Source organism: Thalassolituus sp. ST750PaO-4 (assembly GCF_020320405.1).
Lineage (GTDB): Bacteria > Pseudomonadota > Gammaproteobacteria > Pseudomonadales > Oceanobacteraceae > Venatoribacter > Venatoribacter alkanivorans.
The window spans coordinates 478,159-535,829 of the sequence record NZ_JABVCB010000007.1 but is presented as its reverse complement, the minus strand read 5'-3'; the positions used below and the strand labels follow the sequence as shown (position 1 = coordinate 535,829).

The following is a 57,671-nucleotide window of genomic DNA, read 5'->3' as shown; positions in this document are numbered from 1 at the left end:
AATTTACATTGCCCCACACCTACCTTTTGGGAGCCATCAGACCAAAATGACTGACTACAACCTGACGCACTTAAAGCAGCTGGAAGCGGAGAGTATTCATATCATCCGCGAAGTCGCCGCTGAATTCGACAATCCGGTGATGATGTACTCCATCGGCAAAGACTCTTCGGTGATGCTGCACCTGGCTCGTAAAGCCTTTTATCCGGGTAAACCGCCATTTCCGCTGATGCACGTGGACACCACGTGGAAATTCAAGGAAATGATCGAGTTCCGCGACAAGATGGCCAAAGAAGTGGGTATGGATCTGATCGTACACATCAATCAGGAAGGTGTGGCACAAGGCGTTGGCCCGTTCACCCACGGCTCATCCAAGCACACTGACATCATGAAAACCCAGGGCCTGAAACAGGCGCTGGACAAGTACGGCTTTGATGCTGCCTTTGGTGGTGCCCGTCGTGATGAAGAAAAATCCCGCGCCAAAGAGCGTGTGTATTCGTTCCGTGACAGCAAGCACCGCTGGGACCCGAAAAACCAGCGTCCTGAACTGTGGAACATCTACAACGGCAAAGTAAACAAGGGCGAAAGCATCCGTGTTTTCCCGCTGTCTAACTGGACCGAGCTGGATATCTGGCAATACATCTACCTCGAAAACATCGACATCGTACCGCTGTACTACTCCGCCAAGCGTCCGGTGGTTGAGCGTGACGGCATGCTGATCATGGTTGATGACGAGCGCATGCCATTAAAAGAAGGCGAAGTACCGGAAATGAAATCCGTACGCTTCCGTACCCTGGGCTGCTACCCGCTGACCGGCGCCGTCGAATCTGAGGCAGACACTCTGCCGGAAATTATTCAGGAAATGCTGCTGACCACTACATCTGAGCGTCAGGGCCGTGCCATCGACCACGATTCATCCGGTTCGATGGAGAAGAAGAAGCAAGAGGGGTACTTCTGATATGTCACACCAATCCGATCTGATCGCTGCCGATATTCTTGAGTACCTGAAGCAGCACGAAAACAAAGAACTGCTGCGCTTTTTAACCTGCGGCAACGTTGACGATGGCAAATCCACCCTGATCGGCCGTCTGCTGCACGACTCGAAAATGATCTATGAAGATCAGCTGGCCGCCATCGAAAAAGACAGCGCCAAATCCGGCACCACCGGCGAGAAAATCGACCTCGCCCTGCTGGTTGACGGCCTGCAGGCAGAACGTGAGCAAGGCATCACCATCGACGTAGCCTACCGCTACTTCAGTACCGCCAAGCGCAAGTTCATCATCGCCGACACTCCGGGACACGAGCAGTACACCCGCAACATGGCCACCGGTGCATCCACCTGTGATCTGGCGATTATTCTGATCGACGCCCGCTACGGTGTGCAGACCCAGACCAAACGTCACAGCTTTATTGCCTCGCTGCTGGGCATCAAGCACGTGGTGGTTGCGGTCAACAAAATGGACCTGCTCGACTTCAGCGAAGAGCGCTTTAACCAGATCCGCGAAGACTACCTCGCCTTCGCCAAAAACCTGAATCTGGAACTGAGCGATATTCACTTTGTGCCGATGTCCGCCCTCGACGGCGACAACGTGGTAGAACGCAGCACGCGCGCTGCCTGGTACACCGGCCAGACGCTGATGGAAATTCTGGAAAGCGTGGAAATTGCCAAGGATAAAAACCTGGAAAACTTCCGCCTGCCGGTACAGTACGTTAACCGTCCGAACCTCGACTTCCGTGGTTTCTGCGGCACCATTGCCTCCGGTATCGTTAAGCCGGGCGACACCATCATGGCACTGCCATCGCAGAAAACCAGCAAGGTTGAAAGCATCGTGACCTACGACGGCAACCTCGAAGAAGCCTTCGCCGGTCAGGCCGTAACCCTGACCCTGGAAGACGAAATCGACATCAGCCGTGGCGACGTTATCGTTAAGCTCGACGACCTGCCAACCGTGGGTAAAAAGCTGAATGCCGACATCGTATGGATGACCGAGAACCCGTTGATTCCGGGCAAACCATACGACCTGAAATTCGCCTCCAGCTCAACCGCCGGTACCGTGAGCAAAATCCACCACCTGGTGGACGTAAACACACTGGAACAGAGCCTGGCCGATCAGGTAAACCTGAACGAAATCGCCCTGGTGGAAGTATCGCTGGATAAAGCCGTACCTTTTGACTGCTACAGCAAAATTCCGGGTACCGGCGCCTTTATCATCATCGACCGCCTGAGCAACGTCACCATTGGTGCCGGTATGATCGTGGGCGCCGCCAGCGCATCGGACGACAACACGCCGGTAACCGCGGCTGAGAAAGCCCGCCGCTTCAACCAGAAGCCAGCCATTGTTGCCGTTAACGCAGTGAATGCTGAACAGGTGGTACAGGGCCTCGACCGTCGTCTGTTCGAAATGGGACGCGTAGCGGCAATTGCCAGCAACGAAAACGCCCAGATTCTGAAAGACGCAGGTCTGGTGGTTCTGGTTGCCGGCGGTGCCGATGGCGCCGATGTCAGCCTGGCCGCCGATCAGGAAAGTCTCGACTCCCTGATCGCCGACCTGCAGGAACAAGGGATCATCTGATCCCTGACTGAGTGAAGTGCTAACAAAGAGCCCTGCCGGAAACGGCAGGGCTTTTTTATGCCCGGAGCTTTTATGCACCGAAGCGGCATACACGGAATGCTTATCCTCCTCGTACCCGACGCCACCCCAGACCCGCGCCGCCCGAACACATATCAGAAGCTCTCAGACGCAGATAAAGCCCGATTCAGCGCCATCTCAACAATCGCGACAGCAACCCCTGACTGCAGCAGCACAGGGCCTCTGCCCGGACTTTCGCACGGTTTAGTAACTCTTTGAAAAATATCAGAAAAAAATGTTTGACAGGCAAAAGAATGCTGGCATAATACGCGCCACTTGAACGGAGCAATGCAGAAAGCATTAACCACTTCTTTCAGGTAACAATGTGGCTATGTAGCTCAGCTGGTTAGAGCACAGCATTCATAATGCTGGGGTCACTGGTTCAAGTCCAGTCATAGCTACCACGAATTCTAAAGGCTAGTAGGTTAACACTTACTAGCTTTTTTCGTTTTCTGGGGGTGCCAGTAAAAAACACCTCTACAGCCCGCATAAATCCTGAATTCTAAAACTTCAGACCATCCAAGATGTTGCACACCGCCACCCGTTGAGGCAGAAGCAGATTAGCCAGAGGGTTAAACTCGAGCGCCTGATTCAGATAATCAGGTGAAAGATGGGCATAGCGCAGGGTCATTTTCAGATCAGAGTGACCGAGTATTTTTTGCAGCGTGAGAATATCGCCGCCGTTCATCATGAAATGGCTTGCGAATGTGTGCCGGAGAATATGGGTCATCTGCCCTTCCGGGAATTGAATCTTTGAACGCTCAGCAGCCCCCCGGAAAGCGGTCCGGCATGGGTTGAACAAATTCCGATGTGTTGGCGGGTTAGAGGTGAATTTTATTTCACTAAAAAGAAATGGTGTTATCGGCACGCTTCGCGATCTGCCATTCTTTGTATCTGTGAAACGTACAGATGGCTGCTCACCGGCAATCAGCCCAGTTCTTAGCAAATACTCCGCTTCACCAAACCTTGCCCCTGTACTGAGGCAGATCTTCACCACCGGCAGTAAGTGCCTGTTTTCTGAGTCTGCGCATGCATCCAATAAAATCGGGATCTGTTCTTTTGTCAGAAATCCCATTTCCCTTTCTTGTTCTTTGAACTGCCGGATCTTGCCCAGTGGGTTATCGATTTCGTAAAAACCGAGGCGATCCATTTCGTTAAACAGTGCGCGCATGTAGCGCAACTCATGATTAACCGTTGCCGGCTTAACTTCAGTAACGCGACGAACACGGTAACCTGAAAAATCAGCGGCCGTAAAATCACACAACAACGGATTACCCAGGCGCTCAGCAATGGCGAGCATACGCGAATAGCGATAATTGCCATCCTTCAGGGTTTTACCGTGAGCCTTAAACCAGAGGTCTACAAGCTGAGATAAGCGCGTTTGTGCCGGGTCAATCATGGATCAGGCAGCCACCCCATTGAGACGATGATCGCGGAGACGCTTATCAACGAAATCCGTCAGGCACAGGAACAGCTCTGAACTGTGACCGTAATAAAGTAAACCGAAGTAGTCAGCGAGATCAGATTCAAGCCCCGAACTCAGCAGGTGCTGAACTACGTGCTTTGTGGTGAAACCTTTGCGGGCTGCTAAGCGCAGATGATTACCGAGCCACATAGCGACATTACGACGACCGGCCACGCCTGCGGACTTTTTTTGGTCACGGGCATAGATGAATGTGGGATGCACATTGAACCAGCTCACGTCTTCCATCAGTTTCTGCCAGATCGGATGAATATAGGTTGAGCTGTGATGCAGGCGGAAATTGTTTAAGCAGTAATCCCAGAGCGCTTGCAGGTGGGGTTTTAAATCGCGTGGTTCGCGGATGCAGATCAGTTTGCCAGGCTCAATCATTTCCCCTTTTTCGTTGTACTTTGCAGAGCGGTTGTAATTGCCGTTTTCAAACTCTTTTAACACCGAGTGATGCACACGAAATTCTAAGCGGTGCACGGTGTCCACTTCCCCGCCGTCCCGGCCATCTTTGTATTCAGGGGTGAACGGATCGTCGAGAGACGGAGTGGCACGCCACTGAGACTCACAGAAGTCCAGCTTGTCGCTTTTTACAGCCTCTTCTGACTTGTTATAGAGACACATCTGCAGAGAGCTGGAATTGCCGAACAGGTACGTCTGACCGCGGCCATACACGAAGGAGGCTTCGGCTACTTCGAAGTGGGCGTTACTGATCGCATTTACCTTCAGGTTTCGCTTTGAGCGTGTCGCAAGCATGCTTTCGAAGTCTTCCGGCAGTACCAGCCCTTTCATATCGACACAGAGGTGTACGGCCATGCCAGAGGCTTCCAGAGTGTCACCGAAGGTACGGCCAATCTCTCTCAGGCGGTTTGTGAGCTGTTCAAGGCCCAGTTCGTCAATCAGCTGGGGCGTTACTTCGATTTTCATGTGTGGCCCTTGCTGGTCGGCTTCTTTGTAGAAGGACTTGAGCAGTACCACCATGCCGATATCCAAATTTTTCAGGATATATTGATACCCGGACTTTTTGCCGGAGCTGGATAATTTCCATTCAATACCGGCGATTTCAATAACGTCCGTGGTTTTCGTGTCGTAGTGGCTTGCGATCTGCTGCAGCACTTCAGACTTCAGGGTGCAGTTATACAACTGGCGGATGGTATCCACGCCGGTATGCAGGAACCGGAGTCCGGACAAATCATATTCAACACTGCCCCTTTCCATTTCGTAGGTATCGGCGCCGGTCAGCGGATCAAAAAAGCGTTTCATTTTCTTGTTTTCAAAACGTGCCATTTAAAAACCCCCAATAACATGACGTTGACGAAACTCCGCAGCATTCCGGGCAGTTCGTCCCCCTTTTAAATTACGTGTTACAGGCACGTAATTGGCGGCGCTCTGCCGCCATAACTGCGCTACGCTGGTCACGCCGGCAGAGCGCCGTAATACATGCCAGGCTGCGCCTGAGTGAACATGGGGCGCTACCGCCCCCATACCCCCGGAAGTGAGGGGCACTGCGTCCCCTACGGCCAGAGGCCTACCCCTGCGGTTATCCAGTGCAATCTTTGACTCACACACCCTCAGAACCCCGAACACCAGACGAGTCAGACTCATTAGTTAAATCAGAAATAAAATCGCGCTTGCCGCTACGGGCTGGCTCACAGACGGCCATGTAAAACTGGTTATTGCGGGATATTTTTACTAAGCACTGGGCAACTGGCTGAACCTGATAACCCAGCCCCTGCAGATCAGGGAGAGTTAAGTCGGCGTAGCCATCGCCATAAATAACGCGGAATAAATACTGAACTTGCGGGAAGCGGCCGGAGTTATAAGCAATAAATACCCGGTCAGCCTGGCTGATGAAGTCATCCGAATGATCATTTTTTTGTTCGTAACTATTTTCACGAACAGGGTTTTTAGTTGCTGCCTGAGGAGCTGGAACAACAGGCTGAGCTTTTTCAGGAACCGGTTTAGCACCGTTAAAGTTAAACAGAGAGCCTGCTGTCAGCCAGACAACGAATAAACCAGCAAACAGGCCGCCAAGTATCAGTTTGAACTGAAAACCCTTCAGAATGTTAAAGCGGCCGTCTGCGCGGGATTCATTACCTGCACCCACTTCGCTTTTAGTATGGCTTTTATAAAGCGCACAAATATCTTTACTGAACTTGCCAGGTATTTCCCGCTCACGACGGGAGACAGGAGGAACGGGCCCGGTTACTGGCCCACTGTACACGTCAACACGATAAAGCTTTGACGTACCCATTTTAGAAAGCTTGGTAACCCGGAATGTTGTTTCAATCAGGTTGCGCATAAACGAAGCAATCTGACTTAAATCCTGAGTCACGAGCACGATTTCGGTTGAGTGACCGGAATCCCCTACCATATGCCGATGTTCAGCAAAGAACGATTTGTCTGTTTCCCGTAGCCGGTTGGCATTCATACCGGCTGGCCACAATCGCCAGCACTCATCCAGAACAAGAATGGCGCCCGGTTCAAAGACTTCAGTCCACCAATTTTCATTAGTGCGGATGTCTTCAACATCCAGCTGAACGGGAGCAATACCGAAGCGATCCAAGAACAGCTCTGTATTACAGGGGATATTGGTAAAGACGGTACGCATCGCCTTACATGCAGGGACGATCACATTTTCAACGACACCATAAGACTTACCATGACCGGGAAGCCCCACATAAGCGGTTATGCTCATTACCCAATCACCGGAATACGTCGAATGATAAAGCGCAGGGTATAAGCACTGACTAAGATCGCCACACCGTTATTTAGCTGAAAGGCTTCAGCAAACCAGCCGATTTCTGCAGGAATATGGAGATTACCGATATTGCTGGCCCATGACGGCACGGGAATTGATTCAACAACAGCAGCAAGACCATTCAGTATTTTTTCAAAGAACCAGAGGCCCAGCGCGGCCACCTGATCCAGAAACCAATCAGCCAGGCAACCAACGTCCGTGATAGAACAGACCTCAGAATCCGGTACCGGATCAGTCGCGATAATGTCAGGTGTATATGTAGGATCAGCCATAACGAATCGCCCTATGCAGAGAAAACAATACGGAAGCCCATCACGATATAAACGATGAGCATCACGGCAGATAAAATGCTTTTTATAGAATCCAGAACAGTGCAATGAACACGAGTGCTTACCGTTTGATTAATCGGTCTGGGAAGATCAATTGATAACGGAGGACAAGACACCGACCCGATATCAAAAATATCGACAATGTCTTCACCCATAGAAACAATCGGTGCTTGAGAAATCTTATTCCTGAAAGTGGCCCCGATTTCACCAAAGGATTTACCTTTAGTGGCAACCTTACCCGGTAGATTGCCAGTCAGATCGTTACCGTCTCCGCCGCCACCCGTTCCCGGATCAGTCGGATCAGTAGTGCCGCCACCATCACCACCTGTATCACCGCCGCCAGAATCGCCGCCTGAGTCGCCACCGCCCGTACCCGGGCCAGTAGGATCTGTTGGATCAGTAGAGGGAGGCTGGCAAAGCAGAGAGCACGTAGCGGCATCCTGAATAATGACTTTGTAGCCTTGCTCTGTTGGGCATTGGAAGTTCTGAACCTCATCAGCACAGTCTTCGACGGGATCTGTGCCAGGATCTGTGCCGGGGTCTGTGCCGGGATCTGTGCCGGGATCTGTGCCGGGATCTGTGCCGGGATCTGTGCCGGGGTCTGTGCCGGGGTCTGTGCCGGGGTCTGTGCCGGGGTCTGTGCCGGGATTGTTATCTGTATCGTCCCCACCGAGGTTACGACAAGATGTGAAAATAAATTCTACAGAGCCACCCGCAGAATATTCATAACAGTTTTTTGATTCATCACCAGAGGTCGCAGGATCATCTGATGCAGCGCGACACATGCCACCCGGATTCTGAGATAAATAACTTAAACAAGAATTTTCAGCATGGGTATTCGGATCGCCATAATCGCCACTGCATCGATGAACAGAACCAGAGCCAAGCTTTCCATCCATATTTTTACCGGGCCCTTCACAGTAATCAGAACACCTTTTATCCGATTCTAAAGAATAAATATTACCCGACGCAGATGTACATTCTTGCTGTTCCTTGCCACACGTCCCAGTCGGATTATCTTGATCGGCATAACAGCCTTCTTCTCCTGAATCATCAGAAGGAGTAGAAGCGCAGTCTTCAGGTAATACTTCAAAAAGAATCCAACTCCCCGCATTACCTAGATCGCCCGACTCACGACACTCAGCAGGATTCACCCTACTTGAAAGAGAAATAGCGCAATTTTCCTGTGTCATATTGAAATAACGAGGATAAGCCCCTCTATAACCAAAAGGACAAGATTCCGCAAACCCAGAAAAAGCATCAACAGAGAATAAAGCGAGCAATAAAAACAGGTATTTCATTTCAAAAGCTCACTAGGAGAATTCAGATAAAGACCGTTAACGAATCCAGTTAAAAAACAGGAAGCAAGTAACAAGGCCAGAGACAAAAAAAGAGAAGTGATACAGTTCAAGCATAAAAATCGGGGGCTGAATAAATCCAACCCCCACCCCGTCAGGAACGGATAGCAGCGAGCAGCATTTTCACACCGCGAAGTGCGATATAAACAGTCGCAACAGCCGCGCCAACCGTACCAATACCACTCACAATGGTCGCGTAATCAACACCACCAGTGATGGTGGCAACAGTAGCAGCATCCATAGGATTACCCCTTAATCGATTTAAGTAAGACCGCCACGCCCAATGCGGCAGCCAGTGGAACAACCGGCAGAATAAACCCCGCCGAGAAGTAACTCAGAGCCGTCTCAGGAGACAGTTCTGAGATGTCAAACGACTGGGTATAGGCAGTAACCTTCCAGCCGCTTGAGCATTCAAGCGCCGCCGTAATGGGTTCATCACAGACGAGCACATAATTCATTTAATTACCCAGCCTTCTTAGCCGGTTCACGCACAATTGAAAGCGCGTGCTGTACGGTTTTACCGCCTTGCGTTTTATTCAGAACGATCAGCGTAACGTTCATCGGATAATCAGCCGGGTTATTCGACAAGCTATCAACGATCGCTTGGTCACAGCTCATTTTCGCAGGCACATAACCCCGGTAAATCGAATTAGTTGGGTCCGTGTTAATTACAAACAGTTGGTTGATACGGTCGCCCTTATCCGTTTGGAAAGACATACCGCCGATCAGAGTTACAGGCATTTGAAATTGCATAGTTATTTCCTCAGATAGCTCTCTTCACTTTTCAGCCGACGGCAAGAGCATGACCGCCGACATTACAAAAACGGGTTGGAATCAAACCAGCGCGCACAGCAGATGCCAGGCGCTGTTCATTCAGATCAATACGAACTTGGTTAGCGAAGCGTTTAACATCGCCATAAGGCTGCTCAGAGAGGATCAGCCACAGCAGATAGCGCAGGCTGACTTCCGGCATGTGCGCTTGTTCGTTGTGGAACGTGGCGCGAAATTCGGCCAGCAGCGCGGACTCATCCACGGGAATCAGTTCAGCTTGAAGCGGAATCGGGGACGAAGGCTTAATCATGGCGATACCCCTTCTGCCCGGTGAAACGATGAGAAAACGCGGGCTTGTCATGCTGAATATTTGAAACAGCGCGGATACGCTCAGAGAGAAACCGACTACTGGCCTTACCAAGATCATGAAGCGCAATGGCATGAGCCAGCTCAGCATTAGCGTACAGAGACTGAAGGCGCTGAAACTCAGCAGAGACGAATTGAGCCATTCTGATCCCCCTTACCCAGCCCCGGACGCTTTATTAAATCAGCGCTTTCCAGTAGGTTGAGCGGTTACGAGTATTAAAGGCGGGTGCTGCAACACCCTGACAAATGAACTTTAGGAGATTTCCTAAATACTAGCAATTGAAACCTAGTATTTAGGTTATTGTATTTATTTATATGGAAAAAGCGGTAGATAGATTCCTCTTATTGATAGATGCAGAGGATGTGAAACTGCCATGGCTAGAAAGCGTTTCAGGAATACCAGCCAAACGCTGGTCTAACGTGAAATACAAAGCGGCAGAAATGAGAGCTGAGGAATTAGTGGCACTGGGAAGGGTATTCAAGGAATACGCATACTGGCTCACTACAGGTGAAGAAATACCGGAGGCAGGACAGATCAGTCCTATGACCAAGAAGGCACAAAGAACCTTAAAGCCAACCCCCAAGGCTGGCTAATTGCAAAAAGAGCTGCTGACAGGTGGAAGTGGTAGCAGCTCAATTCACTTCAGACGGTTATAGATAGGATGACCGGAGGGAGGAACAACAAGAGTCGACCAGCGCCAACCCGTACGGCACTTATCACACTTAATATTGGTCATGTAAAAATCGTAAGTGCCATAAGCATTCAAATAAAAATAAGTAATGACCGTCGTACTCTTACGATTAGAATCAATCTCATAAAAGCACCTAATGTGCTTATTTAATTCAAGATCAGAATAAATCTTTGACTCACCAGGCTGCAGCATAAAAAAGGAAATGTACTTCCCATACATATGCCTTTTGCAAGTGAGCAGGTGACCGGAATGGTTTTTAAACTCAATCTCCCCACCGGCAGCTTGAACAGTAAAAGACCAGGCTAAGGAAAGGATTAAAACTTTAAAAATCAATAGCTTGCGAAGCATGGACAGATCCCTTTGACCAATTACGCCAGTCATAATAACAAAAATATCACCGGCTTCATAATGCTGGGGTCACTGGTTCAAGTCCAGTCATAGCTACCACGAATTATAAGGGTCAGCAGGTTAGCGCTTGCTGGCCTTTTTTATTTTGTAGCCGTTAGATAGCCGTTGTGTAGCCGTTCCAATGGATTCAAATCTAAGACTGCAGCCAGATGATCAGGCGATAAATGAGCGTAGCGCATGGTCAGCTTAATATCAGAATGACCCAATATCTTTTGCAGTGTCAAAATATCACCACCATTCATCATGAAGTGACTCGCAAACGTGTGCCGTAGAATGTGAGTCGCCTGCTGCTCAGGTAGCTCTATACGAAAGCGCTTAACCGTTGACCGGAAAGCATACTTAGCAGATGAGAAAAGCAACCCCGCTGTATTGCCAACCTCTAAGACCTCAGAGGCCAATGATCTGCTGATCTGGACATACCTGACCTGACCATTCTTAGTTTCAGCAAACCTGAGCATACAAACCGAATCATTCACAATCAGATCAGATACACGAAGAGATTCAGCCTCACCCCAACGCGCCCCAGTAGAGAGACAAATTTTTGCAACGATGAGCACAAATTTATTTTTCGACTGTGCCAGGCAATTCAATAAATTACTGATCTGGTCATCGTCTAAAAATTCTAATTCCCTTTGATTTTCTTTAAAGGTTTTTATTTTTGCCATTGGACTTTCTGAAAAGTAATGACCGAGCCGAATCATTTCAGAAAATAAAGCCCTGAAATAACGAGTCTCATGATTCACTGTGCTAACAGAAACTTCATTCAGACGTTCAAACCGATAGCGTGAAAACTTAGAAACTGTAAAGTCCTTAACATAACCGCCGATACGTTCAGCTATCTTCTTTGTCCGAGGATATCGATATTCGTCCCTAAGCGTTCTCCCATGCAGCTCATACCAGCGATCTACAAACTCAACAAGCGTCTGATGCTTAGGAACAGCACCACCAGATTGCTTTAATTCGTTCTCACGAGCCTTAGCAAGAGCCCTATTTTTAAAGCCATACTCCCGTATACGTTCGCCCTTAACAGCAACGTCAACCATCCAGCTAGTACGATGCTGCCTTACAGTCACACGCCCACCCCATTCAGCCTATGCTGAAGCATCCTGTCACTAACAAAAGCATTTAAAACTGCCGGTAACTCATCCATTTCGCCAAATTCAAGCAATCTAAAATAACTACACAAATCCGATTCCATACCCATTTCAAGAATCTTTTTGGTGACATACTCAGGCCTGAAATTCTTGCGAGACTGAATCTTTATGTAGTTTCCCAAGGTATGAGCAACATGCCGATGATTCACATCAGAACTTGGCTTTTTATAGGCACGCTTATAGAGAAATGGAGCATTGATATTAAAGAAAACGATGTCTTCACTCAGAGATTGCCAGACAGGATCAACATAGCCTTTATCATCCATCAGACGGAAATTATTCAAGGCATACTTCCACAAGCCGGATAGATGCTGGTGAAGCTGCTCATAATTCTTAATTTCAGATGACGGGGAATCATGCTGGACAAATCGCTCAAAGTCCTCAATAACCGAATGATGAAAGCGAAATTCAAGACGATGAACAACATCACCGGCAGAATATGCAGGAGTCATGAAATCCTGATTGTTATCAGTACCTTTAACGACCTTACCCCAAACAGATTCCCAGAAGTGAAGCTTGTCGTTCTTACAAGCCTCATCAGTTTTGTTATACAAGCACATCTGAATGGCACTTGACTGGCCGAATGTATAGGTCTGAGTCTGGCCATGAATAACAGCTATCTCATTCAGGTTAAATTCAGCGTGAGACATGCCATTGACCCGGAACTGACGGCGAGCAGACGTCTGTAAGCGATGTTCGAAATCAGGAGGTAGATCGTAACCGAGAATGTCAGTACACAGATGAGCGGCCACGCCCTTGTCTTTGACATTAGTAGCGAACACATAAGCAAGCGCTCTGATTTCTTCTGTGAGTTCACCAGGGTCTGACTGATAAATCTTCTGCGGAGTGACTTCAATCTTCAGGTGAGAGCCATTCTGATCAGCTTCAACATAGAAACTCTTCAACAGCACAACAAAGCCAGCTTCTAAATTCTTGAGAGTGTATTGATAGCCCCCTTTCTTTGAACCTTTTGAAAGCAGAAAGTCATAGCCGTCAATGTTGATCAGGTCTGTATTGAAGACATCATAGTGATGTTCTATCTGCTGCAATACTGATGACCGGAGATTGCAATTGAACAACTGTTTCAGCGTATCGACACCGGTATGTAAGAAGTACATAGATGAGAGATCGACAGTCTTATGCTCTGTCACAAAATGCTCACCAAAGCGCTGAAAGGTTTTAGCCTTGAATGGTGATAGTTCCATAACTGTTCCTTAGTAAATGTGCTTTATTGTGCGTTTATGTGCGTTCTGAAGTGTGTTTATTAGTACGTGTTACAAGGACGTAACGGACGGCCGCCGCTGCGCTGCCCCAAGCGCTGCGCGCAGGAGCAGACCAGCAGCAGGCGACCGAAACGGCGGAGCCGTTGTTAATCATGGGGCGCTGCCGCCCCCATCCCCCCGGCAGGCGCTCAGACGGCGCTAGCCTAGGGTCAATCAATGTGTTCAATACCTCACAGGCAATAGACATCTTTATGCGCTCCTGCAGCGATCAGGCGGACATGACAGGGCCCGTTGGGCTCTATTGCATAAACAGAGGAAAGATCATCAGTAGTAACGACACGAGGCCTTTCTGACTCTTCGGATTTATCCGTCACAGACTTATTCTTTTCACGCTGTGCCAGGTCATAAACAACATGGCTTGAATAATTGGCATAACCAACGATTCGCATACCGTCGATAAGAGCAAAGGCTTCTTCTGCCGTTACTGGCTCAGCTGGCTCAGGCTCACCCTTCTGATATGTTTCGAGCTTTTGCATTGCTTCGATTAGCTGCTGATATTCACGGTAAAACTGATTATTCAGATAAACCGTCATTACATAGGCAGCAGCCAGTCCCATAACAACACCGACGGATGCAGTCAGAGGGGCTCTGAATTTTCTGAGATAGATTTTTGTGAGACGCATATAGAACGAAACCCCGCGCTTTGTGTATGTACGGCGATTTTTGTAATACGGAGGTAAAACGGAGTGAGGCCCGTGTGGGTAGTCCGTTAAAAAGATTTGTTTTGTATCGTATGCACTGAACAGCTCTGTACCACGATAAACCCAACGATCTGAGAGTGGATCAGCTGGAGAAGCACCATAGACAACCCGGGCAGCGTGAACTTTAGGCAATCGAAGGTTGTAGCCAGTGACAGCTTTAAACAAACCGCCAATCAGTGGAACCCGAAGATTATCCAAACGCTTACAGAATGCGGTGAATTCGCTAAGAGCCTCACGGGCTTGGTTATCAACGATTGATATATCCTGAACAATCAGGATTACATCCCAGCCTAGTTTCCGGGCATGCAGGAACCAGTTATTTACATCCGCCCTGCTTTTATCCTGCCAGTTTCTGGCGTTAAACCATGTTCCGCACTCATCCAATACGAGGAGGCCATTTTTGCTTTCGTCATAACTATCGTTACCACGGCCAATCACATTCAGATCAGAAACCGTTGGTTTATCAGGAACGCGAACCAGACGAATATCCCTTGCCATTTTTCCAAACATGGCCTGTAGGTTCAGGTCAATATTTGTGGCGACCGGACAACCAGCCAGAAGCTTTACTTTGATACGGGAAACAGAAACCAAAGTTTTGCCGTTCCCTAACTTGCCGGTTACGAAATAGAAAGCCATATCAGAACAACTTGTACTGAATGATTCGAACGTTCCACTCATACGCCCAGCGAGCAAGACGAGCGGTAATAATCACGGAAAAGCAGGCCGTAGTGTTTTCTGGAACAACTAACTGAACGGCGAGAGAAAACCAAGGAGGCAAGACATATTCAAGAGAGGATACAAGGCCAGTTATCAGGGCAACGAAAGCAGCCGTTGCAGAAACAACAAGAGCAACAATAGCGAGCGTTACCGCCACCCTCTTAGTAAAGAACTTTACAAGCCAAGAAAATATGGCACCGAATGCAGCACCAATAACTGCAGCAAGCCAAGGTAAACCAGCAATAACAGGTAAAGGCATAATCAGACCTTACTATCAACAGGACGAAGAACAAGATCGAAGAGATAAAAAACAGTCCACATATAAAGAACCCAAGCAAGAATCTGTTTCCATTCCTCAAAACGGTCACAAGGAACAGCCATAGGAAAAGAGCTGAACTGGATAATGAACTGCTGGCAAGCATGGTAAGAAGGGAGAACCTGCTTTACAGACTCAGCAACGACAGACGGCTCCTGCATAGGCGATTCCTGATTCAACGAATCCTGAACAGCAGCGTCATAGCCCTCTAAATCAGAATCAGCTTTTTCGTTATCAACAAAATCAGCTGAGGTTTCATCTGTTTCAGACAAAAGATCATCGAATGAATCATTCTTATTTTTTATCTCCGACAGAATATCAGAGGCTGTTTTATTCAAATCCTTGAGCTCTGAATTGGTCTTCTTACCCTCAGCTAAAATACCCGTGGAAGTAGTATTCAAAGTATCAATCTTTGAACCAACACGATTAAGAGCGCTTGAGTTATTAGCATCAGCCGTTTTCTGAGCAGAGATCATTTTATCTAAGCGAGAATTAACAGAGGACAAATCAACTTTATCAGGATCTGGATTTGTCGGATCTGTACCAGGGTCAGTTCCGGGATCTGTACCGGGATTAGGATTCTCAGGAGTAGGAGGAATATCTAAACAAACGCCACCAATAGAATATTTACCGGGAAGACAGTCATCAGGCTCACAGGTATTAGTAAGAGAGCTTTTTGAAGTACCAATAGGACAAGAGGTAACAGAGTTTACGCAGCCATTGCCCTCTGAATACTTGAAGCCGACAGGACAAGAAATAGGCTGCTGCCCATCTTTATTACAAATACCATTAATAAGCATACCGCCCTGACAATTTGTAGAATCGTCAGCATCGAAGCAGCCGTAAGTATCGCCGAAGTAACCACAACCGGGCTTTTCTTCAAAACACCCTGAAATAGGAACACCGTCAGGCCCGGCAATGGTTCCACAGCCAGAAGGCGGTTCCGGCTGAGCACAAGCATAAGTACCATTGATATAGCCGCAATTATCAGGAATAGGACGACAAGAGCCATTCTGCATTTTCTGACCAATGCCACATTCCTGCTCATCCTGAAGGCGCTGATTTAAATCATCACCGCCACCAGTACCCGGATCTGTGCCGGGATCTGTACCCGGATCTGTGCCGGGATCTGTGCCGGGATCTGTACCCGGATCTGTACCCGGATCTGTGCCCGGATCTGTGCCCGGATCTGTAGGATCAACACAGGAATCAGAAACAGGGTCATAAGTGGAAGGAGCAGGACAAGTTGCAGGGTCACCAGAACCAGATAAGGGAATTCCAGTACCATCACCATAAGGGCCGTCACATTTATGAATAGTTCCCGGACCTATTTTTCCATCAATATTTGAACCAGAACCGGGACAATAATCAGAACAACTTTTTGATTTTTCGATGGAGTAAACTGTGCCGTTTGATGAAGTACATTGCTTATTCTCTTCACCGGAACAAGTGCCAGCCGGATTATTCAATTCATCAGCATAACATCCATCTTCACTAGAATCATCAGATGGAGTTGAAGCGCAGTCTTCAGGTAATACTTCAAAAAGAATCCAAGTCCCCGCATTACCTAGATCGCCCGACTCACGACACTCAGCAGGATTCACCCTACTTGAAAGAGAAATAGCGCAATTTTCCTGTGTCATATTGAAATAACGAGGATAAGCCCCTCTATAACCATAAGGACATTGAACTGACAGCCCAGAAAAAGCCTCAGCAGAGAATAAAGCGAGCAATAAAAACAGGTATTTCATTTCAGCGGCTCACTATAAGAATTCATAAAAAAGGCCGGCGAACCGGCCAGAGTGGAGAGGTAAAGCTTTAAATCTTGGCAGAGAAACGCTTGACCAATTTGATGGTGATACCGGCAACAATAGCCATACCGATATACGGCCACACAGCTGCCTCAGTATCAGCAATACCAGTACCAACAGACGCCAGCGCAGTTGTAGCCGCTTCAGGCAGAGCAGCATGAACAGAGCCAGCGAAGACAGAACCAGCACCCACAGCAGCAGCCAGAAGGCTACGACGAGCAATTACTTCATTTTTCATCAGATTTTCTCCGAGAGAGTTTTAAAAACATGGATCAGGTACCCAGCGCCCCAACCCATAACGTAGGAGCCAAACAGATATGAGAAATATGAAGTAACTTCAGCTTCTGTCACCGCTGGCCCCCTTTACTAAATCCCATCACCGCCGCAACGAATAACGAGAAGTAGAAAAACATGTCATAGAAGCTGATCGCATCCATGAGTCATTAATTACCCGCCCTCTTGGCTGATGCAGGTTCCTGAGCATAAGGACGAAGCGATGTGCAATACTGGGTCATTGAGTTTTTAGAACCACGACGAATTTCGCACTCAATCTTAGCTTGCATAGGAAAGCCGTCATTAGACATGGCCTCATACACTGCCGGATCGCATTTAATCGCCATCATATCAATGCCTTTAGCATTCTGAGCCTTAGGATCAGATACCTGCTGACCAACCCAAATTTTATCGTGACGCACACCTTCAACATTAATCATCTGCGCGCCATAAACAGTTACAATCATTTCTTGTTTCATAGTCTCACCTTTTTTTTCGGCTTTAATTATCCGCCCAAAAGGGCAATGTTTCTTGCGGAATCCCGCAACGATCCAAACGTTCCTGATTAAGATCAATCCTGACTTGTAAGCAAAAACGTTTGATTTCTTCTTTATCTGCATCAGAAAGAATCAGATAAATGAGATAACGCAAACTAACCTCAGGCAAATGACAATACTCGTTAACAAAAGAAGCCTGAAATTCAAGAAGAGCAACAGAACCCGGAATAACTAATAGTTCTTCTTGAACTGGCATAGGCGGAGGAACAATTGCTTTTTTATTCATTGCTCATAATCCCCACGTGAAAAAATATCCTTGCCCTTGCTAAGTTCAGATTGAAGAAGCTGAACATTGACAAAGTTTTGCTTTCCGATTTTTACCTTTGGAATTGTGTCTGCCTGAATCCAACCGCGAACAGTGTCCTGACTCACACCCAAGTGAATGGCGAATTGCTCCTGAGACATCACGGGAGGAATAGCAACGAGTTTCAAAGGGGATTCCATAATTAATCCTCGAAAGGCTGCAAAATAGGCAAAAGCTCTAAAAGACGCTTTTTATAATTCCTGACAAGTTCAATTTGTTGCTCAGTGAAACGATGCTCAGGCAAAGGCGAATCAAGAGAAAGACTAATTAAACCTTCTAGAAGAGTTTCAACATCGTGTTTAGTCATGACGACGCCCCTTCTGAGAGTTAGCCTTGGCAATCGCGCAGGAAAGACGAGTACGACGAGAGGGAACGGATATGGTCACAACCACAGGCTGATGACGAGATTGACTCACGGCGTATGAGAGAACGCTGTAACCGTGATTTTGAGAGGTATTAGTAGCCATGTTCTTTTCCTTCGTTCACTGACCTGAGTCTTTCTACTCATTGCGGCACAGTGCGACACGTTGTGATAAAGTCAGCTGCTTAGTCAGGGAGGAACAATGTGCAGCCCTGAAAGACTTAATAAAAGGTAATTATCTAAATATAAGAAAACTTTAGAGGATTATCTAAATATAAGATAATTGGTTTTTTCTATATGAATAGGCCCGTAGATAGATTCAAACTAATAGTTCAAATCGAAAATTTGAAAATGCCCTGGCTAGAAGAAAAAACAGGGATAAATAGAAAAAGATGGACGAATGTAAAAATGGAAAGTTCTGAGATGAGAGCAACTGAAATAGAGGCAATCTGTAGACTGTATCCGGAATATACAATGTGGCTGGCCACAGGACATGAACAACCAGAAATGGGTCAAATCAGCCCTATGACAAAACGGAGTCAGCGAGCTAACGGATAGTCCCGCTGGTTTGATACTGGCAAAGCGTTTGGCAGACAGATGGAAACTATAACCACTACAAGGAGTTATTATGCAAAAAGCAATTGCCATCGCACTATTGATAATAATATCCAAAGCCACCTTTGCAAATAGTGGAATCGAATTTAGAAATAGATCAAATGAAGTAGCCGAATGCGGCAAGATTCATACCCAAACGGGAAAATGGATAACTTTCCTAGTGCTGGAGTCAAAAGAAGAAAAAAGATTCAACAAATTCACGCTGAACAGAAAAATAAGATGCAATACAAAAACAGAAGGTGGAACAACTGTATTCACATACTTCATCCCAAACAAATCAGGCACTTACGAGATAATACAAGACAGAGTAAAGGCTACAAATAAAAGAAACACAAGAGGCTGGTATCCATCTACGGTAATCGTATTTCCAGATGGGGAAATTTACTACAACGACCAATAAAAAATGTAGCCGTAAACCGTGTTTTACTATGCTTTTCCGTGTTTTTATGTGCTTTTCAGTCAAACAGAGAAGAAAGAACACTCTTTAAAATCAATGAGTTAGGAAAAATACTAACTCCGCATAGTTTTTTCATAATGCTGGGGTCACTGGTTCAAGTCCAGTCATAGCTACCACGAATTCTAAAGCCCGCGAAGTATGCAACTACTTCGCGGGCTTTTTCGTTCTGGGGTTCAGAACAAACATCCCTGAGTTTTCCACCGTCCGCCCTGAGCTTGTTGCAGGGTAACTTTCTGAGCTGCCTGTGCGGCAGCGAACCCTGTCGTTTAATGCTTTTTACCGTTCCGATTTTTCTGAGCTGCCTGTGCGGCAGCGAACATCCCCACCGCCGATGCCATTTACGAACATCATTTCTGAGCTGCCTGTGCGGCAGCGAACTATCCATTAGTGGACAAGAATTAATCGACGGTTTTCTGAGCTGCCTGTGCGGCAGCGAACTATGGGACGTTGACCCGGTTGCGATCTGCAAGTTTCTGAGCTGCCTGTGCGGCAGCGAACAGGGAATACATCACCCGCATCACTCAGCCGCTTTTCTGAGCTGCCTGTGCGGCAGCGAACTCTATGGTGCTTGAAGACATCGACCCACTGATTTTCTGAGCTGCCTGTGCGGCAGCGAACTCCGCGCAATCTGCGAAGTGATCCTGATGATGTTTCTGAGCTGCCTATGCGGCAGCGAACTAAGTATCTACTAGCTTTTTTCGTTTTCTGGGTTTCTGAGCTGCCTATGCGGCAGCGAACCATCTGTCATTATGGGATCTTTAGGGCTGGATTTTCTGAGCTGCCTATGCGGCAGCGAACAAATGCATTAATGCGGCTCAAATTTTTCTGCATTTCTGAGCTGCCTGTGCGGCAGCGAACAACTACCGGCCGGACATCAATGCCCTCGTATCTTTCTGAGCTGCCTGTGCGGCAGCGAACGTAAAATTATGGAGCTTTCTGGCATTGGTAGCTTTCTGAGCTGCCTGTGCGGCAGCGAACATGACCTAATAGCAGAGCAATCCCCCCTTGATTTTCTGAGCTGCCTGTGCGGCAGCGAACGCTCACGTCTTCCATCAGTTTCTGCCAGATGGTTTCTGAGCTGCCTGTGCGGCAGCGAACTCAGACTGCGTTCTGCCCTATCTGGTTTATCATTTCTGAGCTGCCTGTGCGGCAGCGAACATGGATTGTGCGATCTGCCCAGCTTCAAGATATTTCTGAGCTGCCTGTGCGGCAGCGAACATTGACCCGGCACACACACGCTTATCCCAGCTTTTCTGAGCTGCCTGTGCGGCAGCGAACCTATAGCCACTCGGCTACCCCAAGGAAGGACATTTCTGAGCTGCCTGTGCGGCAGCGAACAACAGTTACCGATGTTTCGCCCGGATCGATCATTTCTGAGCTGCCTGTGCGGCAGCGAACTCGCCGAACTGCGCCAGAAATTCCCGCTGCCGTTTCTGAGCTGCCTGTGCGGCAGCGAACGGTTAAATCGACAATAGATTCAAACTGCTCAATTTCTGAGCTGCCTGTGCGGCAGCGAACTGAGAGTCAAGTCAAATGGGCTTTTGCAATACTTTCTGAGCTGCCTGTGCGGCAGCGAACTCGTGAATGTGTATTGCTTGCAGGGCCAGATCTTTCTGAGCTGCCTGTGCGGCAGCGAACGGCCGGATCTGATCCCGGCATGTACTGTGATGTTTCTGAGCTGCCTGTGCGGCAGCGAACATTTGGAAAGCATGGCAAGCAGCAGCCCGCTGTTTCTGAGCTGCCTGTGCGGCAGCGAACCTGCTGTTGCGGTTGTGTATATCGCAATGCGTTTTCTGAGCTGCCTGTGCGGCAGCGAACGGGAGACCTGCAGCACCTGCGCGGGAAAATGAATTTCTGAGCTGCCTGTGCGGCAGCGAACGTAAGTTTTTCTGAAATCTCATGCTGAAGAATTTTCTGAGCTGCCTGTGCGGCAGCGAACTTGAATCGCGCTCAGCGGCGCAGTCTTGCCGATTTTCTGAGCTGCCTATGCGGCAGCGAACTAGAGCTTATTCTTTCTAACACCCTGATTGTTAAAGAACTTTACAGAGAAAGCCCGCATCCCCCTTTTTTTGGGGATACGGGTTAACCCTTTGATTTTTAAAGCCAATTAAAAACCCAAAGAAAAAGGGTCAGAACCACGGTACCGTTGCATGCTGGCTTAACCCGTAACGGTTAAAATCCCCCTGCCCGGGTTTTTCCTGTCGCGGCCCGCGTGCAATAAACAGACAGAACGGCTGAGCCGTGCTGTGGCTGCGTAAATGCACATAGGGTAAATCGGGCTTACGCTCTATGGTGACAGGAATGGCCTCGGCCGCCTGATCCGACGTTTCTCCTTTGCGCTTCATACGCCGCCGGCGCAGTCGTTCGGCGCTGGTTTTGAATTGTTTACGCCGGAATACACAGTAAGCAGCATCGTCTGGTGCCGGGAGAATCGCGGTCATGCGTACATGGTCGCGCATCCCTTTCAGCCAGTCGTCCTGCATCAGGCTATGCAGGCTGCTTTCGCTGCTGTGCAGCCGTAATACATTGCCAATGCTGCGCGGATTCCGGCTGTATTGCGGAAAACTCACTCCAATATCGCTGCGTTTTTGTTGCACTAAAGCCAGGTGCAGGCGCCCGTACAGCATTCCCAGTAACTGAGCGTTACTAGTCTCCGGATCTGGCCGCACGCTTACCTCAAGGTAATGTGTTGTCATAGCCTCACCCTGCATCACCAAATACACCGCCACGGATTAATGTCGCGATTACGAAATGTTGCTGCTCCTGCTCCGGTACTTTGTCTTTCAGTACCCAGCCATCGAGCAGGTTATAAAAGTCCATTTTTTCTTTTGGCTGGCGATAAGCCTTACCCTGAGTAGTAACAGAACCATAGGGCTCTACGGCAATCGGGCCGTTTTCTGCCGCATCGGGATACCAGGTGTCGATGGTACGCAGTGCGTTGCCAATTTTTTGTGAGTGAATGGCTGCAACATTGGCAACCTGATAAAGCGTTTTGCTTTTTTTACTGCTGCCTTTATCCAGAATTAATTCCTGCGATGGAAACACTTCCTGACCTTCGCCAAGTCGTACAAAGGCGGTAATTTGCAGTAACACATGCTCTTTACCCGCTAACCCGGCTTCCATTAGTGTTGCAAGTTCTGACAATTTGTCGGTTTCTTCGGCCGGAGCTTTCAGCGCCATCATAGAATGCGTTAATGCAGCAAAGCTCCACTCAGACACGGCACGGCCACCCTGCAGGCGGGCAACGGTTACTTCAACCTGTTCTGCACCAATGCGGTTACGCCATAAAAAGCGACCGTTGGCCAGGTTGGCTGCGTAACGCTGGGCCAGTTCACCCAGGCCCGCGCTCTGAATATAACCGGCAACGGTGGCCAATAATTTTTCGCGGTAGGCCGATTCATTACAGGCAGACGGTTCGCCCACACCACTGAGTACGCGCAGTGTAAACTGGACTTTGAGGGTGTCGGCATCGGCCGGTAATGCGGCTACATCGACGGTTTGCAGGTTAGGATTTTCAATAGCAGCATCCAGCTTGGCCGGATCCTGATCTTTCGTTTTTAAGCGATTAGAAATCGTACCCCGTACCGATTTTTCACGGATAGCAACAGGCAGCCAATCACTGTCGGAACGGTTATCCCATTTGCCGGAAAATAACAACGCATCCGACACATCCAGTTTGCGTTCAAATGCCAGTACAGAAGCGGTTTTCAGTTCATTAGCCATGATATTTTTCCTTGTTTCGTCACTTAATCGTTCTGGGTTTTAATGAAATTATTGCGGCAACGGTATAAACCGTTTTCGGATTGGCTGTCGGCGTACCAGAGCAGCTGTTCGACCGACGTCAGCCGGTGAGGTGCAATCCATTGTCCGATGGAATAAAGGCTTTCAACAAAGCGAAATGGCGTATGCGGATCACGGGTATTGGCTACCGTTCCTGCCGGATATACCTCGCTGAGAGCACCATAACCAACCGAAATTGGCACAATCCAGCCCTGCCCGGTGCGGTCGTTCTGCCATTCGCCTTTGCTCTGTTCTGCTGCTGCCTGGTAATGCCAGTTCACGCGGGAAAGCGACAGCCAGGCATCCAGCCGGGTAGCATCGGGCTGCGTAGCGTTAAGCTCGGTTAAGCGCTGATCGAGCAGATCATCGCGTGCCACCAGCGTAAAACCAGGAAGTAATTTGCGCGTTAAAGCGGCCATTTGGGCCGGCTCACCACAGGAAACAGCATAAGGCTTGTAGCGTTGCAGCCAGGGTTTGGCCGGTGGGTGAACAGTGCCCCCGGCGATACGCATCCGGTTCAGAATGTCTGCAACCTGAGCCGGGTATTCATCCTGCCATTCACCGGTGCCGATATTCACGCCAAACACCAGACTGATGTCCAGATGAATCCGGCCTTCTTCAACAATGGCGGCGGTTTTTCCGCTTTTATCCACGGGATTACGGGTCAGACAAAAGGATTTTACAAAACCACCGTCATTCACCTGTTCCTGATGATCATGACAAACCACACCGACCGCGTTCAGCGGTAATTCCACTCCGGCTTGCTTCAGTTGACGTTCAAGCGCCCACATCAGGCCCAGAAAGGCAGTCATTGACGGAAAGCCATGGGTTAAAGGGCTGGAAACTGCATTAGCGTTTTGTACCCGCAAACGGGGAATCACCAGGAAATGGCTGATGTCTGGCAAATTCATGCTACACCTCCTGGCACACGACGCTGCTGTGGAACCGGCCAATGAGCATCAACAATCGCCTGCTTAGCCCAGTGTTTGTACTCCACATCACCAACCGTTTTTAATCCGGACTTATGCAGCTGTGCGTTTAACCAGTTGGCAAAATAGCCGGTTATTTCATCCGGCCAGTCGCCCCACTGGTAAGCAGCATTAAATTGTTCGTCTTCGGCCTGATGCTCTTCGCGCGGTGGTAATTCAATGCGTTCAGGGTCAAGCCAAAGCCGCTGACATTGAGGTAATCTGCAATCGTTATGACGACTCCAGCCCGGCTCCTGAGCCAAGCGGATGCTCTCTCCATATAACGCCAGTTGCTGGCCAAGAGCCTGCTCCAGAGCCTCGCGCTTTTCACGGGTTGCTTTAACGGCATCCGGATCAGACAGCAACAGACTGCTCAGCGCTTTCAGCAAATCTGCTACGTCATCAAAGAAATAAAAAGAATGAAAGACAGAGTCAACGTTAAGCACCTTAATCCGGTCTGAAGTATTCCAGTATGGTGGCAAAGACGCTAACAGGTAATTAACCCCACCCCGTTCGCTGTTCAGCTGCGAAATATTCTGCGGTTTGGTGCCACCCAGCTTGCGCACAACCAGACCACGATAATCGTGATAACTCCCGTCGTAAGCGCTGTTTTCCCGACGTGCCTGGCGGGCCAGTTTGTTTTCCTCACCAAAGCGTGCCGCCTGAATATCGGCATGTACTTTATGCGCCAGAGCACTGGAAAATAATGGCTGTAACAGTTGGTATTCGGCATTATCGGTCGGCTCTTCGCCCACCAGCCAATACAGCTGTTTGGCCGCCACGTGTGATACGGGCTGGCTTTCTGCGCGGATTAATGATGAGAAGGCCTGCATCCATTCCTGAGCGGTTCCTGCATCGGCTGATAATGCCGCCTGCAAATCGGCGTCAGCTTCCTGCATCCAGTCAAACAGCCGCTTTCCTTCCACTTCGGTTTTCAGAAATTTAAAAACATCCAGCGCGGCGGCATTGCCAACAATATCTTCAGCAAAAGTATCACCCAGCAGGTGGCTGCCGATTTCACGATGCTGAGGAAGATTATTGGGAGCTAGGTGCAGGCTGCTGCCTCTGGCGTCCGGGTGTGTGGCTTTGAGTACGTGGGTAACCGCCTGAATCTGATTAACACGGCGGGCGGCATCGGCCAGCCAAGTCGTGTATTCATATTTAGCAGCCGTCTCAATATCAGTATTGTTGCCCTTCAGTTTGGCATCCCGTCGCTCTTCAATAAACGCGGTAATAGCCTGGCGAAAGGTCTGTGTTCTGTCCGTCGATATTTCCATATTGTATGTCCTTTTATCTCTCCAATTTCCTGCTGAATAATGTCAAAGTTTACTGCTTATCTCTTTTTCCAAAATCCCAACCAAGAGTGCCAGTACCACCCGGGATCATTTTCCAACACTTCGACCGTTGTCATTTTTTCTGCACAACGCTCTAGCGATATATCCAGCGCTTCCGCCTGTTCACGCACTAAGGTCATTAAATCGAAATCAGCCCAGGCGCTGATGCCGGGGGCCGGTTCTAACAACAGCTTGTGACGCTGACTGCTGTCTACCGCTATGTACAGGTTGCTCCCCCGCGCCGACCGGTCATTCTCAACACGATGCAGCAGCAATTGTTCTTCGTCATCATCGGGGAGGAAAACTAACGTCCGGGTTTTGCTGCCGGCGGAATCACGGAACGGCTGATATTGTGCTAATACGCCGGTCAGCAGGTTGCGCGAATGCGTCCAGCCCGGTGCCGCTTCATCTTGCTCCAACCACTGAACCTGAGTATTGCGCCGTGAAACGTTAGCCGGTTGTGGCCGCGGGTACATAGTGGCCGTCATACGTGCCTGCTCCAGATCGGTGAAGCTACTCTGCGGTTGTTGCTCTTCGGACTGTCGCGGAAAAATGCGCGGAACGGCGTTTAAGTGCCGGTACTCATCCGTGCTCAGCAGGTCGTGCAGCCAATGGCTGTTCAGACAGAACCGACTACCGGCATCGCCTTTTTCAAAACCCGGTCGCTGGTAAACCGCTGCGTCACCATGAAAACCCGTGAAGTGTTTAACCGGCGCGTCCAGCAGCAACATATTGGTGTGTTGCGGGTTTTTTCGGCGGTGGCGCTGTACGCGACCGGCCAGCTGAATGAACGAGCGCATGGACGATGGTTCGGCAATGGCCCAGTCGGCGTCCCAGTCACGCCCGACTTCACACACCGGTGAGGCCAGCACCACAAATAACTGCTGCTGCGCGGCGGTATTATCCAGAGCAGCGCGCACACCCGGATGCTGATAAACGGCCTGTCCGCCAGCATCACGGCGGTTAAATACGGTATCCAGAAGATTTTCAATCGCCGAGCGCTGCACCAGCGGAAAGCGTGAGTGATAAACACAGAGGTGAATATGTGCATTTTCACCGCTACCCTGGGCATATAGCGCTTTGGCCACCTCAATAAGTGGCTCGATATTGGCCATCCGCACAATACCAAAACTCACCTGTTTACCGGTTACAGGATCGGTTTCAGCATGGCTTTTGTGTAAACGGAGGCAGCCATCACGAATAATTCCGGCCAGTTCGGAGTACACCGCATCAGGCTGTCGGGCGGTGATATTCACGGGAATAATATCAGCCAGACGACAAGGGATATCTTTGGCCAGCTGACTGACGCGTTTACGGATGAAGTGCTGGTGATGTTGTTCAAATACGACGGCATCTGCAGCCTGTTCAACCTGCACGCCAAATTCATCAACCCACAGACAAGGAATATCCGCCACAGCTCCGGCAACAGCGCCATTAACGCCACGGTTATGCAGATAATGCTGACGACCTTCACGGTACGCCATATACATGCCCGCGACTAACGCCGGCGGCAATGTTGCCGAGGATAAAATAACGCGGCTGCCCAGCAATCCGGCCCAATACACCAGCCGGGTTAATGCGGGCAGATCGTTCAGATCATAATCGTCTAATTCATCCAGAGTCAGGTCGCTGCTCATCAGGCGCAGCATCGGAGCAATTTGCCGCCCTGCCCGCTGCGACTCAGTAGCCGGCACCATATGATCGACCGTGCACACCAGCATAGGGGCCGATAACAGTTTACGGATGTCGGCATTGGCTAAGGCTTTTTCCAATAATGGATGATCGGTGGTATTACCTTCGTACAGTACATGGCTGTCTTCTTCGAGTAATTCCTGCACCGAAGCCGAACCACTCTGCTCAGCCTGCTGCTCGTAATAATTAAATAAATCGCGACTGGCTGAACCACCGACCTGAATGGCGAGTTCATCGTCATCCAGATGCAGGTCTTTGCGGTAGCTGCGCCCGGTCTGCAAGGTAAGTGTCCGCAGGCCAAGCGCATAGGTTGCGCGCATACCTTGCTGCGGGTCAGCAAGAGCATAAAGAATGCGGGCATTGGCTAATGTTTTACCGCAACCGGTTGACGCCATATTGATAATAAAAGCACCTTGCTGCCGGGCGCTTTCGCGGATAGCCGTGGCAGCATCAAAGGCTTTATCCTGCCAGGAAAAACGTGGGTTACCGCTGCGTTTTCTTAAGCCCCGGTGATTAGCCAAACGGGGTAAGTAACGCTCAAACCCCGGCAAGGCGTGAGCAATGGAAGCAGCCCCCTGTGCAACGCCCAGCAAATGCTCCAGTAACGATTGATTGAGTACCTGCTGACCGCTGTGCTTACGCGTGGTATTGGCAGCCAGTGTCTGCGCTGGTTGTAAAAAGGGTTGGCGACGCACAACCGGTTGATCATCAGCGCCTAAGCCCAGGCTGGAATAATGGTGATCACCGAGCATCAAACAAAGCCGCGCCAGATGCATCACATAAGGGTTATCCAGCCAGTTTCCGCCATGCGTTTTTTGCAGTGACAACAAACGCTTCGCCAGTTTCGCGGCCTGCTTGCGCCAGGCTGGCGAAATAACCGGCAACTCGCCGTTTATATTCCAGTATTTTTCTTTCTGAACTCGTTCCGCATCCTGCGCTTCTTCATTCCAGTCGTGCGCTATTTTCGATAATAAGCCCGGTATTTCATGCAGAGCTGGCCGCTCTCCTCTGGCACCGAACCACATCGGCTTACCCGACTCATCTTTGGCTGGTTTAAGTGGTAAACGATGATGAGTAACAACCAGCCAGCCAAGCGCAGCCGCCGTTGGCGCCTGATTAATCAGAGAAGCAAAAGGTTGCCGGTTACTTTCTGAGGCATCTAATCCATCACGCCAGTAACGGCCAGAAGCCGTCCAGAGTGCGTGATCATCTGCCGTTTCATCGGCCAGGCGCTGCAGCCAATGTTCGTCATCATCAGTACCGACAAAGGCCTGAAACAAGCGCAGTGAAACCCACTCGTGACGATACAGATTCTTTTCCGTCAGCTTACCGCGCAGGCGCTCCTGAAACGCGATACTGGCTTTGCCCAAATCGTGCAACAGCCCCGCCAACTGCGCCAGTACACGAATAATATCGAGGGTATACCAGTCATTTTCGTCTTCACGGCGCAGTACATTACGCGCCGTAGTATTAGTTGGCGTTGCACCTTTGGCATTGAACTGGCTGGCATCGCCGACAATCCACATCAGCTCACTATGGTCTTTGCCGCGAATCCAGTGACAGGCAACCGCTGTATTTTTACGCGCCGTTTTGCGTAAGAGTTTACGTAAGGTATTCAATCCATCCATCGTAATCGCGGTTTGCCAGGTGCGCTCTCCTCTGCGCTCGGCAAACTGGTCGAGAATACGGCGACTTTCTTTTAAAGCATTCTTACTGCACTGGGAGACGAAAAGAACGTTCATGCCACGCCCTTACCCGCAGTGCTGATGGCAACGCTTTTTAAGGTATCAATCATAAAATCAAGAGATTCACTGCGCGCCAATACTTCAATGCAGTTCTGACGGAATGCCTGTTCATCGTCACCACGCATGGCCGATAAAAACGCCTGCGGCAGAATGCAGGCATCTTTAATTAAATCAGCGGCATCAAATACCAGACCGCCACGCCGGGTTTTACCATGTAATACCGCCAAACCATGCGGTAAACCTAAAACCCAGGTGGCAGTAGCGCCCAGGCCATACGCCAGATAATTGCCGTGATCAAGAAAGCGGTTGGCAGGATCTGTGCCCGCACCTCGTTTGGCGCGGGTAAAATCACCGTAATTGACCGTATCGACTGCCAGTTTAAACAACGCTTTGGTCAGGCGGGCTTCTTCTGTCAATAAACCGGTAGTATCCGCTTGCTGCGGAATTCGTTCTTCACTGCCAGCAAGTAACTGGTGGAGCCTTACGGTATCAACGTTAAAGCCCTGATCCTGCAAGGAACGCCGGCTCCATTCCTCTTTAAGCCGCCGAAGCCGTGCCAGTTGCATCGTTTTGGCAGCCTGAAGACGCAGCTCATCATCGAACCAGAATCTCACCCAGCCCTGTAAATACTCCGTTGGCCGGTATTCACTCTGAGGGGAAAACCACGCGACTTCGATATCCATTTCATTCGCGCTGAACAGCGGAGTACCGCCACCACCACAAAACCCAACCAGTACACCCGCCTTGGCCAGCTCACGCATCGCTGCCTGGGTAACTGAAGTGCCGGTGCCAAGCAGAATGGTCGTGGTATTGGCAATCGGGATATTCCAGTAGAGAGATTTCTTACCCTGATCGGTGACGTACTCCACACGCCCACCGTTCACCAACACCCGGCAATATTGCAGGTAATAAATATTGGCTCTTTTGGAGTGCAATATGGTTTTCAGATCTGAAGGTGAAAAGTCATCCATAGTCATCTGCCCGCCTCTCTGACGGCCTTTCTTCCCTGTATCACTTGAGCATTCATCGCTTAGCGATGCCTGCTGCGATTAGATGTTGTGACAGATGAAGATACTGACTTATTTATAATCAATCAATGTTCAGCAACGACCAGCCGAGCGCCAGTAGCCGTGGTTAACATTAAGCACCATGCTGATATTTAAACCCCACTTTCCTGCTCAAATGGGGCTTTTTCGCCCCACCCTCTGCAGCCAACGGCAGTTTTTATTCATATTTTTCTGGAACATGGATTGCTACAGAACGAGAGTAATGAACTCTGAGAGATAACGGAATGCCACCTCAAAACAACCAGCAGAAAGCCAAGAAAAAGCAGGTCATACAGAAGAACGTGGCTTCAAAGCATAAATTGTCCAAAACATCGGGTGCAGGAGGCATTAAAAAACAAAAAACTGTTCATCATGGAAAACCGTCATACAGAGCACTGGATGACAACACTCTGACCCTGGTGCAACAAAAACGCGGAGGTTTTTTTGATTTTAAACCGTTGCCGATTAAGAAGAAAAAAATCACTAAAGGGGCATTCCGTTTTGAATCAAACCCTACGGTCCATGGATATAGCTCTGGTTATCATGAGTCGGGGATCACAACAGATACAACCGATCACCTGTGGAACCGGACTCAGCTGGGCAATGGGCTGAGTGCCTTTCCCAGCACGGCCCCAAACCCGTTAAAAGGAGAGAAATTTTACGAATCCAATGTTGATTCAATTCTGAAAGCGGGTGACGGTGCGAGAACGGATACGGCCCAAACGATATTGTCTGTGCCGCAAGTTAATGGTGGCGGGAGCGCCGGGCATTCTGGGTCGAATGTAAAAACCACCAAGCAGAAACAAGCTCACGACCTGTTGCGAAAGACCACCGTCGATATGCTGCGCGACAACGATATGACGCCAGGTGTAGCGTCTGTTACTTTCGGAGCACTGACCGTAGCCAGCATGGCACCCGGAAACCTGGCGTCTCAGGCGGTTGACGCCAAAAAGATTAAGGCCAGTCAGATTAAAGATCATTGGGAGAGTCAACGTGAGGAGGCTAAATCACGGGTAGAACATATGTATCAAACCCTTAGCCCCAAAGAACAAGCCAGGGTCAACCATCATATGAGCAATGTATTCAAGAGTCTGCCCAGCGACCGCCGGTTAGCAAACGGGCGATGCACCTCACCTGTAAGGGATAAAAAACGGATAGGAACAAACGCTTTGACTGGCGGAGGATATGTTTCCTCATCTAACGATGTATTACCTACGCCAACACATTCCCTGCCGATAAAAGGAAATATGAGCAACGAAGAATATGCGAGAACAGCAACTCTGTATATGACACAGCCTTTCAGAGAGAGAAGGAAATAGAAACAACCGACAGCAGATCAATTTTTTCCTGATGCTGCCGTTACCACAGAAAATACAGATAGAGAGATGCCGAGAATATAAGGCAACTATCTATCCATAAAGACACAGCCTGCCGGTTGCAATTTCGGGTAGTATCGCAGTCAAAGCTCGGTCGCTTTTCCCAGCGTTTTCTGAACCATTGGCAGTTGAGCCAAGCGACTATTATCCCCCTCTTCCGCAACCATTTCCTGATTTTTATTTCCCTGCCCTGCAATCTCCTCTTCAATTAACGGCTGCCACCAGTAACTGAAACGTTGTTCGCTGCCGATAATCACACCTTCGCCAATGGTCGGTGTAACCAGCGCAATATTGCGTTGTTCGGCCTGCTGCCGTACCTGTTCCAGCGGGTCGTACCAGGCATGAATCGACAGGTCGAAGGTGCTGTTATGGATGGGCAGCATCTGTTTACCACGTAAATCGATATGCGCCTGTACACTTTGCTCCGGCATCATATGCACATGCGCCCAGCGCGGGTTATAAGCGCCGTTTTCGATCATGGTTAAATCGAACGGGCCGTAGCGCTCGCCGATACTTTTGAAGCCGTCAAAATAGCCGCCGTCGCCACTGAAAAAATAACGTTTATCGTCGCGGATAATCACCCAGGATGCCCACAGGGTTTCATCACCGTCCAGCACGCCACGGCCGGAAAAATGCTGCGCCGGAGTCGCGGCTAATAAGGTGTCGCCAACCCGGGTTTCCTGCCACCAGTCGTGTTCATGAATACGCTCTTCGCTTACGCCCCAGTCACGCAGATACTGGCCAAGCCCAAGCGGTACATAAAAGCCTTCTGCCCGGTCGGCCAGTGCACGGATGCTGGCTTCATCCAGATGATCGTAATGGTTATGGGAAATTATAATGCCGGTCAGTGCGGGTAATTCGTCCAGCCCAATAGGCGGTTGATGAAAGCGTTTGGGCCCTGCCCACTGCACCGGAGAGGCACGTTCGGAGAATACCGGGTCCAGCAGCCAGAGTTCGCCATTAAGTGCCAGCAGCAGGGTTGAGTGACCGATGCGGTATACGCGATGTTCTCCGGCAGGCAGCTGTTGCAGCTCTTCGGCATTGAATGAGCGCACCGGAATGGCCTGTGAGGGTACCGAGCGCGGATGTTTGCGGGTCGCCAGCTCCCAGAATATTCCGGCGACCTCTTTCAGCCCCTGTGCCGGGCGCGGCACCGGATTCACAAACTGCTTTTCTGCAGGCAGGTATTGTGGTGATTGTTGCAGCCGTTCGCTCTGAATACTGCTCTGCGTACGGTTACTGGCACAGCTGCTCAGCAACACAGGGATCACCACCAGTAAAATCAGAACCGTTACCGCTCCGGCTGCCAGAATGGGGTATTTCATGTGTTCCTCCGGCCCACCCGGGGCATTTTGATCGCCCTATATTAAGTAACCGATGGTTATTAATAAACCATTTCAGACGACCACTGTGTTCTCTCCAATGAATTAATCGGGGCTCTGTAACGCCTCAGTCTGCTGATGGGCAAAAGCCAAGACATCATCCAGCGGCGGATGATCACCTTCGTCGCGGCCATAATACGCCCGCCGGATCACGCCATTGGCATCTATAAAAAAGTTCATCGGCATGGTGTGTAATGCACCACTGAAAGCGCTCGGCCAGTAGCCTTTTACCAGCATGGAATACAGCACAGTCGGCAAGCGCAACAACATTCCTTTAACCACCCCCAGCCAGGAATATTGCACACCGAAACGACGGTGAACGCGGGCTTTGGCATCCGCCAGAATCGGATAAGCTGAATCATGGCGTTCTGAATAGGTCCGCAGATCATCCAGCGAGGAATCAAACACGGCCACCACCTGAAAATCCTCTGGCAGTTGCGCTTTCAACTGCAACAGGCGATGTAAACGTAAATTGCAGAATGGACAAGCAGCAAAGCGGAAGAACACCAGCAAGGCGGGTTTTCCCAGCAACTGCGTGCTGCTGAACACAGTGCCATCCAACGCCGGTAATTCAAAGGCGGGTATCTTTTGCCCTGGCTGCAATCTGCCCGATACCGGAGGTTCTCCGGCCGGGATATTTTTATTACCGTCACTGTTATTGTTTTGCGGTTGGGGAGATGCTGGCTGATTCATTACTGTTCCTTTATAGGGCCTGTGCACGCCACGGGTTAAAACTCTCTGCCTGTTGTCGCTGTAGCCGTGCATTTCTTACGATGCTTTTCTGTTACTTCTTTTTATAACCGTAAACGTGCGAAAGAAGTGGCGATCAATATTCTGTTAACACTCCGTAACCGGAACGTAATCTCTTGGTAAAAGCCCCATAAAATGCTCAGCCCAGGGTATGAAAGTGTTAACTGCTAAGCATTATTTCTGTCTTTACCGCCATACACTGTACAACTGTTTAACCGTCAGAGTGTTGTGCTATGAACCATGCTTTTGCCCTTGATGAGCGTGCACCCGGTTACCATGACGACCATACAGCTCAGCCATTACTCCGCGATGTTCTGGCCGATGCGGTAAATAACAGGCTGCTGTTTCCTTCCGCAGCCGATCTGCGCGGCTTCAGCCGCCATCAACATAAAAATCAGCTGCAGTTCAGTGTGCAGACGGCCGCTGGCGCGTTTTTTATTAAATGCCAGGAGCTGGCTTATCTGCCGCGCTTTGCCGCTGAACAGGAATGCCTGCTGCGGATGATGGCCACGCAAACCATCGCAGCCTGCGCACCACTGGCACTCGGCTCAGTTAAACAGCCAGATATCCAGCCGATGGCATATCTTATCCTGCAGCATATACCTCTGGCAGTACACGGTGACTGGTTCAGTGCCGGGCAGCAACTGGCGCAGATGCACCACCACACCACGGATAAAGGCTATGGTTTCGAGCGTATGACCTGGTGTGGCGAAACCGCTCAGGACAACCGCTGGCAGGAAAGCTGGCGTGAATTTTTTATCGGCCAGCGTCTGCAGCCCTTACTCGCGCAACTGCTTGAACGCGGTATCCGCCTGGCGCACAGTCAGAAAGCCTTACAGCGCGCCAGTGAGATACTGGCCTGCCACCAGCCTGATGCTTCGTTACTGCACGGCGATTTATGGTCGGGTAATATTGGCTTTAATCCGGATAAACAATTGTCTTACCCGGTATTATTTGATCCGGCAAGCTATTACGGCGATGCCGAAACCGATCTGGCGATGACCGAGTTATTCGGCCGCTTCCCGAAAAAATTCTACGACGGTTATGAAAGTATCAATCCGTTATCTGCCAACTACGAAAAACGCCGCCCGGTGTATCAGCTCTATCATCTGTTAAATCATGCTTTGCTGTTTGGTGGCAGCTATATTCCTCAGGCCGAAGCGTTAATGGCGAAGATCTGATTTTTTCGTGGCATTTAAAGCCTGAACGTAAAAAAGCCCGGAAATTCCGGGCTTTTTTATTTCAAGCATTTTTATCTTAAGGATTCAGGCGCTGCTTTTTCCATTCACCGGCTGCCATAGAATATTCCAGCCGGTCATGCAGACGATGCTCACCACCCTGCCAGAATTCCATACGCGCAGGTTTCAGGCGATAGCCACCCCAGTAATCCGGCAGCGGTACGTCCTGCCCGGCGTACTGCTCAGATACCTCAGCAAACTTAGCCTCCAGCGTAGCGCGGTCAGCCAGAGGACGGCTTTGCGCTGACGCCCAGGCACCGAGCTGGCTTTCCCGTGGACGGGAGTGAAAATAGGCTTCAGCCTCGGCGCGGCTGATCTTTTCCACCAACCCCTGCACCTGTACCTGACGCTCCAGATTGATCCAGAAAAAATGCAGGCTGGCATGAGCGTTAGCCGCAAAATGCAGCCCTTTGTTGCTGTCGTAGTTGGTAAAAAATACGAAGCCATTTTCGTCGTAGGCCTTCAGCAGCAGAATACGCTGCCAGGGCTGGCCTTCGGCATCAACCGAAGCAACCGTCATAATGGTTGGCTCCAGTGGGTTGGTGCCACGGTATTGCTCAAACCAGGCATGAAACTGGGTCATAGGGTCGGCCGCTGCCGTTTGTTCATCTAACCGGCCCTGAGTGTATTGCCGACGGATATCACCTAAATTAACCATTTAACTCTCCTGCCTGTGTTCATAATAACGATGCTGAAAGTCTAACCTTTGCAATCGTTCTGAATATTGATCTGTCGCCCTGAGCGGTTTAAAACGCGAGAAAATCAAACGCACGCAGCAATGCAAACAACAGACAAAACAACGCGGTCTGAGCCAGCTGCCGGTTCAGTTTTATGCCATAACGCCGCCAGATGCGCAGCACCAGCCACAGTGCGGCCGGCAACGCACACCAGACAAAGCTCAGAATATTCGTCGGTAACAAGACAAAGGGCAATAAAATCAGCGCGGCATACACCAGCCGGGTGGCACGCTCCCCCAGCCACAGCGCCAGAGTGGTTTTGCCAGCCAGCGCGTCGCTGTCGCGGTCACGCAGATTATTCACCAGCATAATGGCCGCCGTCAGCAAACCCATCTGTACCGCCGCCAGCCACACATCCGGCGGCAATGTCTGGCGCTGCAGATAATAACTGCCGCACACTGCCAGCAAACCGAAAAACAGAAAGACTGTCACCTCCCCCAAGCCATGGGAAGCCAGCGGCACCGGGCCGGCACTGTAAGCCAGTACCCCCAGCACTGAGGCCAGCCCCAGCAAGGCAAAGGGCCAGCCGCCCTGCAATACCAGCCAGCCACCGCTGATAACAGCCAGCAATAAGCTCAGGATCAGCCCGCCCTGCAGCTCACGCACACTGAGCCAGCCCGATTGTGCTGCCCGCGCCGGACCAAGGCGCACGCCGTCATCGATGCCACGCTGAAAATCGAACAGGTCATTGGCAATATTCACCGCCACCTGCAGTGCCAGTGCACACAGCAGAATCACCAGCGCCAGCGACCAGGAAAATCCCCCGGCCGCTGCCGCCATACTCTGGCTGAGTAATACCGGTGCCAGTGCCGCCGGTAAGGTTTTGGGTCGTGCGGCCAGAACCCAGGCCTGTTGTTTGTTCACAAATCGTCCTTATCACTTGCCCTTATACATCGGGCTGTCAGCGGGTAAAGTGCACGGCTGACGCTTTCTTACCCGTCTGCAGCCTGCTTTGGCAGTCAGGACGCAGCTCTTTTGCTATGATGCGCGCCTGTTCTTTGCCGACCGTTACAGGTGTTGTTATGTCTGATCAGAATTACCCGACCGCTCCGCTTTCCCGCCGTCTTGCGGCGCTGGCTTACGATGCTCTGGTTCTGATTGCTCTTTATATTATGCTCGGCGGCCTGCTGGTCACCGCTGTATCCAAAATTATCGGCAGTCCGGAGTTTGTGCGTCTCAGCCCGGCGATGTCGATGTCCGTCATGTTTACTATCTGCTTTCTTTATTACAGCCATTCCTGGCGTCGTGGCGGCCAGACCATTGGTATGAAAGCCTGGGGACTAAAACTGCTGAACGACAACAATAAAGGCACTGGCATTCAGCTCAGCCAGTGTATGCTGCGCACCGGGGTTGGTTTTTTCTCGCTGTTGTTTGTGGGCCTCGGCTTCTGGTGGATGCTGTTTGATAAACAACAACGCAGCTGGCATGACATCGCCTCTCTGACGCGTATGGTTTATATCCCGAAAAACATGAAATAAACGCCCTTCCGGCACTGCCCACGGGGCGCTTACCCCGCCTTACGCATCAGCAACACACCCAGCAAAAAACAGCCGGCAATCGGAATAATGCTCGCCCAGATGGGCGCAAAACCGAACACAATGCTGGCCGGTGCCAATAATTCCTCCGCGTATTTATACACCAGCCCGACCAGAATACCGGAGAAAATCCGGTAACCCGGTGTCACTGCGCGCAACGGCCCGAAAATAAAAGAAATACCCAGAATCACCAGCGCAAAGGTACCTAAAGGCTGCGTGACCTTACGCCAGAAGGATAATAAATAGTTGTCGGCATTCAGTCCCTGCTTAGCCAGATAACGGGTATAGCTGAACAGGTTGGAAATCGACATATCACGCGGCTGTATCATCACCACACTGAGGCTTTCCGGGGTTAACTCGGTATCCCATGAAGCGGTAGGAAAGCGCCGCACTTCGGTACGGTCCCCCAGCAACAATACATCCTGAACGTCTTCCATCTGCCAGTGCGAGCGCTGATAAATCGCCCGCTGCGCTGTGCGTACCCGCTGCAACTCGCGGTCGACATCAAATTCATACAGGGTGACACCGTGCAGTACGCCACCGGGCTCAACCGCGGTAAAACGCATAAAATCGTAGCCTTCACGGTGCCAGTAACCCTTGCCCTTATTCGACAGCACATCGCCTTTGCCCTGGGCTACGGCTTTTTGTGACTGGGCAATACGCTCCAGCGTCGGAATAGCAAACTCAGCCAGCAGCAGGCTGAAAACCATCAGTACCGCCATTGGCTTGAGTACCGAAATACTGATGCGCGCTACGGAAATACCAGCAGCACGCATTACCGTTAATTCGCTGTTGGCGGCCATGCTGCCAAGACCAGCCAGACAACCGATCAGACAGGCCATCGGCATATATTCATAAGCACGACGTGGCAGACGCAGGCCCATAAATTCCAGCGCCTGAGCAAACTGATAATCGCCTTTCAGCTGATCGAGTTCATCTACTAAGGTAAAAATCGCATCCAGGCCAACAATCACAATAATGACCACCAGCGTGGCCATAAACACATTACGTGCGACGTAGGAATCCAGCTGATTCATTACAGGCCCTTAATCTTGCGCCGGCGAATCCACTCCGGCAGTAACAACAAACCCGCCGCAATCAGCAGATAAACAATATGCAGACTCCACAGGCCGATGGCCGGATTGAGCGTACGTTTTTCAATCATGCCGGTCATGGCAATCAGCAGCGAGATATACACCATAAACAACACAATGGCGGGAAACAGCCGGGCAAAACGCCCCTGACGCGGATTCACTTTCGATAACGGAAAAGCAATCAGGGTGACAATGGGCACCATTAAAATTAATGAAATACGCCACTGCAGCTGTGCCTGATGCTTAGGTTCAGCCGAACCGATCAGTTCCAGCGTTGGTACCGCTTCTTTACGCAGCTTGCGCCGCTCTTCCGGCTCGTCAGCGATTTTTACGCCGTATAAATCAAAATCCAGCACCTGCAACTGAGCACTGCCCGGAGTCAGGTCGTAACGGCGGCCTTTATGCAATTCCAGAAAGCGTGAGCCGGTTTCATCGCTCACATACTGAGTACCGCGTTCAGCCAGAAGCAGCGTGTTGCCATCGGCAATAAACACCTGATGCATCTGGGTTTTATCGCCCGACAGCGATTCGGTATAGGTCACACGGGAGCCTGTAGCGGTACTCTGGAAACGCCCCGGCGCCAGTAATTCAAACTCGGTTAATTTCGATTGTTTTTCATACAGGTTTTCCATTTTCTGCGCCCCCCAGGGGCTCAGCACCAGGGTAAAACTGGCCACCAGCAGGGTCAGTAGCAATGCCGGAATCATGGTGTAACCGAGTAATTTTTTATCCGAAAAACCGGTGGCGGTAAGCACCGTCATCTCGCTTTCGGCGTACAGACGGCCATAGGTCAGCAGGATGGAAATAAACAGCGCCAAAGGCAGAATCATTTCCAGAAAAGACGGTAAGCGCAAAAGCAGGGTAAAAAACACAATATCCAGCGACACCTCACCGGCGGCGGCCGCTGCCAGCTGCTGAATCAGACGACCACTCATCAGGATCATCAGCAGCACAGTGGTCACTGCCACCAGTGAGCCGGCCAGTTCCCGGGCCAGATAACGGAAAAGAATCAAAATACTTACCTTATTGCTAACAAACGGCTGTGTTCCGCCCTTGATTTTCGTACACTTGAACGCATCTTTGAGTCAAACGGGCAGGCAACACCGCCCTTTCTTTTCCCGTCAGGAGCCATCATGCAATATCAGATTTCCACGAATTCTGCCGCCGATGTTCAAGCCAGCTGTATTGTGGTCACTCTCGACCAGTCAGGCAAGCTGTCTGACGCCGCCGCTGCCATCAATAATGCCAGTAACGGTTTTATTCAGGCCCGCATCGATGACAAAGACATCAGCGGTAAACTGGCCCAGACCCTGTTACTGCCGGCCGTTGCCGGGGTAAAGGCCAGCCGCGTATTACTGGTTGGCACCGGTAAAGACGCCCTGACCCGCAGCAGTGCGGTTAAAGTGCTGAACGCCATCGCCAGCGCATGCAGTGGTTTTTCCGGCAGCATTGCCCTGGCCCTGAATGAACTGGCCAATGATAACCTGAGCGAAGAATGGCTGGCAGAACAAAGCGCCATGGCCTTCGGCAACGCGCTGTACCGTTTTACCGAAACCAAAAGCAAGCAGGATGACGACGTTCGCCAGCCCGACAGCATTATCTGGCTGGGCAGCGATGTCAGCGCCGCGCTGAATAAAGGCGAAGCCGTCGCTCAGGGCGTGGCTTACGCCAAAACCCTCGGCAATATGCCACCGAATATCTGTACCCCTAGTTATCTGGCCGAACAGGCACAGGAGCTGGCGGCCAGTGGTGCTCTGGAAGTGACCATTCTGGATGAAGACCAGCTTGAAGAAATGGGCGCCGGTGCCTTTGTTTCCGTTGCCAAAGGTTCGTCTGAGCCGGGCAAAATGATCATCATGAAATACAACGGTGCCGCCGATAAAAACGCCGCACCGCATATGATTCTGGGTAAAGGCATCACCTTTGATACCGGCGGCATTAGCCTCAAGCCGGGTCTGGGCATGGACGAAATGAAATATGATATGTGTGGCGCCGCTTCCGTGCTCGGCACCATGCAGGCCTTGCTGGCATTAAAACCCGCCATCAATGTCATCGGCATGATCACCAGCGCCGAAAATATGCCCGCCGGTCATGCCAGCAAGCCCGGTGACGTCGTTGCCAGCTTGTCTGGCAAAACCATCGAAATTCTCAACACCGACGCCGAAGGCCGACTGGTGCTGTGCGATGCCCTGACCTACGGTATCGACAACTTTAAACCGGCCTCCATCGTTGATATCGCCACCCTGACCGGTGCCTGTATGGCCGCTCTGGGTCGCGTTAATTCCGGTTTATTCACCACCGACGAAGCACTGGCCGGCGAACTGCAGAATGCCGCCAGCCACAGCGGTGACAAAGTATGGCGTCTGCCACTGGAAGACGATTATCAGGAACTGCTGGATTCCAACTTTGCCGACATCGCCAATATCGGCGGCCCGCTGGCCGGTGCCACTACCGCCGCCTGCTTCCTGTCGCGCTTTACCGAAGGCACCCCATGGGCGCACCTCGATATTGCCGGTACGGCATGGAATACCGGTGGTAAAACCAAGGGCGCTACAGGACGCCCGGTGCCTTTATTGGTGAATTATTTGCTGGCGAAGTAAGCCGTAGCAGAGCATAAAACCAGAAATAGCGAGCCTCAGATGAGGCTCGTTTTATTTATGCCGTTTACTGAGCAACCAGACAGCACTGATTGCACTTGAGCAGCCTTTGCGGGGCTGCCTGACCGCCATGGATGGCGGAAATGCCGATTGTGCAGGAGCACACAATCGGCCCTGCGCCCCAACCATGACGCGAAGCCATATTTCAAAGCAGGCACTGCACTGTGGGAGCGGATCTTATCCGCGACAGGCCAGCCATACGCTTTTCTCGTTCCCACGCTCCGCGTGGGAATGCAACTGTCGCTTCAAGGGCCAGCGGATTGGTCAAACAGCGTCCTGCAGGCGCACAAGCTTTCTCGTTCCCACGCTCCGCGTGGGAATGCAACTGTCCCAGAAACGGCCAACGGATTGCTTAAACCGGCGTCCTGCAGGCGCACAAGCTAAAGCCCGAAGCCACATTTCAAAGCAGGCACTGCACTGTGGGAGCGGATCTTATCCGCGACGTGCCAGCCCTGCCCTCACGCTGATAGGTAGGGTGGGCACTGCCCACCAAAGCCATTGTCGCCTCTTGCCACTTGCAACCAGTTTTATCAATTATTGAACCCAACCCCGAATTTCAGTACTCTCGAACAAAAGCAGGGATGCCGCTATATAGTACGAACACACCGTCCGGACACACGCCCTCCCCGCTTACAATCCCGAATGATAAAGCCACGCGATTCCTGCCCTGCGTATACAAGGACGAGCGGCAGCGTGTCTGGAATAAAAAGAACAGATAAACGACGGTTACTGTCGGAAAGTGATAGCTGCAAAGTCTAAAGAGCAGTTCAGGATAAAAGTGCGCATGCGCGTTTATATCCTGACAAGAAATAAAATAACGATGATTTTTACAGCCCGGACAATAGGTTAGGCTGAAAATCTGAATAAGGGCTTAGGTGTGTTAGTGAGCATGCCAACTAAGAAACTGTTAGTTGCTTCAAGCAATCTACCCAAGTCGTGCAATGTATGGTAAATGAAAATATTTTGACTCGATATACAGAATTGATTCAGCCCAATGAAAAGTATTAACTTATTATCTCTTGCCCAAGCATACGACTCTTTAGATCCCAATGAGTATCGATCTTTTAAAGAGCACTATGAAATAGATATCAATGATAATGAACTGATTGACTTAAAAACATTGGTCAGCGAAATGTTCGCACTACTATCATTTGTCAATATATTCAATGATTTTTATGTGGGCTACAAAATACAACATATTAGCAAAGAATTTGATTTGCTCCGCTTTGGAGAGAACTACATAATTAATGTTGAAATTAAGAATGAAAGCACTGAAAAAAAGATTTATAAACAGCTAACTAAAAATAGATATTATCTTCACCATATTAATAGAGTTATTCATAATTATTGTTTTGTCGCTAAAAGTAAAACGCTGTACCAGTTAAATAATTTAGGGGGATTAGAGATTGTTTCACTGGAATCTCTAATTCAACTATTAACTAGCCAAAACTTAATTAAGCTCGATAGCCCAGATACTCTTTTCAACCCTTCTGACTATTTAGTATCTCCTTTCAATTCCACGGCTAAATTTCTTAACGGTCAGTACTTTTTGACTGGGCAGCAAGAAACTATTAAGAAGCAAATTACTAGCAATATTGCGAATTCATCATATTCTGTTACTTCACTGACTGGAAGTGCAGGTACAGGAAAGACGCTACTAACATATGATATTGTAAAGTCTTTTATGGGAGGTATGAGGACAATAGTTGTGCATTGTGGGCAGTTGAACGAAGGGCACCTTCAATTGATTAGCTCGGGCTGGAACATCGTTTCAATACGAAACTTTAGAAACTATGATTTAACTAACGTTGACCTGGTTGTGGTAGATGAAACACAAAGAATATACTCAAATCAATTTGACCAGCTAGTGGCAGATGCCTCGACAAAAAATACGCACTGTATCTTTTCATATGATAGACAGCAGACCTTATCAAGGTCTGAGTCATGCATGGATATTGAAGGCAAGATAAATGCAATTGCTGGCGCATTTAGGTACAGCTTGTCGGATAAAATAAGAACCAATAAAGAAATTGCTAACTTTATAAAGGTGCTATTCGATAATAAGAGAAATAACATTATTGTTTCCAATTGTGGAAATATTGATTTTGACTATTTTACAGATTCATCTAATGTTAAAAATTATATCTCCTTGATAAGCAATGAAGGCTGGGAGGTGCTTAGATTAACACCGTCTCAATATAATAATGAACATCACGAGTCATACTCTCAGGTTTCTAGTAAAAATTCACATCGAGTTATTGGTCAAGAATTCGACAATGTTGCTGTTGTTATTGATGAGTATTTTTCTTACGGCGCAGACGGATTGTTAATATATACTTCAAGAACTTACTATGACTCAGTAAAAATGTTATTCCAAAATATAACCAGAACTAGAAAGAAGCTAAAACTAATAATAATAGGAAATAGGCAAATACTAAATCGGTGCTTGTCAGTTATGAGCTAAACCTCAAGCATGGCAACTAACAAGGCACTGCTGACGGACAAACTTTCCGCTGCGCTCCAAGTTTGCCGCAGAGCGCGGCGTTAGAAGCCCGAGGAGTATATGGGAAGTCTTGGAATAATAGATGAAGATAGACTCATGTTACTACCTGATAAGTATCGGGTCGCACATGAATTTTGTTTTTATCTTCATGATAAATTGGCCCAAATGCTTGTAGAGTACGATCTCAATCGTGTTCAAGATACTGTCGCAGATGCATTTGAGAAAGTCATAGTTGAAACTGGACAAGAAGATAAGTTCGAAGATGTAGATCTACTTGAATACATGAAGGAAAACGAGCTAATCGAACCGTACAGGCATCACTTAGTGAGTCATACTATTATGGCTTTAACTTCAGATATGCTGAACTTTATTTACGAGGCCTTAACTTGCCTGGAAAAGAGAAAGTTTTCCGTTGCTTTTTCTTTGCTAAGAAAACCATTGAAAGAGCATTTATTCTTCTTATCTTGGATTTTGGCTGATGAAGATGACTTTATTTCTAGATTTGAATCAAACAACCATATTAGCTTTAACGGAGTAACAAAAGAAAAACGCATTCAAATCATTGGCGAGGCCATTAAAAAATTACATGTAGACGAAGCTTTTGATGCCGAAACCATCTGGAACATTGTTTATTCAAAGAAGCATGAAAATGGTTTTGAGCCAACTTGGCAAAAAGCTACGCATTTAACAACATCTCAGGGCGAGCTTCTTAAAACAGAAAATTACTCTCTAAACTTCATATTCGAAGATGCCTTTGATGATTACTATTACGAGTTTCTAGAGTCAAATTTACCGTATATTTTCCTGTATATCACGCAAGTTACACTAGAATCGTTTAACCGTATCCGATCGACAAACGAAAAAACTATATCTCATCTAATTCTTACAATGATGGGATGTTATGAAGCACTATTTTTGGATGGCAGAAGCTTAACTATTAGCAGAATGCTGCAAAAGCAGCTAGGTGACTTTCTCAGTTGCATTCATTGCGAATCCAAACTAAAGATTAAAAAGGCGAATGCCGCTGAGCTGTATATACATGAGGCTTTTATTTGCGAAAGCTGTGGATTGCGATCTGAGATTCCATTGTATTGGCTGCTGGCTAAGGCAAAAATGACATTAACGAAGTCTTAGCGAGTAAGGATTCTAACAAGCAAAGGCAGCGGATTCTACGCACCGTTGCTTTGGGCGTTGAGTCAAGGTGGTGAATTTGGATTGGCCTACCAACGAAGACTGTTATCAAGCAATGAAAGCATTTGCGATGTATTACATGGAAGGTGAGCAGTTGGATAATTGGCTAAGTGTTATAGAAGATGGTCTTAATACTGGACGCTTTCCTCCAGGTAAGGGTTTCTTACATGAGATTGATCAAGTAATTAAATCATCATCAAAGCCGAGTATGTCCAATAAAGAAGATCTGTATCAGTTGATTTGTACCGTATGCATATAGAAACTCATAACAAGCACATCAAAAATCGCCCACAAAAGGTGTGGACTGGACTCGCTGGACTCGCTGACGCTCGCCTTTTATGTGGGCGTTATGTTTTACTATGAATGAGCTACTTGCATACCTCGAAAAATGGAAGAATTCCAAATCTAAAATATTTGGGGCTGAAGGCTATGCCGTTTCTATCACAGAAGAACTAGGTGATTCCATTAAAGTTCGTTTTATCGAAATAGATGGAAATGGATTACTTGCTAGAGCAACGCTGTGGGAGAGTGGCAATCTAGTGATCGAGGCTTTGGACGTCGAAACAGAAGCGCAAGTGCTCCAAAAAACTTTTGAGACTCCCGAGCTTTGGCAGCTCGATGATAAATTAAACTGGTGGCTCAGCGAGATAGCAACCTATGAGCCCTAAAGACATAACAAGCAAAGGCAGCATCGCCCTGATCTTCCCCCGCTTTAACGGACACTAAAGTCAAACTGACGAGGTGTCCGATGCCCAAATATACTCAGCCAGGAAAGACCTGGCAGTATTCAAATGAATTTAACGTGAAAGCAGTTCAGCTAAGTCTGACTGAAGGGATTCTGGTTCAGGAAATTGCCACTTCTCACTATTTTTAGCAATTCAGTCTGCGCTTTCCTGACTCTGAGATTTGGCCTTGGCATCCGCAGTAGCCAGCATCTCTTCCATTTCTGTTTTCTGTTTTAACGCACAGGCATGGAGTTTTTGCTGGCGCATACGGCAGATTGCTTCCAGCGGGTTTTCTTCAGGTTCGCTCTGCGATGCCCTTTTCCTGTCAAATGACTCGCTGATATCAGACTCACTCATCGTCACTCGCCTTTTTAATCAGAAAACGGAATACGCCATCAACCTCTTCCTGCAGCAATAACTCATGTTCCAGGAAATTGCAGAATTTTAAAAAATCGCGCCGGGTCGAAGGGTCGGTGGCGAAAATTTCCACCACCTGACCAATCTGCATATCGCGGATCTGGTTGTGCAGCATCATCACCGGCTCCGGGCAGAACAGCCCTTTGGTGTCGAGATGAAAATCAATGGCTGTGTCGTTCATAACTATCTCTTACCTGTTCGTTTTGCCTGGTCGTTTTGCCTGGTCGTTTTATCTGCAGCGCCTGCGCCCGCTCCGACCAGCGCCTTGCGTGACGGCAGTAAACCGCGCTGTACCAGCGCCCAGACTGCACTCATCGCCGCCACACACAAAATGGCTGACAGCACAAAGTGGCCATCATACCCCAGAGTTTTGGCGCTGAAACCGGAAAGTGCACCGGCCAGCATACCGGCAATAATCACCAGACAGCTTTGCAGGGCATAATCGGCGGCGGCACAGTGCTCGCGGCAGCGGTCCATCATCACGGTAAATAACGCTGCCGTCGCCATACCACCGGCAATATGTTCAACGATCACCGCCAGATAAATATGCAGCCAGTCCGGCGCCTGCCCTGCCGCCGGCTGCAGGCCGAGATACGACAGCAGCGCCAGCGCTTCGAGTAATAAAAATCCGAGTAATGCGCTTTGCCGTCCGAGTTTACCGACCAGCCAGCCACCGCCCAGCGCACCAAGCAGACCGGCCAGAAAACCCACGGTTCCCAGAATCAGACCCATCTGCTCCAGTGTGACTCCGGCATCGCTCAGCATCGGCCGGATCATCGGTGTGCCAAAGGCATCACCGAATTTATACACCAGCAGAAACAGCAGCCAGAACGCGGCATGTTTCAGGCGGAAAAAGCCCAGCCACAATGGCCACAACGGCTGGCGGTCAACCACGTGCGGCTGCGGCTTAAACCACCACAACGGCAGCGAGCCAAGCAGCATCAGCAACGCCAGCAGCAACAGCGAATTCTGCCAGCCCAGCAGCGGATACAGCGACACCAGCGCGCCACCGGCCAGAATCATCCCGACCCGGTAACCGGCGACTTGAATTCCATTACCGATACCGCGCTGCTCCGGCGGCAGGTTTTCTACGGCCATCGCATCGGTGGCGATATCCTGCGTCGCCATCAGGGTGTTCAGCATTAACAGCAGACCGACAAACACCGCCATCGCCTGCCCGGTCCATAAATCCAGAGGCTGACTGGCAATCACCACCAATACCGCCACCGCGCTGTAATTCATGGTCAGAATCCAGCTGCGGCGGAATTCCTGTTTTCGCAGCGAAATACGGTCGAGCCAGGGCGCCCAGATAAACTTCAGCGCCCAGGGCAAGGCCAGTAAAGACAACAGACCAATAATGGTCAGGTCCATGCCCTGCTTACGCATCAGCGCCGGCATCGCCTGCCCGAAAAAGCCGTGGGGCAAACCCTGCACAATATAAAGCCCGCTTAAGGCCAGCCATTTATTCATTCTGTTTCCGCTGCTGTTTTATGTTTATTGATGCCCGTTGCGCGCCCGACTTTACACATTGAGCTGCGGCTGCGCCAGCCACACAACTCTGTTTTTCGGCCCATAAAAAAACCCCGCAAAAGCGGGGTTAAATTTATAAGTATTATGAGGTGAGAGTGTAGTTATTGTCTCGTTGGTGCGTTGTTGTTTCGGTCTGGAACGGCTCAGCGTTCCAGAATAGCCACAACGCCCTGACCGCCAGCGGCACAGATCGAAATCAGACCACGGCCTGAACCCTTCTCTTCCAGCATTTTCGCCAGCGAGGCGACAATACGGCCGCCGGTGGCTGCAAACGGATGGCCGGTCGCAATGGAGGAACCGTTCACGTTCAGTTTGCTGCGGTCGATGCTGCCCAGCGGCTTGTCCAGACCGAGTTTTTCTTTGCAGAATTTCTCGTCTTCCCAGGCCTTCAGGGTGGAAGCGACAACGCCGGCAAAGGCTTCGTGGATTTCGTAGAAATCAAAGTCCTGCAGGGTCAGACCAGCGCGTTCCAGCATACGTGGTACGGCATAAGCCGGTGCCAGCAGCAGACCTTCTTTATCTTTATTACCGTCTTTACCGAAGAAATCGACAGACGCGGTTTCATGGAAGCTCAGGTAAGCCTTAACCGGCAGGTTGTGTGCTTTCGCCCACTCTTCAGACGCCAGCAGAACCACAGAAGCACCATCGGTCAGCGCCGAGGAGTTACCCGCGGTCAGCGAACCTTTACCGGATTTCTTATCGAAAGCCGGTTTCAGGCTGGCCAGCTTTTCCAGATTCGGCGTGCGCGCCAGGTTATCTTTTTCCAGACCCAGGTAAGGGCTGACCAGATCATCGAAGAAACCACGGTCGTAAGCAGCCAGCAGATTGGTGTGGCTGTTAAAGGCAATTTCGTCCTGCTCTTCACGCGAGATGCCCCATTCTTTTACCGTCAGCTCGGTGTGCTCACCCATGGACAGATTGGTGCGCGGCTCGCCGTTGCGCGGTACCAGCGGCGCCAGATGCTTAGGGCGGATTTTCGCCAGCAGCTTGAGCTTTTCACCGGTGGTCTTGGCGCGGTTTACGTCCAGCAGGATTTTACGCAGGCCTTCGTTCACACCGATCGGCGCATCGGAAGTGGTATCGGAGCCACCGGCAATCGCGCTGTCGATCTGGCCCAGGGCAATTTTATTCGCCGCCATAATGATGGCCTGCAGACCGGTACCACAGGCCTGCTGAATATCAACACCCGGAGTACGTGGGTCGAGGGCGGTACTGAGCAGGGTTTCACGCGCGAGGTTAAAGTCACGGCTGTGCTTGATTACCGCACCGGCAATGAATTCGCCAATCTGCTCGCCCTGCAGGTTGTAACGGTTAACCAGACCATTCAGCGCTGCGGTCAGCATGTCCTGGTTAGAGGCATAGGAATACGCGGTGTTGGAACGCGCAAAAGGAACACGGTTACCGCCAATGATGGCTACGCGGCGGATGGTCTGTTTAGCACTGCTCTTGGTCATGCCGGAAATCCTGTATTGGTTCTGATTATTGGGTAAACATAGATATCACAACGGCAGGCTCAGCGTACTCTGCCATAAACGCTGCTCAGTTTAGCGCCCGCACAATGGCTGGCATTGGCTGAAGTGACAGTTTTCCCCTCTTATCTGGTCAATTTCACTCCTGATAATTGCTGCTGTAATCTGCTACCGTCCGGCGCTGTGCCATTTTCTTTGTTATCTGTGTGTTAATCAGGACCCGACCATGAGCAATTTTATTGAATCTGTACTCGACAGCAGTATGGGCCGCAGTCTGATGAAATCAGTTCTGCCCAAATCGATTGAACTGAAACGCTACAACCCGAATCAGGCGACTTACTTTGAAGGCCGTGTGCTGATCGGCGCCTGCGAAAACGCCGCGCTGCTGAGTGACATCATGCGCAACCTGAAAGATGCCAAGGCCAGCGTATTCTTCCCGGCAGCAGCAAAAACCGCTGCCGCCATCGTTGCCGCCGCCAGCGAGCACGGTATCAAAGCTGTCGGCATCGAATGCAGTGCCGATATGACTGACAAGTTCGATGCCTTTGTATTCGACGCTTCCGGCTTTGCCGACACCGCCGACCTGAACCAGCTGTATTACTTCTTTAACCCGGTGATGCGTAAGCTGAACAGCAATGGTCGTGTGATCGTACTGGGTCGTCCACATATGAAAGCCGCCACCGGCGAGCAGGCTGCCGCCATGCGCGCACTGGAAGGTTTCTCCCGTTCTGTAGCGAAAGAAATCGGCAAGAAAAGCGCCACCGCTCAGGCAATCTACGTTGAAACCGGTGCTGAGAAAAACCTTGATGCGGCCTTCCGCTTCGTAATCTCCGCCAAGTCCGCTTATGTCGATGGCCAGGTGCTGACCGTGCGTAAAGCGCAGGACGTTGCCTACCCGGACTGGCACAAGCCGCTGGCCGGTAAAATCGCGCTGGTGACCGGTGCTTCCCGTGGTATTGGTGAATCCATCGCCCGTACTCTGGCGCGCGACGGCGCGACCGTTCTGGGTCTGGATATTCCGCCAGCGGAAGGCGATCTGCGCCGCGTGATGGCTGAAATCGGTGGCGAAACCCTGCTCGGTGATATTTCCTCCGCCGAGGCACCACAACAGATTTCCGACAAACTGAAAGAAATGGGCGGTGGTGACATCATCGTGCATAACGCCGGTATCACCCGCGATAAGACCCTGGCCAATATGCCGGAACACTGGTGGAACATGACCATCGACATCAACCTGTCGGCGGAAGAGCGCATCAACCACGTGCTGTTTGAACAGGGTACGCTGAACAACGGCGGCCGCATTATCTGCGTATCGTCCATGAACGGTATCGCCGGCCAGACCGGGCAGACCAACTACGCGGCCTCCAAAGCCGGTGTGATCGGTTATGTGCAGTACATGGCTGACGAACTGATGGCCAAAGACATCACCATCAATGCCGTGGCACCGGGCTTTATCGAAACCGCGATGACCGATGCCATCCCGCTGATGACCCGTGAAATCGGCCGTCGCCTGAACTCCCTGTCACAAGGTGGCAAGCCGGTTGATGTGGCGGAAACCATCGCGTTTTTTGCCAATCCGGCGGCTTCCGGTGTCAGCGGTAACATCGTCCGTGTCTGTGGCCAGTCTCTGGTCGGTGCGTAATATCTGACGCTGATAAAAAGCACCGCCTCCGGATTCCGGAAGTGGTGCTTTTTCCTGATCCAGCGCAACCACAGAATAAATACCCTCTCATTCCCGCTTTGCACAGGCCTCATTCCTGCGACAGCGGTTTCAAATCCTGCAGATACCGCTACACTTGGGTTCAGTCTTCATCTGAATGCAGTGTATGCCCCAAAATTCTATCCAGCATGGTCTGAGTGACGTTTCTCGTCTCGGTATTGGCCGCTATAACCATTTTCTGGAAATGCTGCTCAGTGGCCGTCCGCTGGAAATGCTGCTGAATGAACTGGTACTGCTGATTCAGGAAAAACAACCCGACTGTATTGCCTCCATCATGCTGCTCAGCGATGACGGCAAACGCCTGCTTCCCGGCGCAGCTCCAAACCTTCCTGATTTTTACGTCGCAGCAATGAATGATCTCAGCATTGGTGAGGGGGTCGGTTCCTGTGGCACCGCTGCAGCCACCTCACGCCTGGTCATTGTTGAGGATATTCAGCGTCATCCTTACTGGCAGGATTACCGCGAGTTGGCTGCTCAGGCCAATCTGCGGGCCTGTTGGTCGCAGCCGATTGTGGGCAGTAAGGGTACGGTGCTCGGCGTATTTGGCCTTTACTATCGTGAGGTGCGCCATCCGACCGGCCTCGACCTGCTGCTGATTCACGAAGCCGCTCGCCTGGCTCAGGCCAGTATCGAATTCCGCCGCGCCCAGAACCACCGCCAGCTGACTGAAACCATTACCCAGCATCTGCCGCTGGGGCTGATTATTACCGACAGCGAATTTAATATTGTCGAAGTTAATCCGGCTTTCAGTCAGATAACCGGTTACCCCGCCGCTGAAGTGCTCAGCCGCAAACCCGGTTTCTTCTCCGCCGACAGTAAATCCCTGCAGCAGTACCGCGACATCCTCGATAAATTGCCATCCTGGCGCAGCTGGACAACCGAACTGCTGATCAGCCGCCGTAATGGTGAACGCTTTAATGCCGAGCTGTGCTTTTCCGTCGTCCGTAATGAACAAAACGAGATCAAACGTTACGTTGCCCTGATCAGCGACATCAGCGAACGTAAACGCTCGGAAGAAACCATTCAGTATCAGGCCAGCTACGATCTGCTCACCAGCCTGCCCAACCGCAATCTGTTTTATGAACGCCTGAACTGGACTCTGGAACAGGGGCGACGTAAGCAACGCGCGTTTTCTGTGTTGCTGATGGACCTCGATTACTTTAAAGAAATCAACGATACCCTGGGTCACGATGCCGGTGATGAATTACTGGTTAAGGTCGGCACCCGCCTGCAACAGAGCATGCGTCCACAGGACACCATTGCCCGCCTCGGTGGCGACGAATTTGGTTTTATTATTACCGGTGAACACGATCAGCAGGCACTGCGGGAGTTAGCCGACAAATTACTGAGAAATGTCAGCCGCAGCCTGACCATCCGCCAGATGCGCGACTGCCGCATTTCTTCCAGTATCGGCATCAGTTGCTACCCCGGTGATGGCAGCACACTGGAACAATTACTCAAGGCTGCCGAACAGGCGGTTTATGCGGCGAAAAATGCCGGCCGTAATGGCTACGCTTTTTTTACACCGGCCATGTTCGAAGCAGCAAAAACCCAGGCTTTACTGCATCAGGAAATGCATTTTGCCGTCAGCCGTAATCAGCTGGAGCTGCATTATCAGCCAATAAAACGCCTCAGTGACAATTGCATAGTGCAGCTGGAAGCGCTGATTCGCTGGAATCATCCGGAACGGGGACTGGTACGCCCGGATCTGTTTATTCCGTTAGCAGAAAAAACCGGCATGATCCGTGAAATCGGCCAATGGGTCAGACAGGAAGCCCTGGCCATGATCAATCGCCTGCAGCAACAGGGACTTCATGTTCCGATTGCTGTTAACGTGTCCACCGCCGAATTTTATGACCATAGCCTGGCCGATAAAATTATTGCTCAGGTTGAAGAATCCGGAGTTTCACACGGTAGTCTGCTGGTTGAAATTACCGAGAGTCTGCTGATCCGCAATCAACAGGAAACCCGCACCTTTCTGCAAAAACTGCAACAGGCCGGAATACGCGTTGCACTCGATGACTTCGGTACCGGTTTCTCATCGCTGTCGTATCTGGCCGCGTTTCCCGCCGATAAACTGAAAATCGACCGCAGCTTTATTCATCAGATGACCGCCAATCCCCGTAAGCAGGCATTGGTGGATACCATTATTACCCTCGGTCACAGCCTGAATATGAGCGTGATTGCTGAAGGGGTCGAAACAGAAGAAGAAGAGGCCCTGCTGCGCAGCAAAGATTGTGACAATATTCAGGGCTACTTATTGGCAAAACCTTTGCCAGAGCCTGATCTGCTGAAATTTCTGCAGGGCTATAAAGCCGGTACCGGGCGCGACTGATCTCAGCGCTTTTTCTTTGCCCGTTTTTTCTTCAGATAATCTTTAACCGGTGTTTTTTTATCCGGCAATGCCGCCGCAAAGCGCTCACGCATGGCTTCCACTTTGGCTTCTTTTTCATCATGCATACGCGCATGACGGTGCTTTTCACCAGCCTGGCGAAAATCCACCACGGTACTTCCGGATTCTTTAGGCTCTGACATTATTGCTCCTATCGCTGATAGCAGGACGCCGCCATAGTCAGGCCATGGTAGCATAAGTCTTTTCTGACGGAACAAAGCTGCTGTTGTGACCACATCGCCTGACTCGCCATCATCGCCTTCTGCCCTGCCCATTGATCCGCTTTTGCCTGACCTGTGCATACAGCTGAGCACGCATATGAATGTGCTGCTGAGTGCCGAACCCGGTGCTGGTAAAACCACCCGCGTACCACTGGCTCTGTTGCATGAAGACTGGCTCGGCGGGCAGAAGATCATCATGCTGGAACCCCGTCGCCTGGCCGCCCGTAATGCTGCGCGCTTTATGGCGCAGCAGCTGAATGAAGCGGCTGGTGAAACCGTCGGCTACCGCATCCGGCTGGAGCAAAAGGTATCAGCCACTACCCGGATTGAGGTGGTCACCGAAGGTATTCTTACCCGCATGCTGCAGGATGACCCTGAGCTTAACGGTGTCGGCCTGATTATTTTCGATGAATTCCACGAGCGTAACCTGCATTCCGATCTGGCGCTGGCACTGGCGCATCAGTGTCAGCAGCTGTTGCGGCCGGAACTGCGGCTTCTGGTGATGTCCGCCACCCTTGATGCCGACAGCCTCGGCGATAAACTGCAGGCGCCGCTGTTGCATAGCCCCGGCCGTGGTTTTGCGGTCAGTCATTTTTACCGGCCTCTGCCAAACAGTAACGTCCGTCTGGCCGAGCACTGCGCCAGCGTTATCCGTGAAGCCCTCAATACTCATAGCAATGGCGATGTGCTGGCGTTTTTACCCGGCGTCGCCGACATCAGCCGCGTGCAGACACTGCTGCAGGAGACGCTGAGCGGAGTACTGCTTGCCCCCCTTCATGGCCAGCTGAGCGACAGTGAACAGAAAACCGCACTGACCCCCGCGCCCGCGGGCATGCGCAAAGTCATTCTGGCCACCAACATTGCCGAAAGCTCGCTGACCATCGATGGCGTGCGCATTGTGGTGGATTCCGGTCTTGAACGGCGCATGAGCTTCTCCCCGGCCAGCGGTATCAGCCAGTTGCAGACCCGGACTATTTCGCAGGCATCCAGTGTCCAGCGTGCAGGCCGCGCCGGACGTCAGGCTGAAGGCTTCTGCTACCGTTTATGGCGCGAAGAGGAACAAAGCCGGCGCGAGCCCCATATCCGCGCCGAAATTCTGGATGCCGATCTGGCGCCGCTGCTGCTGGAATTACTGCACTGGGGCGCGGATCTTAACGACCTGCTATGGCTTACGCCTCCGCCTGCCGCCAGCCTCAATCAGGCCCGGCAGGTGCTGACTCAGCTGGGTATGCTGCAGCCGGATGCGGCGCTGCGCCTGAACGAACATGGTCAGCGCTGCGCCGCCCTCGGCCTCGAGCCACGCTGGGCCCATGCCCTGCTCTGCGCACAACAGCTGGGTATGGCGGCAGAAGCCTGTGAACTGGTTGCCGTGCTGCAGGAATGGCCTCACCAGCAGCGTCACAGCGATGATGCCGAACGTCTGCTGAGTCAGGCGCGCCGCCAGCAAGGCTTATGGAATAACCGCGTACGCCCGCTGGCACAGCGCTGGCAGCGACAGCTGCAGGCAACCTCTTCGCCCAATACTCCGGATGGCAGCCCCGCCCTGGATTGCAGTTTAATCATCGCCCTCGCCTTTCCCGACCGCATCGCACAGAAACGCAGCGCTAATGCCCAGACGTTTCGTTTAAGCGCTGGCAGCGGCGCCGAACTGCAACATAACAGCGATCTGCACAACGCCAATTACCTGGCCATTGCCGATATCAGCGGCGGCCAGCCGGATCGTATCCGTCTGGCGGCAACGCTGCACAGCAACAGCATGGCGTCTTTACAGGAAATCGCCCCACAACTGTTCAGTGAGCGCACCGAGATTGGCTGGAACGACAGCGGCCAGCTGAAAGCCCTGCGCCATCAGTGTCTGGGACAGCTGATCCTGAACAGCAAGCCGCTGCCGGCGCTGTCTGCCGCCGAATGGCAACAGGCCTGGCGTGATTACTTTATGCAGCGTGGCCTGAGCGATCTGCCCTGGCAGGATGACGCCAACACCGTACGCAGCCGCATGGCACTGGCGGCTCAGTATCTGAATCCCAACGGCGCTGAAACGGAGCTATGGCCGGATGTCAGCGATCAGGGCCTGCTGCAACGGCTGGATGACTGGTTGCTGCCGTTCTGTGACAACGCCCGAAACCTGCGCGATCTGAATAAAATCGCGCTGGCCGATGCCCTGCTCAGTCTGCTCAGCTGGGAACAGCAGCAACAGCTCGCACAGCTCTTGCCCACGCACTGGCAGGTTGCCAGTGGCTCGCGCATTGAACTGCAGTACAGCAACGATCCGAACCGCCAGGACACCCAGGATCAACCGCCGGTACTGGCCGTAAAACTGCAGGAAATGTTTGGCTACGAGGGCCAGCCCGCCGTTCTTAACGGCCGCCTGCCCTTACTGATTCACCTGCTGTCACCGGCGCGCCGGCCACTGCAGGTCACCCGCGATCTGCCACACTTCTGGCGTAACACCTATGCGGAGGTGCGCAAAGACATGCGTGGCCGCTATCCGAAACATCCCTGGCCGGAAGACCCGCTCAGCGCCGAAGCCACCGCCCTGACCAAACGCGCGCTGAGCAAGCGGTAATAACAGGGGTTACGGAAGCACCGCCTGAAAACTCTTTAAACGAGAAATAATATAAAAATCAACAGTACACGGCGTAACTAATCATTACCCGGTGCAGTGGTTATTTGTGCATAACCCACTAGCCTTTTAAACACACCGATGTTCAGGCTGGGTTATGTCCGTTAAACACACGATATCCGCTAAGAAAGTAGCTGTACTGCTGGGGTTTTCTGCACTGACACTGGCTGTCATTATTGGCAGCCAGATAAGCCGGCAGTCTCTGGTAGAAGTCGCCGGTAGTCATTCCGGGCAACCTGAACAATCAGCAGCTGCTCAGACGCCCGTTATTACCACACCGGATGTTAATCAGTCCGACAACACGACTCCGGCCTCGCCGCTGCCAATCCGCCAGCCAGATCTGACTCTGACAGCCAAAGGGCCATTACATACCCATCCTCAGGATGAGGGACAGTATTCCCTGCCACCGGCGTTAGCCGCCGATATCGAACAGCGCCGGATTCCACAAAGCCAGCTACTGCTGACACCCAATCGCTCTGGCGGCTACTCCATGGATGCCAAAGGCCAGTATCACACGGTCATTGTGGCTTTTATCGATGAGAACGGTCAGCTGCGCACCGAAGAGCGCATCGTTTATCCCATCGCAGATCAGCCAGCTTCGACCCCGCAACCCCAGATGGCTCCCGCCACGACTGAACCCGCTAAGCCATGAGGTCTGTTATGCATTGTCTGAAAGTCTCTTTTCTTGCTTTGACACTGTTCGGTGCGGCTCAGTCCTATGCTGCCGGCATTCAGATTGTTAATGCCGATGGTGCCGGCGAAGGCTTTAACGATACCACTGCAGTCAGCGCGATCGGCGGTAACACAGCCACCACCTTAGGCGCGCAGCGTCTGGCGGTGTTTAACCGCGCTGCCGATATTCTTAACGCAACCTTCGACATTGCTGTCACCGTTAACGTCAACTCCTCCTTTGACCCACTCTTCTGCGATACCAACAGCGCCACACTGGGCAGCGCCGGTGCTGCCGACTATGAGTTTATTAACGATGGCAGTGAATGGACGGTGTATGCCGATGCTCTGGCAAACCAGCTGCAGGGCAGCGATGTAACCCCGGCAGCGACCGAAATTAACGCCCAGTTCAACAGCGGCATTGGTAATCCCGGCTGCTTACAAAGCTCAGGCTGGTATCTGGGATTTGATGATCCGGCCGGCAGCGGTAATTCACTGCTGTCGGTCGTTTTACATGAAATCATGCACGGTATGGGCTTTCTGTCGTTACTGAACCCTGACGGCAGCACTGGTGCGACGGTCAATGGTAATTACGTTTATGACCCTTACAGCAAACTGCTTTACGATGCGACGCAAAGTGCCCGGGTGACAACCCTGAACCAATCACAGCGGGCAGCTGCCACCATTAATAATGGCAATCTGGTCTGGGATGGTACCCAAACCAATGCTCAGCTGGGTGGCTTCAGCTCTGGAGTTAACAATAGCCGCATGCAGATGTACGCCCCCACAAGCTATACCCCGGGGTCCTCAGTCAGCCATTTTGATACTGCTGCCACCCCCAATGAAATTATGGAACCGCAGTACACTGAGTTTCTTGATGACGCCGGCCTGGCCAAATATCTACTGGCGGACATCGGCTGGACACTGGCAGCAACTGCCAACAGCGCGCCGGTGATGGGAACGATTACCGCGAAAATCCTGAATGAAGACAGCGTGCTGAATGTAACACTGAGCGCGACCGATGCTGATGGGGATAGCCTGACGTACAGCATCACCTCGGCTACCACCGAGCTTGGCGCCAGCATCAGCGGCACCACCTTAACCATCACACCGCAAGCCAATTACAACGGCTCCGGCAGTATCACCGTACAGGTATCCGATGGTGCCCTGACCGACAGCACCAGTTTTAATGTCACCGTTGATCCAGTGAACGATGCACCGGTAATAGGCACGGTTACAGCCAAAACCCTGAACGAAGATGCCACACTGGGTGTAACACTGAGTGCCACAGATATCGACAGCGGCTCATTAACCTACAGCATTACCTCCGCTACCACCGAACTGGGCGCCAGCATCAGCGGCACCACCTTAACCATTGCGCCACAAGCCAATTTCAACGGTGCCGGCAGCATTACGGTACAGGTATCCGACGGTGCCCTGAGCGACAGCACCAGTTTTAATGTCACCGTTGATGCGGTAAACGATGCACCGGTCATAGGCACTATTACAGCCAAAACCCTGAACGAAGATGCCACGCTGGATGTTGCC

The 57,671-nt window shown here is 50.6% G+C and carries 54 protein-coding genes, 1 tRNA gene and 1 CRISPR repeat array; of the genes, 17 read left to right on the top strand and 38 right to left on the bottom strand.

The window, feature by feature from the left end; all coding sequences use genetic code 11:
• Positions 1-46 precede the first annotated feature (46 nt).
• From cysD to HUF18_RS08235, 3 genes are all read left to right on the top strand, one after another.
• Complete coding sequence (gene cysD / locus HUF18_RS08245; RefSeq protein ID WP_145470980.1) at positions 47-955, top strand: sulfate adenylyltransferase subunit CysD; 909 nt, start codon at positions 47-49, stop codon at positions 953-955.
• A 1-nt stretch (position 956) separates the two neighbouring features.
• Complete coding sequence (gene cysN, locus HUF18_RS08240) at positions 957-2,570, top strand: sulfate adenylyltransferase subunit CysN (RefSeq protein ID WP_225691822.1); 1,614 nt, start codon at positions 957-959, stop codon at positions 2,568-2,570.
• A gap of 384 nt (positions 2,571-2,954) precedes the next feature.
• Positions 2,955-3,031, top strand: a tRNA-Met gene (locus HUF18_RS08235).
• Positions 3,032-3,129: 98 nt separating this feature from the next.
• Here HUF18_RS08235 and HUF18_RS08230 read toward each other — a convergent pair.
• The 10 genes from HUF18_RS08230 to HUF18_RS08185 form a co-directional block, all read right to left on the bottom strand.
• Positions 3,130-4,026 carry a phage integrase gene (locus HUF18_RS08230; RefSeq protein ID WP_225691821.1) on the bottom strand — a complete coding sequence of 299 codons (897 nt, stop codon included), beginning with the start codon at positions 4,024-4,026 and terminating at the stop codon, positions 3,130-3,132.
• A 3-nt stretch (positions 4,027-4,029) separates the two neighbouring features.
• Positions 4,030-5,382 carry a hypothetical protein gene (locus tag HUF18_RS08225; RefSeq protein ID WP_225691820.1) on the bottom strand — a complete coding sequence of 451 codons (1,353 nt, stop codon included), beginning with the start codon at positions 5,380-5,382 and terminating at the stop codon, positions 4,030-4,032.
• A 274-nt stretch (positions 5,383-5,656) separates the two neighbouring features.
• A complete protein-coding gene (locus HUF18_RS08220; RefSeq protein WP_225691819.1) occupies positions 5,657-6,793 on the bottom strand; it encodes a zonular occludens toxin domain-containing protein in 1,137 nt (378 codons plus the stop codon).
• A complete protein-coding gene (locus tag HUF18_RS08215; protein WP_225691818.1) occupies positions 6,793-7,128 on the bottom strand; it encodes a hypothetical protein in 336 nt (111 codons plus the stop codon). Before HUF18_RS08215 ends, HUF18_RS08220 begins: the two co-directional genes overlap by 1 nt.
• 11 nt (positions 7,129-7,139) lie before the next feature.
• Positions 7,140-8,486 (bottom strand): hypothetical protein, encoded by a 1,347-nt coding sequence (locus HUF18_RS08210; protein ID WP_225691817.1) that lies wholly within the window; start codon positions 8,484-8,486, stop codon positions 7,140-7,142.
• Positions 8,487-8,637: 151 nt separating this feature from the next.
• On the bottom strand, positions 8,638-8,784 hold the full coding sequence (locus HUF18_RS08205) for a hypothetical protein (protein ID WP_225691816.1): 147 nt from the start codon (positions 8,782-8,784) through the stop codon (positions 8,638-8,640).
• Between the two features lie 4 nt (positions 8,785-8,788).
• The gene (locus tag HUF18_RS08200; protein ID WP_225691815.1) at positions 8,789-9,001 is read right to left on the bottom strand and encodes a hypothetical protein; all 213 of its coding nucleotides are present in this window, start codon (positions 8,999-9,001) and stop codon (positions 8,789-8,791) included.
• 4 nt (positions 9,002-9,005) lie between these two features.
• Positions 9,006-9,296, bottom strand: a complete 291-nt coding sequence (locus tag HUF18_RS08195; protein ID WP_225691814.1) for a hypothetical protein — start codon at positions 9,294-9,296, stop codon at positions 9,006-9,008.
• 31 nt (positions 9,297-9,327) lie between these two features.
• Positions 9,328-9,624 (bottom strand): hypothetical protein, encoded by a 297-nt coding sequence (locus HUF18_RS08190; protein WP_225691813.1) that lies wholly within the window; start codon positions 9,622-9,624, stop codon positions 9,328-9,330.
• Positions 9,617-9,823: a hypothetical protein gene (locus tag HUF18_RS08185; protein WP_225691812.1), complete on the bottom strand. Its 207-nt coding sequence runs from the start codon at positions 9,821-9,823 to the stop codon at positions 9,617-9,619. The genes HUF18_RS08190 and HUF18_RS08185 overlap by 8 nt, the downstream gene beginning before the upstream one ends.
• Before the next feature lie 172 nt (positions 9,824-9,995).
• On the opposite strand from HUF18_RS08185, the gene HUF18_RS08180 reads away from it, so the two are divergent.
• On the top strand, positions 9,996-10,274 hold the full coding sequence (locus HUF18_RS08180; RefSeq protein ID WP_225691811.1) for a hypothetical protein: 279 nt from the start codon (positions 9,996-9,998) through the stop codon (positions 10,272-10,274).
• Between the two features lie 44 nt (positions 10,275-10,318).
• On the opposite strand, the gene HUF18_RS08175 is transcribed toward HUF18_RS08180, so the two are convergent.
• The 11 genes from HUF18_RS08175 to HUF18_RS08125 all read right to left on the bottom strand — a co-directional run bounded on the left by HUF18_RS08175 (position 10,319) and on the right by HUF18_RS08125 (position 18,203).
• Entirely contained in the window at positions 10,319-10,753 is a 435-nt protein-coding gene (locus tag HUF18_RS08175) for a hypothetical protein (RefSeq protein ID WP_225691810.1), read from the bottom strand.
• Positions 10,754-10,860: 107 nt separating this feature from the next.
• Positions 10,861-11,823: a phage integrase gene (locus HUF18_RS08170; RefSeq protein WP_225691809.1), complete on the bottom strand. Its 963-nt coding sequence runs from the start codon at positions 11,821-11,823 to the stop codon at positions 10,861-10,863.
• Positions 11,824-11,849: 26 nt separating this feature from the next.
• Positions 11,850-13,139 (bottom strand): hypothetical protein, encoded by a 1,290-nt coding sequence (locus HUF18_RS08165; protein WP_225691808.1) that lies wholly within the window; start codon positions 13,137-13,139, stop codon positions 11,850-11,852.
• Between the two features lie 248 nt (positions 13,140-13,387).
• A complete protein-coding gene (locus tag HUF18_RS08160) occupies positions 13,388-14,554 on the bottom strand; it encodes a zonular occludens toxin domain-containing protein (RefSeq protein ID WP_225691807.1) in 1,167 nt (388 codons plus the stop codon).
• A gap of 1 nt (position 14,555) precedes the next feature.
• Positions 14,556-14,894 (bottom strand): DUF5455 family protein, encoded by a 339-nt coding sequence (locus HUF18_RS08155; RefSeq protein ID WP_225691806.1) that lies wholly within the window; start codon positions 14,892-14,894, stop codon positions 14,556-14,558.
• 2 nt (positions 14,895-14,896) lie between these two features.
• Positions 14,897-16,702: a hypothetical protein gene (locus tag HUF18_RS08150; protein ID WP_225691805.1), complete on the bottom strand. Its 1,806-nt coding sequence runs from the start codon at positions 16,700-16,702 to the stop codon at positions 14,897-14,899.
• A 67-nt stretch (positions 16,703-16,769) separates the two neighbouring features.
• Entirely contained in the window at positions 16,770-17,000 is a 231-nt protein-coding gene (locus tag HUF18_RS08145) for a major coat protein (RefSeq protein WP_225691804.1), read from the bottom strand.
• A 205-nt stretch (positions 17,001-17,205) separates the two neighbouring features.
• Positions 17,206-17,514 carry a hypothetical protein gene (locus HUF18_RS08140; RefSeq protein WP_225691803.1) on the bottom strand — a complete coding sequence of 103 codons (309 nt, stop codon included), beginning with the start codon at positions 17,512-17,514 and terminating at the stop codon, positions 17,206-17,208.
• A 22-nt stretch (positions 17,515-17,536) separates the two neighbouring features.
• Positions 17,537-17,818, bottom strand: a complete 282-nt coding sequence (locus tag HUF18_RS08135; RefSeq protein ID WP_225691802.1) for a hypothetical protein — start codon at positions 17,816-17,818, stop codon at positions 17,537-17,539.
• A complete protein-coding gene (locus tag HUF18_RS08130; RefSeq protein ID WP_225691801.1) occupies positions 17,815-18,036 on the bottom strand; it encodes a helix-turn-helix domain-containing protein in 222 nt (73 codons plus the stop codon). Before HUF18_RS08130 ends, HUF18_RS08135 begins: the two co-directional genes overlap by 4 nt.
• A gap of 2 nt (positions 18,037-18,038) precedes the next feature.
• The gene (locus tag HUF18_RS08125; RefSeq protein ID WP_225691800.1) at positions 18,039-18,203 is read right to left on the bottom strand and encodes a hypothetical protein; all 165 of its coding nucleotides are present in this window, start codon (positions 18,201-18,203) and stop codon (positions 18,039-18,041) included.
• Between the two features lie 682 nt (positions 18,204-18,885).
• Here HUF18_RS08125 and HUF18_RS08120 point away from each other — a divergent pair.
• Positions 18,886-19,272, top strand: a complete 387-nt coding sequence (locus HUF18_RS08120; protein ID WP_225691799.1) for a hypothetical protein — start codon at positions 18,886-18,888, stop codon at positions 19,270-19,272.
• A gap of 287 nt (positions 19,273-19,559) precedes the next feature.
• Positions 19,560-21,329: a CRISPR direct-repeat array (repeat unit 28 nt; unit sequence TTTCTGAGCTGCCTGTGCGGCAGCGAAC).
• A gap of 129 nt (positions 21,330-21,458) precedes the next feature.
• Here the strand turns inward: HUF18_RS08120 and cas6f are convergent.
• From cas6f to cas1f, 6 genes are read right to left on the bottom strand one after another with little or no spacing between them, the layout of a single operon-like run.
• Positions 21,459-22,025, bottom strand: coding sequence for a type I-F CRISPR-associated endoribonuclease Cas6/Csy4 (gene cas6f / locus HUF18_RS08115; RefSeq protein ID WP_225691798.1), 567 nt, complete (start codon positions 22,023-22,025; stop codon positions 21,459-21,461).
• 4 nt (positions 22,026-22,029) lie between these two features.
• Entirely contained in the window at positions 22,030-23,052 is a 1,023-nt protein-coding gene (csy3, locus tag HUF18_RS08110; RefSeq protein WP_145470977.1) for a type I-F CRISPR-associated protein Csy3, read from the bottom strand.
• 23 nt (positions 23,053-23,075) lie between these two features.
• The gene (gene csy2, locus HUF18_RS08105; RefSeq protein WP_225691797.1) at positions 23,076-24,020 is read right to left on the bottom strand and encodes a type I-F CRISPR-associated protein Csy2; all 945 of its coding nucleotides are present in this window, start codon (positions 24,018-24,020) and stop codon (positions 23,076-23,078) included.
• The gene (csy1, locus tag HUF18_RS08100) at positions 24,017-25,354 is read right to left on the bottom strand and encodes a type I-F CRISPR-associated protein Csy1 (protein WP_225691796.1); all 1,338 of its coding nucleotides are present in this window, start codon (positions 25,352-25,354) and stop codon (positions 24,017-24,019) included. Before csy1 ends, csy2 begins: the two co-directional genes overlap by 4 nt.
• A gap of 56 nt (positions 25,355-25,410) precedes the next feature.
• The gene (cas3f, locus tag HUF18_RS08095) at positions 25,411-28,845 is read right to left on the bottom strand and encodes a type I-F CRISPR-associated helicase Cas3f (RefSeq protein WP_225691795.1); all 3,435 of its coding nucleotides are present in this window, start codon (positions 28,843-28,845) and stop codon (positions 25,411-25,413) included.
• Positions 28,842-29,819: a type I-F CRISPR-associated endonuclease Cas1f gene (gene cas1f / locus HUF18_RS08090; RefSeq protein ID WP_225692018.1), complete on the bottom strand. Its 978-nt coding sequence runs from the start codon at positions 29,817-29,819 to the stop codon at positions 28,842-28,844. The genes cas3f and cas1f overlap by 4 nt, the downstream gene beginning before the upstream one ends.
• Before the next feature lie 320 nt (positions 29,820-30,139).
• Here cas1f and HUF18_RS08085 point away from each other — a divergent pair, with 320 nt between their 5' ends.
• Positions 30,140-31,213: a hypothetical protein gene (locus tag HUF18_RS08085; RefSeq protein WP_225691794.1), complete on the top strand. Its 1,074-nt coding sequence runs from the start codon at positions 30,140-30,142 to the stop codon at positions 31,211-31,213.
• 140 nt (positions 31,214-31,353) lie between these two features.
• On the opposite strand, the gene HUF18_RS08080 is transcribed toward HUF18_RS08085, so the two are convergent.
• Together HUF18_RS08080 and HUF18_RS08075 are read right to left on the bottom strand one after the other, a co-directional pair.
• The gene (locus HUF18_RS08080; protein ID WP_225691793.1) at positions 31,354-32,595 is read right to left on the bottom strand and encodes an MBL fold metallo-hydrolase; all 1,242 of its coding nucleotides are present in this window, start codon (positions 32,593-32,595) and stop codon (positions 31,354-31,356) included.
• Positions 32,596-32,697: 102 nt separating this feature from the next.
• Positions 32,698-33,345 carry a peroxiredoxin-like family protein gene (locus tag HUF18_RS08075; RefSeq protein WP_225691792.1) on the bottom strand — a complete coding sequence of 216 codons (648 nt, stop codon included), beginning with the start codon at positions 33,343-33,345 and terminating at the stop codon, positions 32,698-32,700.
• Between the two features lie 290 nt (positions 33,346-33,635).
• On the opposite strand from HUF18_RS08075, the gene HUF18_RS08070 reads away from it, so the two are divergent.
• The gene (locus tag HUF18_RS08070; RefSeq protein WP_225691791.1) at positions 33,636-34,583 is read left to right on the top strand and encodes a fructosamine kinase family protein; all 948 of its coding nucleotides are present in this window, start codon (positions 33,636-33,638) and stop codon (positions 34,581-34,583) included.
• Between the two features lie 76 nt (positions 34,584-34,659).
• On the opposite strand, the gene pdxH is transcribed toward HUF18_RS08070, so the two are convergent.
• Both pdxH and menA read right to left on the bottom strand, forming a co-directional pair.
• Positions 34,660-35,298 (bottom strand): pyridoxamine 5'-phosphate oxidase, encoded by a 639-nt coding sequence (gene pdxH / locus HUF18_RS08065; RefSeq protein ID WP_225691790.1) that lies wholly within the window; start codon positions 35,296-35,298, stop codon positions 34,660-34,662.
• 88 nt (positions 35,299-35,386) lie between these two features.
• Positions 35,387-36,241, bottom strand: coding sequence for a 1,4-dihydroxy-2-naphthoate octaprenyltransferase (gene menA / locus HUF18_RS08060; protein WP_145470968.1), 855 nt, complete (start codon positions 36,239-36,241; stop codon positions 35,387-35,389).
• Positions 36,242-36,399: 158 nt separating this feature from the next.
• On the opposite strand from menA, the gene HUF18_RS08055 reads away from it, so the two are divergent.
• A complete protein-coding gene (locus tag HUF18_RS08055; RefSeq protein WP_225691789.1) occupies positions 36,400-36,855 on the top strand; it encodes an RDD family protein in 456 nt (151 codons plus the stop codon).
• Positions 36,856-36,884: 29 nt separating this feature from the next.
• Here HUF18_RS08055 and lptG read toward each other — a convergent pair whose 3' ends face one another.
• Both lptG and lptF read right to left on the bottom strand, forming a co-directional pair.
• The gene (lptG, locus tag HUF18_RS08050; protein WP_225691788.1) at positions 36,885-37,949 is read right to left on the bottom strand and encodes an LPS export ABC transporter permease LptG; all 1,065 of its coding nucleotides are present in this window, start codon (positions 37,947-37,949) and stop codon (positions 36,885-36,887) included.
• Complete coding sequence (gene lptF / locus HUF18_RS08045; RefSeq protein WP_225691787.1) at positions 37,949-39,019, bottom strand: LPS export ABC transporter permease LptF; 1,071 nt, start codon at positions 39,017-39,019, stop codon at positions 37,949-37,951. The genes lptG and lptF overlap by 1 nt, the downstream gene beginning before the upstream one ends.
• A 120-nt stretch (positions 39,020-39,139) precedes the next feature.
• Here lptF and HUF18_RS08040 point away from each other — a divergent pair, with 120 nt between their 5' ends.
• The 4 genes from HUF18_RS08040 (at position 39,140) to HUF18_RS08025 (ending at position 45,025) form a co-directional block, all read left to right on the top strand.
• Positions 39,140-40,606 (top strand): leucyl aminopeptidase, encoded by a 1,467-nt coding sequence (locus HUF18_RS08040; RefSeq protein WP_225691786.1) that lies wholly within the window; start codon positions 39,140-39,142, stop codon positions 40,604-40,606.
• Between the two features lie 1,051 nt (positions 40,607-41,657).
• On the top strand, positions 41,658-43,127 hold the full coding sequence (locus HUF18_RS08035; RefSeq protein WP_225691785.1) for an AAA family ATPase: 1,470 nt from the start codon (positions 41,658-41,660) through the stop codon (positions 43,125-43,127).
• Positions 43,128-43,226: 99 nt separating this feature from the next.
• A complete protein-coding gene (locus tag HUF18_RS08030; RefSeq protein ID WP_225691784.1) occupies positions 43,227-44,300 on the top strand; it encodes a hypothetical protein in 1,074 nt (357 codons plus the stop codon).
• 416 nt (positions 44,301-44,716) lie between these two features.
• Positions 44,717-45,025: an immunity protein TriTu family protein gene (locus tag HUF18_RS08025; RefSeq protein WP_225691783.1), complete on the top strand. Its 309-nt coding sequence runs from the start codon at positions 44,717-44,719 to the stop codon at positions 45,023-45,025.
• 210 nt (positions 45,026-45,235) lie between these two features.
• Here HUF18_RS08025 and HUF18_RS08020 read toward each other — a convergent pair whose 3' ends face one another.
• The 4 genes from HUF18_RS08020 to HUF18_RS08005 form a co-directional block, all read right to left on the bottom strand.
• Positions 45,236-45,439, bottom strand: a complete 204-nt coding sequence (locus HUF18_RS08020) for a hypothetical protein (protein WP_225691782.1) — start codon at positions 45,437-45,439, stop codon at positions 45,236-45,238.
• Positions 45,432-45,680 (bottom strand): sulfurtransferase TusA, encoded by a 249-nt coding sequence (gene tusA, locus HUF18_RS08015; RefSeq protein ID WP_225691781.1) that lies wholly within the window; start codon positions 45,678-45,680, stop codon positions 45,432-45,434. Before tusA ends, HUF18_RS08020 begins: the two co-directional genes overlap by 8 nt.
• A 2-nt stretch (positions 45,681-45,682) precedes the next feature.
• Positions 45,683-46,969 carry an MFS transporter gene (locus HUF18_RS08010; RefSeq protein WP_225691780.1) on the bottom strand — a complete coding sequence of 429 codons (1,287 nt, stop codon included), beginning with the start codon at positions 46,967-46,969 and terminating at the stop codon, positions 45,683-45,685.
• A gap of 203 nt (positions 46,970-47,172) precedes the next feature.
• Positions 47,173-48,483 carry an acetyl-CoA C-acetyltransferase gene (locus HUF18_RS08005; RefSeq protein WP_225691779.1) on the bottom strand — a complete coding sequence of 437 codons (1,311 nt, stop codon included), beginning with the start codon at positions 48,481-48,483 and terminating at the stop codon, positions 47,173-47,175.
• A 241-nt stretch (positions 48,484-48,724) separates the two neighbouring features.
• Between HUF18_RS08005 and HUF18_RS08000 the strand changes: the two genes are divergently transcribed.
• Together HUF18_RS08000 and HUF18_RS07995 are read left to right on the top strand one after the other, a co-directional pair.
• Complete coding sequence (locus HUF18_RS08000; RefSeq protein WP_225691778.1) at positions 48,725-50,140, top strand: 3-oxoacyl-ACP reductase; 1,416 nt, start codon at positions 48,725-48,727, stop codon at positions 50,138-50,140.
• A gap of 184 nt (positions 50,141-50,324) precedes the next feature.
• The gene (locus HUF18_RS07995) at positions 50,325-52,553 is read left to right on the top strand and encodes a putative bifunctional diguanylate cyclase/phosphodiesterase (RefSeq protein ID WP_225691777.1); all 2,229 of its coding nucleotides are present in this window, start codon (positions 50,325-50,327) and stop codon (positions 52,551-52,553) included.
• Positions 52,554-52,555: 2 nt separating this feature from the next.
• On the opposite strand, the gene HUF18_RS07990 is transcribed toward HUF18_RS07995, so the two are convergent.
• Positions 52,556-52,753: a tRNA (uracil-5-)-methyltransferase gene (locus HUF18_RS07990; RefSeq protein ID WP_145469509.1), complete on the bottom strand. Its 198-nt coding sequence runs from the start codon at positions 52,751-52,753 to the stop codon at positions 52,556-52,558.
• An 85-nt stretch (positions 52,754-52,838) separates the two neighbouring features.
• Here HUF18_RS07990 and hrpB point away from each other — a divergent pair, with 85 nt between their 5' ends.
• From hrpB to HUF18_RS07975, 3 genes are all read left to right on the top strand, one after another.
• On the top strand, positions 52,839-55,397 hold the full coding sequence (gene hrpB, locus HUF18_RS07985; RefSeq protein ID WP_225691776.1) for an ATP-dependent helicase HrpB: 2,559 nt from the start codon (positions 52,839-52,841) through the stop codon (positions 55,395-55,397).
• A gap of 154 nt (positions 55,398-55,551) precedes the next feature.
• Positions 55,552-56,106, top strand: a complete 555-nt coding sequence (locus HUF18_RS07980) for a hypothetical protein (protein WP_225691775.1) — start codon at positions 55,552-55,554, stop codon at positions 56,104-56,106.
• A gap of 8 nt (positions 56,107-56,114) precedes the next feature.
• Positions 56,115-57,671, top strand: a 1,557-nt coding sequence (locus tag HUF18_RS07975; protein ID WP_225691774.1) for a tandem-95 repeat protein, incomplete at its 3' end; no start/stop codon positions are given.

What these genes read in the sequence shown, in the direction of transcription:
- cas3f (WP_225691795.1), bottom strand. Translation starts at nt 28,845, where the DNA reads ATGAACGTTCTTTTCGTCTCCCAGTGCAGTAAGAATGCTTTAAAAGAA.
- HUF18_RS08205 (WP_225691816.1), bottom strand. Translation starts at nt 8,784, where the DNA reads ATGGATGCTGCTACTGTTGCCACCATCACTGGTGGTGTTGATTACGCG.
- lptG (WP_225691788.1), bottom strand. Translation starts at nt 37,949, where the DNA reads ATGAATCAGCTGGATTCCTACGTCGCACGTAATGTGTTTATGGCCACG.
- cysD (WP_145470980.1), top strand. Translation starts at nt 47, where the DNA reads ATGACTGACTACAACCTGACGCACTTAAAGCAGCTGGAAGCGGAGAGT.
- HUF18_RS08150 (WP_225691805.1), bottom strand. Translation starts at nt 16,702, where the DNA reads ATGAAATACCTGTTTTTATTGCTCGCTTTATTCTCTGCTGAGGCTTTT.
- HUF18_RS08125 (WP_225691800.1), bottom strand. Translation starts at nt 18,203, where the DNA reads ATGACTAAACACGATGTTGAAACTCTTCTAGAAGGTTTAATTAGTCTT.
- HUF18_RS08160 (WP_225691807.1), bottom strand. Translation starts at nt 14,554, where the DNA reads ATGGCTTTCTATTTCGTAACCGGCAAGTTAGGGAACGGCAAAACTTTG.
- cysN (WP_225691822.1), top strand. Translation starts at nt 957, where the DNA reads ATGTCACACCAATCCGATCTGATCGCTGCCGATATTCTTGAGTACCTG.
- HUF18_RS07990 (WP_145469509.1), bottom strand. Translation starts at nt 52,753, where the DNA reads ATGTCAGAGCCTAAAGAATCCGGAAGTACCGTGGTGGATTTTCGCCAG.
- HUF18_RS08025 (WP_225691783.1), top strand. Translation starts at nt 44,717, where the DNA reads ATGAATGAGCTACTTGCATACCTCGAAAAATGGAAGAATTCCAAATCT.
- HUF18_RS08085 (WP_225691794.1), top strand. Translation starts at nt 30,140, where the DNA reads ATGCCACCTCAAAACAACCAGCAGAAAGCCAAGAAAAAGCAGGTCATA.
- HUF18_RS08135 (WP_225691802.1), bottom strand. Translation starts at nt 17,818, where the DNA reads ATGAATAAAAAAGCAATTGTTCCTCCGCCTATGCCAGTTCAAGAAGAA.
- HUF18_RS08175 (WP_225691810.1), bottom strand. Translation starts at nt 10,753, where the DNA reads ATGACTGGCGTAATTGGTCAAAGGGATCTGTCCATGCTTCGCAAGCTA.
- csy2 (WP_225691797.1), bottom strand. Translation starts at nt 24,020, where the DNA reads ATGAATTTGCCAGACATCAGCCATTTCCTGGTGATTCCCCGTTTGCGG.
- HUF18_RS08005 (WP_225691779.1), bottom strand. Translation starts at nt 48,483, where the DNA reads ATGACCAAGAGCAGTGCTAAACAGACCATCCGCCGCGTAGCCATCATT.
- HUF18_RS08220 (WP_225691819.1), bottom strand. Translation starts at nt 6,793, where the DNA reads ATGAGCATAACCGCTTATGTGGGGCTTCCCGGTCATGGTAAGTCTTAT.
- HUF18_RS08210 (WP_225691817.1), bottom strand. Translation starts at nt 8,486, where the DNA reads ATGAAATACCTGTTTTTATTGCTCGCTTTATTCTCTGTTGATGCTTTT.
- cas6f (WP_225691798.1), bottom strand. Translation starts at nt 22,025, where the DNA reads ATGACAACACATTACCTTGAGGTAAGCGTGCGGCCAGATCCGGAGACT.
- HUF18_RS08140 (WP_225691803.1), bottom strand. Translation starts at nt 17,514, where the DNA reads ATGAAACAAGAAATGATTGTAACTGTTTATGGCGCGCAGATGATTAAT.
- HUF18_RS08030 (WP_225691784.1), top strand. Translation starts at nt 43,227, where the DNA reads ATGGGAAGTCTTGGAATAATAGATGAAGATAGACTCATGTTACTACCT.
- HUF18_RS08020 (WP_225691782.1), bottom strand. Translation starts at nt 45,439, where the DNA reads ATGAGTGAGTCTGATATCAGCGAGTCATTTGACAGGAAAAGGGCATCG.
- HUF18_RS08080 (WP_225691793.1), bottom strand. Translation starts at nt 32,595, where the DNA reads ATGAAATACCCCATTCTGGCAGCCGGAGCGGTAACGGTTCTGATTTTA.
- HUF18_RS08215 (WP_225691818.1), bottom strand. Translation starts at nt 7,128, where the DNA reads ATGGCTGATCCTACATATACACCTGACATTATCGCGACTGATCCGGTA.
- HUF18_RS08170 (WP_225691809.1), bottom strand. Translation starts at nt 11,823, where the DNA reads ATGGTTGACGTTGCTGTTAAGGGCGAACGTATACGGGAGTATGGCTTT.
- HUF18_RS08200 (WP_225691815.1), bottom strand. Translation starts at nt 9,001, where the DNA reads ATGAATTATGTGCTCGTCTGTGATGAACCCATTACGGCGGCGCTTGAA.
- HUF18_RS08180 (WP_225691811.1), top strand. Translation starts at nt 9,996, where the DNA reads ATGGAAAAAGCGGTAGATAGATTCCTCTTATTGATAGATGCAGAGGAT.
- HUF18_RS08195 (WP_225691814.1), bottom strand. Translation starts at nt 9,296, where the DNA reads ATGCAATTTCAAATGCCTGTAACTCTGATCGGCGGTATGTCTTTCCAA.
- HUF18_RS08145 (WP_225691804.1), bottom strand. Translation starts at nt 17,000, where the DNA reads ATGAAAAATGAAGTAATTGCTCGTCGTAGCCTTCTGGCTGCTGCTGTG.
- HUF18_RS08165 (WP_225691808.1), bottom strand. Translation starts at nt 13,139, where the DNA reads ATGGAACTATCACCATTCAAGGCTAAAACCTTTCAGCGCTTTGGTGAG.
- cas1f (WP_225692018.1), bottom strand. Translation starts at nt 29,819, where the DNA reads ATGGATGACTTTTCACCTTCAGATCTGAAAACCATATTGCACTCCAAA.
- HUF18_RS08010 (WP_225691780.1), bottom strand. Translation starts at nt 46,969, where the DNA reads ATGAATAAATGGCTGGCCTTAAGCGGGCTTTATATTGTGCAGGGTTTG.
- HUF18_RS08120 (WP_225691799.1), top strand. Translation starts at nt 18,886, where the DNA reads ATGCAAAAAGCAATTGCCATCGCACTATTGATAATAATATCCAAAGCC.
- HUF18_RS07995 (WP_225691777.1), top strand. Translation starts at nt 50,325, where the DNA reads ATGCCCCAAAATTCTATCCAGCATGGTCTGAGTGACGTTTCTCGTCTC.
- HUF18_RS07980 (WP_225691775.1), top strand. Translation starts at nt 55,552, where the DNA reads ATGTCCGTTAAACACACGATATCCGCTAAGAAAGTAGCTGTACTGCTG.
- csy3 (WP_145470977.1), bottom strand. Translation starts at nt 23,052, where the DNA reads ATGGCTAATGAACTGAAAACCGCTTCTGTACTGGCATTTGAACGCAAA.
- HUF18_RS08155 (WP_225691806.1), bottom strand. Translation starts at nt 14,894, where the DNA reads ATGCCTTTACCTGTTATTGCTGGTTTACCTTGGCTTGCTGCAGTTATT.
- HUF18_RS08230 (WP_225691821.1), bottom strand. Translation starts at nt 4,026, where the DNA reads ATGATTGACCCGGCACAAACGCGCTTATCTCAGCTTGTAGACCTCTGG.
- HUF18_RS08130 (WP_225691801.1), bottom strand. Translation starts at nt 18,036, where the DNA reads ATGGAATCCCCTTTGAAACTCGTTGCTATTCCTCCCGTGATGTCTCAG.
- HUF18_RS08075 (WP_225691792.1), bottom strand. Translation starts at nt 33,345, where the DNA reads ATGAATCAGCCAGCATCTCCCCAACCGCAAAACAATAACAGTGACGGT.
- HUF18_RS08070 (WP_225691791.1), top strand. Translation starts at nt 33,636, where the DNA reads ATGAACCATGCTTTTGCCCTTGATGAGCGTGCACCCGGTTACCATGAC.
- HUF18_RS08185 (WP_225691812.1), bottom strand. Translation starts at nt 9,823, where the DNA reads ATGGCTCAATTCGTCTCTGCTGAGTTTCAGCGCCTTCAGTCTCTGTAC.
- HUF18_RS08040 (WP_225691786.1), top strand. Translation starts at nt 39,140, where the DNA reads ATGCAATATCAGATTTCCACGAATTCTGCCGCCGATGTTCAAGCCAGC.
- csy1 (WP_225691796.1), bottom strand. Translation starts at nt 25,354, where the DNA reads ATGGAAATATCGACGGACAGAACACAGACCTTTCGCCAGGCTATTACC.
- HUF18_RS08035 (WP_225691785.1), top strand. Translation starts at nt 41,658, where the DNA reads ATGAAAAGTATTAACTTATTATCTCTTGCCCAAGCATACGACTCTTTA.
- pdxH (WP_225691790.1), bottom strand. Translation starts at nt 35,298, where the DNA reads ATGGTTAATTTAGGTGATATCCGTCGGCAATACACTCAGGGCCGGTTA.
- tusA (WP_225691781.1), bottom strand. Translation starts at nt 45,680, where the DNA reads ATGAACGACACAGCCATTGATTTTCATCTCGACACCAAAGGGCTGTTC.
- HUF18_RS08055 (WP_225691789.1), top strand. Translation starts at nt 36,400, where the DNA reads ATGTCTGATCAGAATTACCCGACCGCTCCGCTTTCCCGCCGTCTTGCG.
- HUF18_RS08190 (WP_225691813.1), bottom strand. Translation starts at nt 9,624, where the DNA reads ATGATTAAGCCTTCGTCCCCGATTCCGCTTCAAGCTGAACTGATTCCC.
- HUF18_RS08225 (WP_225691820.1), bottom strand. Translation starts at nt 5,382, where the DNA reads ATGGCACGTTTTGAAAACAAGAAAATGAAACGCTTTTTTGATCCGCTG.
- HUF18_RS08000 (WP_225691778.1), top strand. Translation starts at nt 48,725, where the DNA reads ATGAGCAATTTTATTGAATCTGTACTCGACAGCAGTATGGGCCGCAGT.